The organism is Zobellia barbeyronii, from assembly GCF_018603515.1.
Classification (GTDB): Bacteria; Bacteroidota; Bacteroidia; order Flavobacteriales; family Flavobacteriaceae; genus Zobellia; species Zobellia barbeyronii.
Genome location: NZ_JACATN010000001.1, coordinates 1,038,085 through 1,095,755, shown reverse-complemented (window position 1 = coordinate 1,095,755; position 57,671 = coordinate 1,038,085). Strand labels below are relative to the sequence as shown.

Annotated in this window: 53 protein-coding genes (2 of these 53 only partly in view); 19 read left to right on the top strand and 34 right to left on the bottom strand. The window is 36.9% G+C overall.

All coding sequences use genetic code 11. The annotated features are described in order from the left end of the window. Positions 1-531, bottom strand: the 5' end (the start) of a protein-coding gene (locus tag HW347_RS04455) for a helix-turn-helix domain-containing protein (protein WP_214610707.1). It extends 1,287 nt beyond the left edge of the window; only the first 531 of its 1,818 coding nucleotides appear in the window; it begins with the start codon at positions 529-531; its stop codon lies beyond the left edge, outside the window. Positions 532-941: 410 nt separating this feature from the next. Between HW347_RS04455 and HW347_RS04450 the strand changes: the two genes are divergently transcribed. Continuing rightward, positions 942-2,249 carry a TolC family protein gene (locus tag HW347_RS04450; protein WP_214610706.1) on the top strand — a complete coding sequence of 436 codons (1,308 nt, stop codon included), beginning with the start codon at positions 942-944 and terminating at the stop codon, positions 2,247-2,249. Positions 2,250-2,259: 10 nt separating this feature from the next. Here HW347_RS04450 and HW347_RS04445 read toward each other — a convergent pair whose 3' ends face one another. Together HW347_RS04445 and HW347_RS04440 are read right to left on the bottom strand one after the other, a co-directional pair. After that, positions 2,260-3,015, bottom strand: coding sequence for a 3-keto-disaccharide hydrolase (locus tag HW347_RS04445; RefSeq protein WP_214610705.1), 756 nt, complete (start codon positions 3,013-3,015; stop codon positions 2,260-2,262). 90 nt (positions 3,016-3,105) lie between these two features. After that, on the bottom strand, positions 3,106-4,161 hold the full coding sequence (locus HW347_RS04440; RefSeq protein ID WP_214610704.1) for a sugar phosphate isomerase/epimerase family protein: 1,056 nt from the start codon (positions 4,159-4,161) through the stop codon (positions 3,106-3,108). Between the two features lie 158 nt (positions 4,162-4,319). On the opposite strand from HW347_RS04440, the gene HW347_RS04435 reads away from it, so the two are divergent. From HW347_RS04435 to HW347_RS04425, 3 genes are all read left to right on the top strand, one after another. After that, positions 4,320-6,023 (top strand): GMC oxidoreductase, encoded by a 1,704-nt coding sequence (locus HW347_RS04435; protein ID WP_214610703.1) that lies wholly within the window; start codon positions 4,320-4,322, stop codon positions 6,021-6,023. 127 nt (positions 6,024-6,150) lie between these two features. Further along, positions 6,151-6,615, top strand: coding sequence for an ASCH domain-containing protein (locus HW347_RS04430; protein ID WP_214610702.1), 465 nt, complete (start codon positions 6,151-6,153; stop codon positions 6,613-6,615). A gap of 176 nt (positions 6,616-6,791) precedes the next feature. Then, complete coding sequence (locus HW347_RS04425) at positions 6,792-10,004, top strand: glycoside hydrolase family 2 TIM barrel-domain containing protein (RefSeq protein ID WP_214610701.1); 3,213 nt, start codon at positions 6,792-6,794, stop codon at positions 10,002-10,004. Positions 10,005-10,097: 93 nt separating this feature from the next. Here the strand turns inward: HW347_RS04425 and HW347_RS04420 are convergent, their stop codons facing one another. The 6 genes from HW347_RS04420 to HW347_RS04395 all read right to left on the bottom strand — a co-directional run bounded on the left by HW347_RS04420 (position 10,098) and on the right by HW347_RS04395 (position 15,354). After that, positions 10,098-10,721, bottom strand: coding sequence for a hypothetical protein (locus HW347_RS04420; RefSeq protein ID WP_214610700.1), 624 nt, complete (start codon positions 10,719-10,721; stop codon positions 10,098-10,100). Between the two features lie 67 nt (positions 10,722-10,788). After that, entirely contained in the window at positions 10,789-11,262 is a 474-nt protein-coding gene (locus HW347_RS04415; protein WP_214610699.1) for a hypothetical protein, read from the bottom strand. A gap of 169 nt (positions 11,263-11,431) precedes the next feature. Next, a complete protein-coding gene (locus HW347_RS04410; protein ID WP_214610698.1) occupies positions 11,432-12,571 on the bottom strand; it encodes a Gfo/Idh/MocA family protein in 1,140 nt (379 codons plus the stop codon). Positions 12,572-12,656: 85 nt separating this feature from the next. Beyond that, entirely contained in the window at positions 12,657-13,883 is a 1,227-nt protein-coding gene (locus HW347_RS04405; protein ID WP_214610697.1) for an MFS transporter, read from the bottom strand. Between the two features lie 11 nt (positions 13,884-13,894). Next, entirely contained in the window at positions 13,895-14,338 is a 444-nt protein-coding gene (locus HW347_RS04400) for a damage-inducible protein DinB (RefSeq protein ID WP_214610696.1), read from the bottom strand. Between the two features lie 20 nt (positions 14,339-14,358). After that, on the bottom strand, positions 14,359-15,354 hold the full coding sequence (locus tag HW347_RS04395) for a sugar phosphate isomerase/epimerase family protein (RefSeq protein WP_214610695.1): 996 nt from the start codon (positions 15,352-15,354) through the stop codon (positions 14,359-14,361). Between the two features lie 140 nt (positions 15,355-15,494). Here HW347_RS04395 and HW347_RS04390 point away from each other — a divergent pair, with 140 nt between their 5' ends. The 3 genes from HW347_RS04390 to HW347_RS04380 all read left to right on the top strand — a co-directional run bounded on the left by HW347_RS04390 (position 15,495) and on the right by HW347_RS04380 (position 18,872). Beyond that, positions 15,495-17,207, top strand: coding sequence for a GMC oxidoreductase (locus HW347_RS04390; protein ID WP_214610694.1), 1,713 nt, complete (start codon positions 15,495-15,497; stop codon positions 17,205-17,207). Further along, the gene (locus HW347_RS04385) at positions 17,207-17,854 is read left to right on the top strand and encodes a gluconate 2-dehydrogenase subunit 3 family protein (protein ID WP_214610693.1); all 648 of its coding nucleotides are present in this window, start codon (positions 17,207-17,209) and stop codon (positions 17,852-17,854) included. Before HW347_RS04390 ends, HW347_RS04385 begins: the two co-directional genes overlap by 1 nt. Positions 17,855-17,954: 100 nt before the next feature. Continuing rightward, on the top strand, positions 17,955-18,872 hold the full coding sequence (locus HW347_RS04380; RefSeq protein ID WP_214610692.1) for a hydroxypyruvate isomerase family protein: 918 nt from the start codon (positions 17,955-17,957) through the stop codon (positions 18,870-18,872). Positions 18,873-19,717: 845 nt separating this feature from the next. On the opposite strand, the gene HW347_RS04375 is transcribed toward HW347_RS04380, so the two are convergent. The 11 genes from HW347_RS04375 to HW347_RS04325 all read right to left on the bottom strand — a co-directional run bounded on the left by HW347_RS04375 (position 19,718) and on the right by HW347_RS04325 (position 30,404). Next, positions 19,718-22,204 (bottom strand): ribonucleoside-diphosphate reductase subunit alpha, encoded by a 2,487-nt coding sequence (locus HW347_RS04375; RefSeq protein WP_214610691.1) that lies wholly within the window; start codon positions 22,202-22,204, stop codon positions 19,718-19,720. Between the two features lie 118 nt (positions 22,205-22,322). Beyond that, complete coding sequence (locus tag HW347_RS04370; RefSeq protein ID WP_155595158.1) at positions 22,323-23,309, bottom strand: ribonucleotide-diphosphate reductase subunit beta; 987 nt, start codon at positions 23,307-23,309, stop codon at positions 22,323-22,325. A 297-nt stretch (positions 23,310-23,606) separates the two neighbouring features. Next, positions 23,607-25,907 carry a hypothetical protein gene (locus tag HW347_RS04365; RefSeq protein WP_214610690.1) on the bottom strand — a complete coding sequence of 767 codons (2,301 nt, stop codon included), beginning with the start codon at positions 25,905-25,907 and terminating at the stop codon, positions 23,607-23,609. A gap of 4 nt (positions 25,908-25,911) precedes the next feature. Then, a complete protein-coding gene (locus HW347_RS04360; RefSeq protein ID WP_214610689.1) occupies positions 25,912-26,394 on the bottom strand; it encodes a T9SS type A sorting domain-containing protein in 483 nt (160 codons plus the stop codon). Between the two features lie 58 nt (positions 26,395-26,452). Next, positions 26,453-26,683, bottom strand: coding sequence for a hypothetical protein (locus HW347_RS04355; protein ID WP_214610688.1), 231 nt, complete (start codon positions 26,681-26,683; stop codon positions 26,453-26,455). Between the two features lie 282 nt (positions 26,684-26,965). Next, positions 26,966-27,463, bottom strand: a complete 498-nt coding sequence (locus HW347_RS04350) for a hypothetical protein (RefSeq protein WP_214610687.1) — start codon at positions 27,461-27,463, stop codon at positions 26,966-26,968. A gap of 117 nt (positions 27,464-27,580) precedes the next feature. Next, the gene (locus tag HW347_RS04345; protein WP_225901807.1) at positions 27,581-27,952 is read right to left on the bottom strand and encodes a DUF4870 domain-containing protein; all 372 of its coding nucleotides are present in this window, start codon (positions 27,950-27,952) and stop codon (positions 27,581-27,583) included. A gap of 33 nt (positions 27,953-27,985) precedes the next feature. Beyond that, a complete protein-coding gene (locus HW347_RS04340) occupies positions 27,986-28,606 on the bottom strand; it encodes a hypothetical protein (protein WP_214610686.1) in 621 nt (206 codons plus the stop codon). Between the two features lie 20 nt (positions 28,607-28,626). Continuing rightward, positions 28,627-28,974 carry a hypothetical protein gene (locus tag HW347_RS04335; RefSeq protein WP_155595163.1) on the bottom strand — a complete coding sequence of 116 codons (348 nt, stop codon included), beginning with the start codon at positions 28,972-28,974 and terminating at the stop codon, positions 28,627-28,629. Positions 28,975-29,655: 681 nt separating this feature from the next. Then, on the bottom strand, positions 29,656-30,243 hold the full coding sequence (locus tag HW347_RS04330; protein WP_214610685.1) for a hypothetical protein: 588 nt from the start codon (positions 30,241-30,243) through the stop codon (positions 29,656-29,658). Between the two features lie 5 nt (positions 30,244-30,248). Beyond that, entirely contained in the window at positions 30,249-30,404 is a 156-nt protein-coding gene (locus HW347_RS04325) for a hypothetical protein (protein ID WP_214610684.1), read from the bottom strand. Between the two features lie 364 nt (positions 30,405-30,768). On the opposite strand from HW347_RS04325, the gene HW347_RS04320 reads away from it, so the two are divergent. Further along, positions 30,769-31,503, top strand: a complete 735-nt coding sequence (locus HW347_RS04320; RefSeq protein WP_194533004.1) for a LytR/AlgR family response regulator transcription factor — start codon at positions 30,769-30,771, stop codon at positions 31,501-31,503. A gap of 8 nt (positions 31,504-31,511) precedes the next feature. Then, entirely contained in the window at positions 31,512-33,494 is a 1,983-nt protein-coding gene (locus HW347_RS04315; protein WP_214610683.1) for a tetratricopeptide repeat-containing sensor histidine kinase, read from the top strand. On the opposite strand, the gene HW347_RS04310 is transcribed toward HW347_RS04315, so the two are convergent. Continuing rightward, a complete protein-coding gene (locus HW347_RS04310; RefSeq protein ID WP_214610682.1) occupies positions 33,484-34,056 on the bottom strand; it encodes a DUF3109 family protein in 573 nt (190 codons plus the stop codon). The two genes, HW347_RS04315 and HW347_RS04310, sit on opposite strands and share 11 nt — an antisense overlap. Before the next feature lie 118 nt (positions 34,057-34,174). On the opposite strand from HW347_RS04310, the gene HW347_RS04305 reads away from it, so the two are divergent. After that, a complete protein-coding gene (locus HW347_RS04305) occupies positions 34,175-34,753 on the top strand; it encodes a MarC family protein (protein WP_225901806.1) in 579 nt (192 codons plus the stop codon). 53 nt (positions 34,754-34,806) lie between these two features. Then, positions 34,807-35,013 carry a hypothetical protein gene (locus tag HW347_RS04300; protein WP_214610681.1) on the top strand — a complete coding sequence of 69 codons (207 nt, stop codon included), beginning with the start codon at positions 34,807-34,809 and terminating at the stop codon, positions 35,011-35,013. Here the strand turns inward: HW347_RS04300 and HW347_RS04295 are convergent. The 4 genes from HW347_RS04295 to HW347_RS04280 all read right to left on the bottom strand — a co-directional run bounded on the left by HW347_RS04295 (position 35,010) and on the right by HW347_RS04280 (position 38,593). Next, complete coding sequence (locus HW347_RS04295) at positions 35,010-36,635, bottom strand: S41 family peptidase (RefSeq protein WP_214610680.1); 1,626 nt, start codon at positions 36,633-36,635, stop codon at positions 35,010-35,012. The two genes, HW347_RS04300 and HW347_RS04295, sit on opposite strands and share 4 nt — an antisense overlap. A gap of 2 nt (positions 36,636-36,637) precedes the next feature. Continuing rightward, positions 36,638-37,087 carry a deoxycytidylate deaminase gene (locus HW347_RS04290; RefSeq protein ID WP_214610679.1) on the bottom strand — a complete coding sequence of 150 codons (450 nt, stop codon included), beginning with the start codon at positions 37,085-37,087 and terminating at the stop codon, positions 36,638-36,640. 125 nt (positions 37,088-37,212) lie between these two features. Beyond that, on the bottom strand, positions 37,213-37,797 hold the full coding sequence (locus tag HW347_RS04285; protein WP_214610678.1) for a HupE/UreJ family protein: 585 nt from the start codon (positions 37,795-37,797) through the stop codon (positions 37,213-37,215). A 58-nt stretch (positions 37,798-37,855) separates the two neighbouring features. Continuing rightward, complete coding sequence (locus HW347_RS04280; RefSeq protein WP_155595174.1) at positions 37,856-38,593, bottom strand: TerB family tellurite resistance protein; 738 nt, start codon at positions 38,591-38,593, stop codon at positions 37,856-37,858. Between the two features lie 203 nt (positions 38,594-38,796). On the opposite strand from HW347_RS04280, the gene HW347_RS04275 reads away from it, so the two are divergent. From HW347_RS04275 to HW347_RS04260, 4 genes are all read left to right on the top strand, one after another. Then, on the top strand, positions 38,797-39,207 hold the full coding sequence (locus tag HW347_RS04275) for a BrxA/BrxB family bacilliredoxin (protein ID WP_038237079.1): 411 nt from the start codon (positions 38,797-38,799) through the stop codon (positions 39,205-39,207). Positions 39,208-39,293: 86 nt separating this feature from the next. Next, a complete protein-coding gene (locus tag HW347_RS04270; protein ID WP_214610677.1) occupies positions 39,294-40,037 on the top strand; it encodes a lysophospholipid acyltransferase family protein in 744 nt (247 codons plus the stop codon). Next, positions 40,037-40,720, top strand: a complete 684-nt coding sequence (locus HW347_RS04265; RefSeq protein ID WP_214610676.1) for an HD domain-containing protein — start codon at positions 40,037-40,039, stop codon at positions 40,718-40,720. Before HW347_RS04270 ends, HW347_RS04265 begins: the two co-directional genes overlap by 1 nt. Before the next feature lie 75 nt (positions 40,721-40,795). After that, the gene (locus HW347_RS04260; protein WP_214610675.1) at positions 40,796-42,220 is read left to right on the top strand and encodes a Gfo/Idh/MocA family protein; all 1,425 of its coding nucleotides are present in this window, start codon (positions 40,796-40,798) and stop codon (positions 42,218-42,220) included. 126 nt (positions 42,221-42,346) lie between these two features. Here HW347_RS04260 and HW347_RS04255 read toward each other — a convergent pair whose 3' ends face one another. The 7 genes from HW347_RS04255 to HW347_RS04225 all read right to left on the bottom strand — a co-directional run bounded on the left by HW347_RS04255 (position 42,347) and on the right by HW347_RS04225 (position 50,530). Continuing rightward, positions 42,347-43,756, bottom strand: coding sequence for a glycosyltransferase (locus tag HW347_RS04255; protein WP_214610674.1), 1,410 nt, complete (start codon positions 43,754-43,756; stop codon positions 42,347-42,349). Between the two features lie 372 nt (positions 43,757-44,128). Continuing rightward, on the bottom strand, positions 44,129-45,202 hold the full coding sequence (locus tag HW347_RS04250) for a PA0069 family radical SAM protein (RefSeq protein WP_214610673.1): 1,074 nt from the start codon (positions 45,200-45,202) through the stop codon (positions 44,129-44,131). Between the two features lie 57 nt (positions 45,203-45,259). Next, complete coding sequence (locus HW347_RS04245; RefSeq protein WP_214610672.1) at positions 45,260-46,810, bottom strand: hypothetical protein; 1,551 nt, start codon at positions 46,808-46,810, stop codon at positions 45,260-45,262. Between the two features lie 22 nt (positions 46,811-46,832). Next, the gene (locus tag HW347_RS04240) at positions 46,833-47,612 is read right to left on the bottom strand and encodes an enoyl-CoA hydratase/isomerase family protein (protein ID WP_214610671.1); all 780 of its coding nucleotides are present in this window, start codon (positions 47,610-47,612) and stop codon (positions 46,833-46,835) included. 47 nt (positions 47,613-47,659) lie between these two features. Continuing rightward, positions 47,660-49,069 (bottom strand): sensor histidine kinase, encoded by a 1,410-nt coding sequence (locus HW347_RS04235; RefSeq protein WP_214610742.1) that lies wholly within the window; start codon positions 49,067-49,069, stop codon positions 47,660-47,662. A gap of 158 nt (positions 49,070-49,227) precedes the next feature. Continuing rightward, on the bottom strand, positions 49,228-49,770 hold the full coding sequence (locus HW347_RS04230; RefSeq protein WP_214610670.1) for a CopD family protein: 543 nt from the start codon (positions 49,768-49,770) through the stop codon (positions 49,228-49,230). A gap of 76 nt (positions 49,771-49,846) precedes the next feature. Further along, the gene (locus HW347_RS04225; protein WP_214610669.1) at positions 49,847-50,530 is read right to left on the bottom strand and encodes a TlpA family protein disulfide reductase; all 684 of its coding nucleotides are present in this window, start codon (positions 50,528-50,530) and stop codon (positions 49,847-49,849) included. 148 nt (positions 50,531-50,678) lie between these two features. On the opposite strand from HW347_RS04225, the gene HW347_RS04220 reads away from it, so the two are divergent. After that, entirely contained in the window at positions 50,679-51,494 is an 816-nt protein-coding gene (locus HW347_RS04220; protein WP_225901805.1) for an EcsC family protein, read from the top strand. Positions 51,495-51,553: 59 nt separating this feature from the next. Beyond that, positions 51,554-52,882: an alpha/beta hydrolase family protein gene (locus HW347_RS04215; RefSeq protein ID WP_214610668.1), complete on the top strand. Its 1,329-nt coding sequence runs from the start codon at positions 51,554-51,556 to the stop codon at positions 52,880-52,882. A 36-nt stretch (positions 52,883-52,918) separates the two neighbouring features. On the opposite strand, the gene HW347_RS04210 is transcribed toward HW347_RS04215, so the two are convergent. Both HW347_RS04210 and hemH read right to left on the bottom strand, forming a co-directional pair. After that, the gene (locus tag HW347_RS04210) at positions 52,919-54,307 is read right to left on the bottom strand and encodes an MATE family efflux transporter (protein WP_214610667.1); all 1,389 of its coding nucleotides are present in this window, start codon (positions 54,305-54,307) and stop codon (positions 52,919-52,921) included. A 42-nt stretch (positions 54,308-54,349) separates the two neighbouring features. Then, positions 54,350-55,381, bottom strand: coding sequence for a ferrochelatase (gene hemH, locus HW347_RS04205; RefSeq protein WP_214610666.1), 1,032 nt, complete (start codon positions 55,379-55,381; stop codon positions 54,350-54,352). A gap of 262 nt (positions 55,382-55,643) precedes the next feature. Between hemH and HW347_RS04200 the strand changes: the two genes are divergently transcribed. Then, positions 55,644-56,720, top strand: coding sequence for a mechanosensitive ion channel family protein (locus HW347_RS04200; RefSeq protein WP_214610665.1), 1,077 nt, complete (start codon positions 55,644-55,646; stop codon positions 56,718-56,720). Positions 56,721-56,859: 139 nt separating this feature from the next. Beyond that, on the top strand, positions 56,860-57,671 hold the 5' end (the start) of the coding sequence (locus tag HW347_RS04195) for a TraB/GumN family protein (protein WP_214610664.1). 2,713 nt of this gene lie beyond the right edge of the window; only the first 812 of its 3,525 coding nucleotides appear in the window; the start codon lies at positions 56,860-56,862; its stop codon lies beyond the right edge, outside the window.

Here is a 57,671-nt window from a genome sequence, read left to right as displayed (position 1 = left end):
ACTATTAAGGTTTTTATAAATTGAAATTGCTTTATTGTAATTGTTAAAGTCTTTATGTAAAAGAGCAAAATCTATCTGCATTAAGTTATACATATAAAATAAGTCTGCTTTATCCATCTTTATAGACAAGTTATTATATATATCCAGAGCATTCTCAACTCGATTTTGTTCTACGTAAGCTTTAGCTAAATAATAATAAATATTGAGAGTATAGTTATCAAAGTGATTCTCTTCTGAAATTTTAAGGGCTCGTTCACAATTCACAATGGCTGCCTCTGTTTTATCGTTAGCTTTTTGCAAATCAATTACAACAAGATATATTGTAACTTGATCAAAAGGGTTAAAGTTATCCATCTTTTCTTGAAGTTTATATGACTCCAACAATGCCTGATTCAAATTAATATTTGAAAGCTCATATATAAAATCAATTCTTTTTTCTAGCTCTTGAGAAATTTTTTGCCCAAAAGAGAAATTCATCAAAAAACAAAAAACAAATGCAGTTATAACCCTTTTGAATGTGTATTCTCGCAAAATATAATTTTTAAAACTTGAAATTACCTTAACCCTTTGATTTAGGTTGTTCAAGATAGTTAAACATAACCTATTTTTATAAATAACTGTAATTCAAATTTTGAAATACTCAGTACTAGCTATACTTTCATCAAATCGAATAATTTAATAACCACATAATATCTCAAGCATTATGAAAACCAAAAAAAACACATTACGTACATCTAATTTGAAATTTTCTAAAAGTACTTTACTTGAACTGAACCAAGAATCTTTACAACAAATTAATGGAGGTATCGCTCTATGTAATGATAAGCCTCCTACAGATGTTCAAAGCTCTCTTGTATGTAAAATGACTAAATAATAAAATTAATAAAAAGCGAAGACCAATTGTTAGGTCTTCGCTTTTTACATTAAATCACCACGTTATAATGAGGTCAATTATAATTGTCTTTTTTTTTATATTTTTTATTAAATCAAATGCCCAAAAAAAATGGAGTTTAGAAGAGTGTATCTCTTACGCTCTTGAAAATAATATTTCCATTAATCAGTTGCGGGTAAATGCTGATATCCAAATACAATCTATTAAAGCAAACAAAGGTTCCTTAATGCCAACCTTATCTTCCGGTGCCAGCCAACAGAACAACTATTTTGGAAACGTTAGTACCAGAGGAGATAATTTCTCTACTACCTTGAGTTTCCTTGATGCAAATTGGACGGTTTTTAACGGGTTCAAAAACTTGAACAATTATAAAAAATCTCTTATAGATGGTGAAATTGCCTCTAAAAGCATTGAAATCCTGTCTAATGACGTCGCTCTTAATATTGCAAATACCTACTTACAGGTATTATTGAACAAGGAGTTACTCAATGTTGCAAAGAATCAATTAGAACTATCAAAAAGACAATTGGACATAAGCAAGCAGCAGTTAAAATCAGGTGTTACCTCAGAAGCTAACGTGTACGATGTAGAGGCTACAGTAGCTAGAGATGAACAAACCTTAGTGCAACAGGAAAACACACTCCTATCATCATTATTATTGTTAAGACAACAATTACAGCTACCTGTTGAAGAACCCTTTGACGTAGCAGAGGTTTTAGCAGATAAATTACTTAATAAACTAGAGGTAAGAACACCAGCTACTGTTTATCAAGAAGCTGAGAAAAGTAGACCTGAAATTGAAGCGGCTGAGCTAGGCATAGAAAGTATTTCCAAGAATTTAAAGATTGTTTTAGCTAACTACTTACCAAGTCTAACTTTAGGTTACGGTTATGGCGCTACGTATTCTTACATAAAAGGAGCGCAACATGACAACTTTAGCAAACAGTTAGATGATAACCTAGGCCATGCGATAACTGCGTCATTAAGTATTCCCATTTTCACCGGATTCAGTAATAAAACCAATGTAGAAATTGCAAAACTAAACATAGAAAATGCAGAGCTGGACTTAGCAAACGAAAAATTTAATCTTAGACAGAATATTGAAACGGCATATCTTGATGTCCTCAATGCTAGAAAAGCCTACGAAGCGTCTCTAAAAACACTAAAGTCTAGAGAAATTTCCCTAGACTTCACCGAAAAACGATTCAAAACGGGTACCGTCAACAATTTTGATTTTGAAACTTCTAAAAACAATTTTATCAGTTCTCAATCTAGCGTTGCACAATCAAAATACGATTACATCTTTAAAGTAAAAGTGCTTCAATTTTATGCAGGAAACGATTTTAGCTTAAACTAAACTCTACCCCCTAAAGCTCCTTAATCTTTATATCTCTAAAAGAAACCATATTACCATGGTCTTGCATGCCTATTTTTCCTGTAGTGAATTTTCCAAAATGGTCCCAATCTGCAAATTTTGATTTAGACACCATAACGTTCCACATTTCATTACCAACCGGGAAATCAACAACATCAGTTCCGTTTAAAGAGATACTTCCTTTTTGCTCTTTATGGTTTATGGTAATTACCATAGTATTCCATTCGCCTACAGGTTTGGTAACATCTTCTGAAGGTGCTATCATATCATACAATGAGCCTGCTTGATGAGTTGTTCCGTTTTTTGCATCTGGATGTTTCTCATTATCTAAAACCTGTACCTCAGGACCTGTTTGGTAGGCCTCAGATAGTTCAGGAGTTTCATTTACACCCCAAAACACACCACTATTTCCTCCTTCTGAAATTTTCCATTCCAAAGACAAAATAAAATCTGTGTACTCTTTTTCGGTTACTAGATTAAACGCCTCACCTTCTTCTCTTTCTGTTGGAGGATAAAAAACCATAGCACCGTCTTCTAATTTCCAATTATCAGAAACACCTTCTTTATTATATTCTTTCCAACCATCAAAAGAAGAACCATCAAAAAGAACTGTCCACTCTGCAGGTGGTTTTTCGGCCTCGGCTTCTGCTACACGTTCAGATTCCATTTCCTTTTGGTTTTTTTCCGCTTTGTCTTTACAACTAAAGGCAACCATTGCCATAAAAATGATAAGTACTAGATTCTTCATAGTTCTCTGGATTTAGATATTTCAAAAAAACGATTCTCTAGCCTGTACAACAAGAGAATCGTTCTGTATAATTTAAAGTATTATTAATCTTTAAGAAATGCCCAATATTTTTCTTAGCATTTCTTTATCGACTGCTGAACCAGCAAAATCATCAAAAGTTTTCTCCGTTGCTTCAATAATATGGTCCTGAATAAAAATCGCTCCTTCACGAGCACCTTGCTCAGGACTTTTAATACAGCATTCCCACTCCATAACCGCCCAAACGTCACAACCGTACTGTGTAAGTTTAGAAAATATGGTTTTAAAATCGATTTGACCATCACCCAAAGAGCGATATCTACCAGCTCTGTCTCCCCAATCATTATAACCACCAAAAGCACCTTTCTTACCTGTTGGGTTGAATTCTGAATCCTTTACATGAAAAGATTTTATGAACTCATGATAGTGATCTATGTACTCAATATAATCTAACTGTTGCAAGACAAAGTGACTTGGATCATAAAGGATATTTACACGCTTGTGATTTCCAGTAGCGGCAAGAAAACGCTCAAAGGTATCTCCATCGTGTAAATCTTCTCCTGGGTGAATTTCGTAACAAACGTCTACACCCTCCTCATCAAAATGATTCAAGATTGGCATCCACCTTTTTGCCAACTCCTCAAAACCCATCTCAACAAGACCCGCAGGTCTTTGTGGCCATGGGTGCCATGTATGCCAAAGCAATGCACCAGAGAAAGTAGCATGAGCGTTAAGTCCTAACCTTCTACTTGCAGTAGCAGCTTTTTTTACAGTTTCTACGGCCCACTCAGTACGTGCTTTTGGGTTGTTCTTTACTGCATCGGGAGCAAAACTGTCAAACATAAGGTCGTAAGCCGGGTTAACGGCAACCAGCTGTCCTTGAAGGTGCGTTGAAAGTTCGGTGATTTCAAGACCGTAGGAGTTTATTTTTCCCTTAAGTTCATCACAGTAATCTTGACTCTCGGCTGCTTTATCCAAATCTATTAGAAAACTTTCCCATGTAGGGATTTGAATACCTTTATACCCTAAATCTGCAGCCCATTTACACATGCCATCCAATGTATTGAACGGTGCTTTACCGTCTACAAATTGCGCTAAAAATACGCCGGGACCTTTAATTGTCTTCATACTTCCATTTTTTGTGTTTAGTAAAAGGGGAGATTCTTTTTGATAACCTTTTATAGAAAAACCCTATATTTATTTCTCTTAAGTGTTTTAGATACCCTTTTCTTTAGGGAAAATATAAATATAGGCATTACAACAGGTTTAAAACAAAAAATACTACCGTGAATAAAGAAGAAACATTCGACGCTATCGTTATCGGAACTGGAATTAGTGGTGGCTGGGCGGCTAAAGAATTATGTGAGAAGGGATTAAAAACGTTAGTACTGGAACGTGGTAGAATGATCAAGCATATTGAAGACTATTCTACCATGAACGATGACCCTTGGGACTATCCTTTAAAGGGTGAACTTTCCAAAGAGGATAAGAAAAAGCAACATGTGCAAAGCCGCGTGAATTGGGCTCCACAGGAAGATAACAAGCATTTTTTTGTAAACGATTTGGATCACCCGTATGTAGAGACAAAACGTTTTGATTGGATCCGTGGTTATCAAGTAGGTGGCCGTTCATTAACCTGGGGGCGTCAAAGTTACCGCTGGAGCGATGTTGATTTTGGAGCCAACAAGAAAGAAGGCATCAGCATAGATTGGCCTGTTCGCTATAAAGATATTTCACCTTGGTACGATAAAGTAGAAGAATACATTGGAGTTAGTGGTGAAAATCTTGGACTAGAGCATCTACCTGATGGTAAATTTCAACCTAAAATGGACCTTAACTGTGTTGAGGAAGACTTTAAGAAATCTGTTGCAGAAAAATTTAATGACGGCCGTTTGATTACCATTGGCCGCACCGCTCATATCACAGACCCAAATGCTACTTTTGAAGGTCGTGGCGTTTGTCAATACAGAAATAGATGCAGTAGAGGCTGCCCTTTTGGAGGTTATTTCAGTAGTAACTCGTCTACCTTACCAGCAGCAGAGCGCACCGGCAACATGACACTTCGTGCAAATTCTATCGTCTATGAAATAATGTATGATGACAAGACCAAGAAAGCTACTGGTGTTAAGGTAATTGATGCAGAAACGAATGAGAAAATAGAATTTAAAGCTAAGGTGATTTTTCTCTGTGCTTCGGCAATGGCATCTGTTGGTATATTATTGCAATCTAAGAGCGAACGTTTTCCAAACGGATTAGGCAATGATTCCGATGCATTGGGTAGAGGAATTATGGATCACCATTATAAATTGGGAGCTACAGCAAAAGTTGATGGCTACCTAGACAAGTATTTCAAAGGCCGTAGAGCTAATGGCTTTTACATACCTAGGTTTGTGAATCTTGATGAAAAAACCAAACGCACAGATTACTTAAGAGGTTTTGGCTTTCAAGGAACTGCTAGTCGCCAAGATTGGTCACAATCTGTAGCAGAAATGGGCTATGGCAAAGATTTGAAAGAAGAAATATTAAAACCCGGTAAATGGCAGATTGGCGTAACTGGTTTTGGCGAATTTCTTCCTTACGATGATAACCGTGTTACCTTAAGTCCTACTGAAAAAGATAAATGGGGATTACCTCAATTAGCTTTTGATGTAGAGTTTAAAGAAAACGAATATAATATGCGTGAGGACATTAAAAAAGAGATTGTATCCATGTTTGAAGCTGCAGGTTTTAAAGATGTTCAATCTTATGATGAAGAAACTGGTCCTGGCCTGGGTATTCATGAAATGGGTGGTGCGCGTATGGGTCATAACCCAAAGACTTCAATATTAAATAAAAACAACCAAGTACATACCGTACCTAATGTATATGTTACGGATGGTGCTTTTATGACCTCATCAAATTGCGTAAACCCCTCTTTAACATATATGGCATTTACAGCCAGAGCAGCAAACCATGCCGCAGAGCAATTTAAAGCCGGAAAATTTTCATAATGATGTATAACGACCGATAAATCAACCTGATATTCTAAAATATCACTAAAATTGCTCGGTCGTTTGTATCTTGTTGAACTATATTTCTCACGCTAGCCGTGAAAAATTCGCTAACCGCAATAACTATATGGAAAACGCTTCAGCTCGAAATTTATGGGGAGACTATCTAGATAAGCACTTAGAACATGCTTTCGTAGATACACCCAAAGTAGTTCATTTTTGTAATAATGAATTGGATGCCAACGAATGTGCGGCATTAGTCAAAAAAGGTATCAAACGAGCAACATCTCCTAGTTTGTTAGGCCTACAGTACCTTAAACAACCATTACCTAAAATTGGCGACTTCATGATTGTAACCAATTGGGAAGGTGAAGCACAGTGCATTGTTAGAACCACGGCTGTAAAACTTAAGCCTTATTTCAGCATTGATGCAGCTTATGCCCAATTAGAAGGTGAAGGCGATAAAAGCTTAGCCTATTGGAAAAAGGTACATTGGGAGTACTACACAAAAGAATTGGCCGCTTTTAACCGTAAGCCTAACGAAAGTATGATTATTGTTTGTCAAGAATTTGAAAAAGTTTTTGACCGGTAATCTATTCTAAAAACAATCCAATCTGGTATCACAACGGCTAGATTACATCTGTAACCTGCCTAATTCTTCATTGAGAATTTTTCACAAATAGCACTTATGCTATATTGTGATACTAAGAGCTGCTTTATTATAAAGTTTTTTTACCTTGTACATCATCAATGTAAATAAACTCAACTATGCGCATCTCAACGTCTACTAAGCCAATATTTGGCTTAATCTTTTCTTTGTTCGGTTTCTTTTTAGTCTTGTCCGCTCAAGGTCAAGCTCCAAAATGGGAAAATCCTGAATGGGAGAATCCTGAAATATTTCAAATTAATCGTGAAGCACCTACAGCTTCTTTTTATCGATATGAAACTACCCAAAATGCATTAGAGAATGACAGTTGGGAAAATTCTCCCTTTTATCAATCATTAAACGGAGATTGGCTTTTTAATTATGCCGACAATGTAATGGCACGCCCAGTAAATTTTCAGAATACTAGTTTTGACACATCTTCCTGGAATACAATTCCAGTACCTTCTAATTGGGAACTTGAAGGACACGGTACTCCTATCTACACCAACATTGTATATCCCTTTCCAAAAAACCCTCCTTTTATTCCTCATGACAAAAACTCCGTTGGAAGTTATAAGCGTGATTTTGAAATTTCCGATGATTGGGATGGCAATACTATCTATTTACATTTTGGCGGTGTTAGCGGAGCAATGTACGTTTATGTAAACGGTCAAAAAGTAGGCTATAGCGAAGGCAGTAAAACACCCGCTGAATTTGATATTACCAAATATATTCAAGTTGGAAAAAATTCACTTGCCGTACAGGTTTTACGTTGGTCCGATGCCAGTTATATGGAAGATCAAGATTTCTGGCGCCTAAGTGGTATTGACCGTGATGTCTACCTATATGCAACAAAGGCTACGACCATTAAAGACTACCGAGCTATTGCCGACCTGGAAAACAATTATACTGATGGTCTTTTGAACGTTAGCCTAGAACTAGAAAATACAGCCAAAAAAGCAAAAGGATATAAAGTAACCGTGCAACTCTTAGACGATGACAAAGAACTCTATTCCGAAGAGAAAGAAGTCATTTTTAATGGAGATTCAGCTATAGTAACTTTTGAAAATTCACTGAAAAGCATTAAAACTTGGAATGCCGAAAAACCGAACCTTTACACTTTACTTTTTGTGCTTAAAAATAAAAAGGGAGAAGTGACCGAGGCAGTAAGTTCTAAAATAGGTTTTAGAAAAATTGAAATCAAAAACAACCAGTTCTTGGTCAATGGTCAACCTGTTCTTATTAAAGGTGCCAACCTTCATGACCATGATGAAAATACAGGCCATGTTATCAGCAAAGAGGTAACCCTTAAAGATATGGAGGTAATGAAGCGCAACAATTTAAATGCTATACGCTGCAGTCACTACCCTAAAAATGAGTTTTTCTATCGTATGGCAGATAAATATGGTTTCTATATAGTTGATGAAGTCAATATTGAAATCCATGGGATGGGGACTACTAACCAAGGTCTTGATAATGATGAGGAAGCCAAGAAAATACACCCAGCCTACAGACCAGAATGGAAAGCCATGCATTTAGACCGTACCATGCGCATGTTTGAACGCGATAAAAACTACACTTCTATTGTTACTTGGTCTTTGGGTAACGAAGCAGGTAATGGAGAAAATTTCTTTGCTACTTACGAATGGCTCAAAAAACAGGATGATACTCGCCCTGTGCAATATGAAGGGGCTACGCAATATGCCAACACGGACATTCAGGCACCAATGTATGCAACTATAGAGCAGACTATTAAATATGCCGAAAACGACCCTAAAAGACCTCTTATTCAGTGTGAGTACGCTCATGCCATGGGTAATAGCGTTGGCAACCTTCAGGATTACTGGGATGTTATTGAAAAATACGACGTGTTGCAAGGTGGCTTTATTTGGGATTGGGTAGATCAAGGCCTAAAGACCAAAAATGAAGACGGGGTTGAATTTTATGCCTTTGGAGGTGACTTTGGAGCTTCAGACCTTCAAAACGACAATAATTTTTGCCTAAACGGATTGGTTGACCCTGACCGTTCCGCACATCCTGCTTTGTACGAGGTAAAAAAGGTATATCAATATGTAAAGTTTAAATCGAACGACCCTAAATCAGGTAAAATTACGATTACCAACAAATATGATTTCACCAATCTTTCAGAATATAATTTCAATTGGAAATTGTTCAAAGACGGCATTGAGGTAAAGATTGGAACTATTGCCGATGTAGCAATAGCTCCTTATGAGTCTAAAGAATTTCAGATTTCCCTACCGGAATTGACCGATGAAAAAGCTGAATATTTCTTGAATGTTTATGCAACCACTAAAAACACTGAGGCACTAATACCCCAAGATTACTTGTTAGCCTATGAGCAATTTCAACTGACCGATTACATCCCTAGCGTTTTTGAAATGGAAACCAGTGGACTTTCGGTTACTAATGTAGATGGCACCGTAAAAATTAAAGGAGAAGGATTTGAAATCGGTTTTAATAGCTCCGATGGTAGCTTGACAAAATTAGACTATGGCCAAGGCAACCTAATTAAAAAAGGACCGAGCGTAAACTTTTGGCGCGCACCAACTGATAATGATTATGGGTATAACATGCCTAAACTATTGCAGGTATGGAAAGAGGCTACAGTGACACAAAATCTAACCAGCTTTCAACTGAACTCCAATGACGGCAAGAAAGTTATTGACGCTGTGAAACTTAGTAAGAATCCGTTTAAAATTAAAAACGATTTACAGCTTACCGCTACTTATAGTTTGCCTTCTGTACAAGGAGAAGCAACAGTAACCTATGCCGTTAATAACAAAGGTGAAATCTTCGTCAGCACAGACCTTTCTAACATTAAGGACAACTTACCTATTTTACCTCGTTTTGGTAATAACTTTATTATAGATTCAGCCTATGATAACGTGAGTTGGTACGGTAGAGGTCCGCATGAGAATTACCAAGACCGAAAAACTTCGGCATTGGTGGGTACCTATAATGCAAAAGTAAAGGACCTATATTTTGAGTACATACGTCCACAAGAGAATGGGAACAGGACTGATATTCGTACGTTATCATTTTTAAATACAAATGGTAAAGGAATTCAAATTTCTTCATCAAAACTGTTTGGTTTTAGCGCCCATAACCAATACAATTCAGATTTTGATGAGGGCATGCAAAAACAACAGCGCCATACCTATGATATTCCAAAAAGAGACCTCATCAACATCAATATTGATTACAGTCAAATGGGTGTAGGTGGTGATAACAGCTGGGGGCTTCTACCCCACGACGAATATCAAATTAAACCAGATAATTTATCTTTTAGTTTTATGATACAACCGGTGAAATAAGGGTTTACATCAGTTAAATCGATTAAAAACAAAAATCCCCAAAAGCATTAAGCCTTCGGGGATTCTTGTTTGATTGTAATGTTGTTCTAGACACTAACTAATTTCTAGCATTTTTGAAACCACAATTACCCATTGTCCCTTGATTTTTTTCAAAATCACGATAGAAGCATAGCCATTCAATCTGCCTCTACTCTCTCCGTAAACTAATGCTGCACTTGTCTTATTTTTATTAAATGCGATATTGGAAATCGATAAATACATGTCAATACTCCTATAATCCACTCTTCCATCTAAATCAGTAGAAACCGAACGAATTTCAACACCCCGTGGCTCCAAAATATCACCTATGTTGATACTTTGAGTCTGCAACAACATATTTAAGTTTTCTATCAATTCGTCGTATTGCTCCAAAGAAACATTCACTCTTGAAGATAATGGTTCAAGCAAAGTGTCTACTACCACTATTAACTTCTGATTTTTCCACTTATCCATATCAATTGAATTCATAATAGAATCTGACTTTACTTGAAATAATGAATCAGACAAGCCTGGGGGCGGAGGTGGCGGTGGAGAAGGGAAAGCTTTTTTATCTATGAGCAATGATACTATTTTTGATACATCTTTATTTTGATTCAGATTACCTTGACATCCTGAAACTCCCATCAAAACATATCCAATCAGAAAGCTGCATAGTATTAATTTACAAAATGATTTCATTTTAATATTTCAGATGATTTTAACCATATACAGCTACCTAACAAACGCTCAAGTAGATTTTGCTCTATTAATAAATAGAACTTGCAAATCTTACGATACCAGAACCAAAGTGCAACATTATTTGATAACTGCCTTTATCCCATAGAACATGATTGACATGTTCATCTGAGATACTTCCCTTTTTTAATGATGTAATACGCTCTTTTATTCTTGACGTAAAATTGTTTTCATTTATTTTATCTAAAGATTCTTCTTGTAACAATTTATCCACTACCATAACATTACTGGTGTAGCCATAATTATCACTAATCGTTTTGTAAAATGATTTATCTATTGTTTCTATAATGAAAATCGTTAAACCAGTTATAGTCTTATCCTCAGAAGTTTCAATATCAATTTGACCAATAACCTTCTTAAAAAAGAATAGTTTTGGATTTAAGATTGTATAGATATTATTCATCACCTCACTTTGCATTACACCCATAAATAGCGCTTCTCTAATATCTTTACCTAATAAAGTTTCAAAGCCTAGATTTGCCATAATAAATTTGATAAACTAAAATTGAACTCAGTTATACTTACATAAAAGTAGGAATTTTAACATTAATCAGTCTTTCGGGTAATTTTAATTAATATCACTAAAAACAAAAATCCCCAAAAGCATTAAGCCTTCGGGGAATTTTTATTTGTTATAGGTTTTTCAGAAAAATTTAATCTTCCAATTCTACCCAAGTATTTCCGTTTTTATTAGATTCTACTGTGGCTTCAATGAAGTTCATACCACGAACACCATCGGTCATTGTTGGATACTCACCACTATCATATTGCTCTCCTCTAATAGCTTTCGCTACGCCAAGGTAGATATTAGCCATAGAATCAAAAATACCTTCAGGATGCCCTGGAGGAAGTTTTGTTCCACCTAAAGAAAGCTCACTATTATATGCATGACCTGGCTTGTAAATCTGAGTTGGTTTTGTATCACTCATTACATACAGATAATTAGGATTCTCCTGCTCCCATTTGAAAGCCCCTTTTTCGCCATAAATAGCAATTCCAAGACCATTTTCTTCGCCTGTCGCTACTTGACTACTTCTAATAATACCTTTAACATGATCACTCATTCTAATAAGAACAGTTCCATCAACATCCATCTGGTTGTCTTCATACAAATAATTGAAATCGCTCAAAATAGACTTAATCTTAAGTCCGGTTGTGTATTCTACCATATTAAAGGCATGTACCCCAATATCTCCAATACAAGAACTGATTCCTGCCTTTTTAGGGTCTAAACGCCAAACAGATGAACGTTTTTCTTGATCATGAATAATTTCATTAATCCAACCTTGGTAATACACAGCATCTACTTTGTGAATTCTCCCTAGCTCTCCGTTCTTAATCATTTGGCGCATTTGGCGCACCATTGGATAACCGGTATATGTGTGAGTTAAAGCAAAAACAGTACCTGCCTTTTCATGTGCGGCTTGTAGTTTTTTAGCTTCTTCCAACGTAGTAGTCATTGGTTTTTCGCAAATAACATTAAAACCGTTTTCCAACAATTTTAAAGCCATTGGAAAGTGAAGAAAGTTAGGGGTAAGAATAGAACATACCTGAATACGCTCATCCTCCGGCAACTTCATTTCTTCTTCAATCAACGTATCAAAATCTTTATAGATACGATCTGTTGGCACATCTATCTCTTTGGCAAAAGCCATATTCTGCTCAAAATCCGGGTTAAAAACAGCCCCAACAATTTGATAGTTATCATTTATATGCGATGCTACACGATGTAGTACACCTATTAGAGAGTCTCCTCCACCTCCTAAAATTCCGAGTCTGATTTTTTTTGGCATTTTGTAATCCTTTTGATTAGTAAAAGACCTGAAAAGGGTCCTTTTATGTTCCTTATTTTTTAAGAGTTTGAATTTAATAAAATAACTATGATTTATAGTCTATTTTTTCATTTTTGAACAAAATGATGAACAGTAGTAGCACTAAAAACGCAAAAGCGGAAGGATACAACCAAATTGTACTCCAATCGTGTTGCCCGCCTTCAATTAAATAAGCATCGGTAATAGCGCCCGCTACCCAAAAACCTATGAGCATACCTACCCCATATGTAGCCAAAGTAATAAGGCCCTGGGCTGCACTTTTATATTTTGCACCTGCTTTGCTATCTGTGTAAATTTGACCAGAAACAAAGAAAAAATCATAACACACACCATGCAAGGCTATTCCCGTTAGTAACATGAATACAAGCTCACCTGTATCTCCGTATGCAAACATCAGATACCTAAGTCCCCAAGCCAACATAGCCGCTACAATAGTCATTTTAAAACCGAATCGCTTAAAAAAGAACGGCAAGAGTAAAAGAAAGAGAATTTCCGAAATCTGACCAATAGTCATCTTACCTGCCGGGTTTTCAACTCCAATTTCCCCTAAAAACTGACCAGCATGTTGGTAATAGAAAGCCAAGGGAATACAAATAAGAACCGAAGCCAAAAAGAAAATAAAGAAATTACGGTCTTTTAAAAGTGCCAATGCATCTAGTCCTAGAATATCCGCCAACTTTATTTTCTGCGACCTGTCTGCTGTAGGTGGGGTTTTAGGTAAGGTGAAACTAAACACACCCAATATAGCGGATGATATTGAGGCCATTAAAAAGGTGTTTCGTAAAAAACCTTCCGTAATACCGTCTTGAGAATCCCAATTAAAATAGCTAATAAGCAATCCTGCGGTTATCCATCCGATAGTACCAAAAACACGCACAAGAGAGAATTCTTTGGCCGGGTCTTTCATTTGATTGAAAGAAACCGAATTTACCAAAGCCAAAGTAGACATATACATAATCATATAAGCCAGCAAAAATGGGAAAAATCCTGAAAAATCTGTCGCTTGGTACATGGCATACATTAGCGCAGCACCTATTAAGTGCAGCACACCTAAAATACGTTCTGCGTTAAAATATCTATCGGCAATAAGGCCAATAATAAAGGGCGCCAAAATAGCGCCCCATGATTGTGTTGAATACGCTAAAGCGATTTCACTTCCCGTAGAACCTAGGGTATTTGGGAGATATATACCCAAGGTAACGAACCAACCGCCCCAAATAAAGAATTCCAAAAACATCATTATTGAAAGCTGTGCCTTAATCTTTATGGTCATTGATAAGCGTGCTAATGTTTGTACGTAATGTAATTTGTTCGAAGTGATTCCAATCCATTTGCTACAAAATCGACATCAATTAAAGCTCTATAATGAGTAGACTCGTTTATAATATGAAAAAGCATATCCTGCATCGTATGAATGAGCAGTCTGTCTTCACTGTTTTCATAATCTACTCTTTTATCAAAATCTTCAGCTTCAGAAGTAATATCAAATGAGTTACGCTGATTCTCGTAGTGAATATCACCCCAAGTACTTACCTCATGCAATTGGCCTAATTTATATTTAGGTTTTCGCTTAGCAATATGCTCATTATAAATATGATGAATATTCAAGATTTCAGAAAATAGCGCAACACTTTTCTCCGGAATAACATCGAGTGCAGCGCTAGCTTCAATGATTTTTTTGTTGCAATAGAAATTATAGTCGAACATCTGATTGAAAAATACTTTCACGGCAACAGGTATTATAGGGTTTAGCTAATTTCTTTGGATGCTTTTAGCAACAATTCTCTGGTGGCAATAATTCCTTCTTCTTCACCAATTTTATTGCCTTCATATTCCACTCCAACAAAACCAGTATATCCATGGTCTTTTACCATTTGAAGCATTTTTACATAATCAATTTCAGTTTCGTTACCATCGGCATCAAAGTCGTGCGTTTTAGCACTTACTGCTTTAGCATAAGGCATCAATTCTTTTACACCTTTGTATTTATCGTACATAACCTCGCACTCACGACTATCCTTTTTACGGGTAATACAGAAATTTCCAAAATCAGGAAGTGTTCCACAATTGTCTAGAGACACTGCTTTCATAACTTCGGCATGAAGAGCTCCGTTAGAAGATAGTCCACCGTGGTTTTCTACAAGAATATTAATATTTTTTCCTTTTGCATAGGCACACAGCTTTGTAAGACCATCTATAGAATTCTTTTTCCATTCTTCTGGCTCATCAGTACCCTGAAGATTAACACGTATAGAATGACATCCCATAGCTGCAGCAGCGTCTACCCATTTTTTATGCTTTTCTACAGTTTCATTTCTTTCTTTCTCATCACTCGCGGCAAGACTCCCCTGCCCATCTATCATGATCAAAACATTTTCCATACCATGCTTTTTAGCCTCCGCATTAGATTTCTCTACAAAAGCGGCCATTGCTTCTTCCGAATATCCAGCATCTTCCAATTCAGGATTGTATAATTGACTTACATATTCTAAACCTGAAAAACCCCAATTCTTTGCTTTCTCTGCAAATGTGTAAGGGTCTACACCATCTTCTCTAATCATTCTATGAATAGACCATTGGGCTAAAGACAATTTAAAGAAAGGTTCTATTACAGCTTCTGCTCCTTCTGAAGTAGCATCCGTTATTTTTTCACCTTTTTTTGTCTCCTTACACGCAGCGAATCCTAAGATTGAAAGTGCTAAACCGGCCTGAGAACTATTTCTTATAAAGTTTCTTCTTTTCATTATTCGTGATTAGTTTATTGAAATTTAAGGATTTGGAGGTAGATTACTCTTAAATATGCCACCTTAACAAGATGTATAGCGAATAAATGTAGAAAATTAATTTAATATTTAATAAATTTAGGGACTAAACAATTTTGTACATGAGCAAATTTTATTACAACGAAGAGCAAGAGTCTTACGATGCGATTGTGGTAGGTACAGGTATAAGTGGAGGTTGGGCAGCAAAAGAGCTGTGTGAAGCCGGACTAAAAACCTTGGTACTAGAACGCGGACGTATGGTGACGCACATCGAAGACTATGAAACTGCGAACATGGACCCTTGGGACTTCCCTAATGCAGGAAAGCCAACAAAAGAGGACATCGCAAAACAGGAAAAACAAAACCGAACGGGTTATACGACCAATGCTGCTAGTAAGATGTGGTTCGTAAACGACCTTAAGCATCCATATAATGAAATCCAACGTTTCGACTGGATGCGAGGCTACCATGTAGGTGGGCGTTCATTACAGTGGGGGCGTCAGAGCTACCGCTGGAGCGACATTGATTTTGGAGCAAATAAAAAAGACGGTATCGCTGTAGATTGGCCGGTACGTTATAAAGATATTGAGCCTTGGTATGCAAAAGTTGAGGACTATATTGGTGTTAGTGGTGAGGCATTAGACCTTCCACAATTACCGGATAGTAACTTTTTACCACAGATGGATTTAAACTGTGTAGAAGAACACTTTAAAACAAAAGTAGGTGAAGAGTTTGATGGCCGTGCTGTAACCGTTGGTAGAGTTGCTCATATTACCGGTACTAAAAACTTTGACGGTCGTACAAAATGTCAATACAGAAACAGATGTATAAGAGGGTGTCCTTTTGGAGGGTATTTCAGTAGCCTTTCTTCTACATTGCCTGCAGCAGAAGCTACAGGAAATATGACTTTGCGTCCAGACTCTATTGTTCATGAGGTTATTTATGACCCAGAAACAAAACTAGCTACAGGTGTTAAAGTTATAGATAGAGTTACTAAAGAAGCTCATGAGTTTAAAGCGAAGGTTATTTTCCTTTGTGCTTCATCTATAGCTTCTACTTCTATTTTAATGCAATCAAAATCCGAAAAATTCCCTAATGGTATGGGTAATGAATCCGATCAATTGGGCCGTAACATCATGGATCACCATTTAGGTGTAGGTGCATCTGGTAAATTTGACGGTTTTGATGATAAATACTATAAAGGTAGAAGACCTAATGGTGTTTACATCCCAAGATTTAGAAATATTGGCGGTGATACCGAAAGAAAAGACTACAAACGTGGCTTTGGTTACCAAGGTGGTGCAAGTAGAGGCGATTGGGAAGATTTAGTTGCCGAGCTATCTTACGGAAAAGAACTAAAAGATGCCGTGTTGAAACCAGGTGGATGGACTATTGGTATTGGTGGATTTGGTGAGGTACTTCCTTACGAAGAAAACCGTATGACCCTTGACTATGAAAAATTAGATGATTGGGGATTGCCAACGGTTACATTTGATGCCGGATTCAAAGAGAACGAATTAAACATGCGTAAAGACATGATGCAATCTGCCATAGACATGCTTGAAAAAGCAGGTGTGAAAGATGTTAAAGGTCATGATCGCGAAACAGGCTTAGGTCTGGGTATACATGAAATGGGTACTGCTCGTATGGGTAGAGATAGAAAAACATCTGTACTAAATGGCAACAACCAAGTACATGATGTTCCTAACGTTTACGTAACAGATGGTTCATTTATGACTTCTGCAAGTTGTGTAAACCCATCATTAACTTATATGGCATTTACAGCAAGGGCTGCAGACCACGCTGTAAAACAACTTAAAAAAGGAAACATATAATGGATAGAAGAAAAGCACTCAAGAATATGGGTATGGCATTGGGTTACACCATTGCCACCCCAACTTTGCTAGGTATTGTTCAAAGTTGTAAAAATGAGACTGTACTAGAATGGACCCCTGAGTTTTTTACAAAAGACCAAGGAGCGGTGTTGACCAAATTGGTAGATATTATTCTTCCAAAAACCGATACCCCTTCTGCTTCAGAAACTCAAGTAAACATTTTCATTGATCGTTTTGCTGATCAGGTAATGGAAAAGGAACAACAAGATTTCCTTAAAATGTCTATGGACAGGTTTATTGAGAAAGCGTTGAAAGATGCTGGCAAAGAGAAAGCAGGAGATTTGTCTCCTGAAGAATTGGAACCTGTTCTTGCCGCTGCCTTAAAGGTGACGAAAGAAGACGAGGTGACAAATAATTTAGCTGTTAAACAATACAATGAGGCGATAGCCAAAGGTAAAGAAGCCCTACTAGATGATGGTATAGCTCGCTTTGCTTTTGCAAACAACCTTAGAGGAATGACAATCTGGGGTTACAAAACCTCTGAATATGTTGGTGAAAAGGTTTTAGCTTATTTACCTATTCCTGGTGAATATATTGCTTGTGCAGATACTGAAGAATTGACTGGCGGAAAAGCTTGGTCGCTCTAATATAACCATAAGAGCATATAGAATAAGAGCCGTTGGTAAATTACTATTTACTTGCGGCTCTTTTTTGTTTTACAATTATATACCAAACCCTATACTAAAAATGAAAAGAAGAAATTTTATTCAAAAAACGGCATTAACAGGCGGGGCTATTTCTTTGGGAAGCAATTTTGCCTATTCCAATTTAAGCGCCAACGCTTTAAAAGCACATAAATTCAATCTTAACTATGCTCCACATTTGGGCATGTTCAAAGAACTGGCCGGTGATGACCCCATAGACCAGATTAACTTTATGGCAGACCAAGGTTTTACTGCTTTTGAAGATAATGGCATGATGAAACGCGATGTTGCCCTGCAGACCAAAATGGGAGAAACCCTTGCCAAAAGAGGTATGACCATGGGTGTTTTTGTTGTAGATAAAGGTGGTAACATGAAAAATACGCTAGCCGCTGGAAAACAAGAATACATTGATATTTTTTTAGATGGATGCAAGAGAGCTGTGGAAACTGCAAAACGCGTGAATGCTAAATGGATGACTGTTGTACCTGGTGGCTTTGAAAGAAAACTACCTATAGGAGTACAAGATGGTAATGTTATTGAAGCCTTAAAAAGAGGTACCGAAATATTGGAACCACATGGCTTAACTATGGTCTTAGAACCCCTTTCTGATTCACCAGACCTTTATCTACAGAATTCGGATCAGACCTATATGATTTGTAAAGGCGTTGATAGCCCATCATGCAAGATACTGTTTGACATCTACCATATGCAAAAAACAGAAGGACATTTAATTCATAACATGGACCTTACTTGGGATGAAATAGCCTATATCCAAATTGGAGATAATCCTGGAAGAAAAGAGCCTACTACTGGAGAAATCAATTATAAGAATGTATTTAAATGGATACATGAAAAAGGTTTTAACGGCGTACTTGGTATGGAACACGGTAACTCTAAAGATGGAAAAGCTGGTGAACAAGCTGTAATAGATGCTTACATCCAAGAAGATTCATTTCTATAATATTTAACTTAATGCTTAATAGCCTCTATTTTCCATGGGAAGTAGAGGCTTATTTTTTACGGTTAGATTCGCGTTTCAAGGATAAAGTGATGCGTTTCATCGAAGTCGTGATGCGAATAATGCATTATAACGAGTTTTTTGACCTTTTTCGACGTTCTACATACTACAGAAATAAGATTGCATCTAACAGAGCCGTTGTTATTATATGAACTCATATATATACCTACTTATCAGTTACACGGCATTAATGTTAATCTCAAAACTAGCATTTAACTATTTCAAGCGAAAAGGTTTAAAAAGCCAATTAGAATAGTTCACATTAGCCATAACCACATATAAAAAACAACACATTGCATGTATTTGCAATGCGAAAACTATTGCAGTTTCGTCAAAAAAGGTATAAAAGCCTTTAATAGGGAACATTTTTCTTAAAGTTCTCTCAAAATTCATCCTTTTTTACGTTTTCACGTAATCTAATCAGCCCTTTTACTACGTATATTATATACAATCATTTATTGGGGCACAATGGATAAGTACATCATCATATTAATCGTTTATATTGCTGCGTATATTTTTTCAGCAGTAGCAAGACCGTATCTAGAGAAATAAGATTTTTCTTTAGAATATAGTATTATCCTCTTGGGTAATTTTTAGTTATACCACATTGCTTCAAAGCCTTTCGCTTTGGCCCACTCCTTCTATATCAAGTGCATTCAAATAATTATAGCTAGCTGCGCTTCCCTCAGAAAATTATTGCTGCATCCAATTTAAATCCATCGAACTGAAAACATAAAAAAACCCTGACTTTTCAGTCAGGGTTTTTACATTGTATAAAACCTTTCTAATTAAGAACCACACATCAAGCAATCATCATCTGCTTGACCCTCTTTGGCTCTAGCAATCATTTCTTTCATCTCTTGAGGCGACATTGGCTGAATATCAACTTCTGCTTGTGGAGCAGTAGAAGTAGTCGTTACTTCCATTGCTATGGCTGCTTCTACAGGTGGTGTGGTTGCTGCTGCTTCAGCTTCTGCAGCAACACTAATTGGCGCTGTATTCTTTTTACTGTTATCCAAAGTAAATTTAATAGCATCTACCGCTGCCTTAGTACGTAGGTAGTACATACCCGTTTTTAAACCGCTTTTCCATGCGTAAAAATGCATTGAAGTCAGTTTAGAATAATTTGCATTTTCCATGAACAAGTTTAAAGACTGACTCTGATCAATAAAATAGCCTCTTTGACGGCTCATGTCTATAATATCTTTCATACTGAGCTCCCAAACCGTCTTGTATAAGTCACGAATGTCTTGCGGAATAGTCTCTATATGTTGTATAGAACCATTGGCTCTCATGAGATCTTGTTTCATATTCTCATTCCAAAGACCTAAATCTACTAAGTCTTCCAAAAGATGTTTGTTTACGACAATGAACTCACCAGAAAGAACTCTTCTGGTATATATGTTAGAAGTATATGGCTCAAAACACTCATTGTTACCCAAAATTTGAGAGGTAGAAGCAGTTGGCATTGGCGCAACTAAAAGCGAGTTTCGAACTCCGTTTTTCACTACTTCTTTACGAAGTTTAGCCCAATCCCATCTTCCAGATAATTCCTCATCCTTTATACCCCAAAGGTTAAACTGAAAATCTCCTTCAGATATTGGTGACCCTTCAAAAGTAGAATACGGACCTTCTTCTTTAGCCATTTCCATAGAAGCGGTTACAGCAGCATAATAAAGGGTCTCAAAAATCTCTTGGTTTAACTTTTTAGCTCCTTCGCTCGTAAATGGCAATCTCAATAAGATAAAAACGTCTGCAAGCCCTTGTACCCCAAGACCAATTGGTCTATGGCGCATGTTAGAATTTTTAGCCTCTATAACAGGATAGTAGTTTCTATCTATTACGCGGTTTAAATTTCTAGTCACCCTTTTTGTTACTTTAAACAATTCTTTGTGATCAAAGCTTTTGTTCTTAATGAACATGGGTAACGCAATAGATGCTAAGTTACATACCGCCACCTCATCAGGAGAGGTGTATTCCATAATCTCGGTACACAGGTTAGATGAACGAATGGTACCTAAATTTTTCTGGTTACTCTTACGGTTAGCTGCATCTTTATACAACATGTAAGGCGTACCGGTCTCTATTTGAGATTCCAATATTTTTTCCCAAAGGTCGCGGGCCTTTACGGTTTTTCTTCCTTTTCCTTCAGTTTCGTATTTGATGTAAAGCTCTTCAAATTCTTCACTATGGCGAGTAAACAGTCCTGGGCATTCGTTAGGGCACATCAATGTCCATTCTTCATTAGCCTCTACTCTTCTCATAAACAAATCGGAAATCCACATGGCATAGAAAAGATCACGTGCGCGCATTTCTTCTTTTCCATGGTTCTTTTTCAAATCTAAGAACGCATAGATATCTGCATGCCATGGTTCCATATAAATAGCAAAGCTACCTTTACGTTTCCCGCCACCTTGATCAACGTAGCGCGCAGTATCATTAAACACCTGAAGCATTGGCACAATACCATTAGATGTCCCGTTTGTACCAGCTATATAAGACCCTGTAGCTCGTATGTTATGAATAGACAAACCAATACCACCGGCAGATTGCGAAATCTTTGCCGTTTGCTTTAACGTGTCATAAATACCGTCTATACTATCATCTTTCATTGCTAATAAGAAGCAAGAAGACATTTGCGGTTTTGGTGTACCAGAGTTAAAAAGTGTTGGTGTAGCGTGTGTAAAATATTTTTTGGACATCAACTCATATGTCTCAATAGCCGAGTCTAAATCATTTAAGTGAATCCCTACAGAAACACGCATAAGCATATGCTGTGGACGCTCAGCAATCTTACCGTTTAGTTTTAGTAAATAGGAACGTTCTAAAGTTTTAAAGCCAAAATAGTCATATCCAAAATCTCTATTATAGATAATAGTTGAATCTAGTCTTTCCGCATTTTCAGAAATCACCTTAAAAACCTCATCAGATAATAAAGGAGCCTTTTTATTGGTACGTGGGTTTACGTACAAATAAAGGTCGGTCATAGTCTCAGAAAACGACTTCTTAGTATTCTTATGTAGGTTTGAAACCGAGATACGGGCAGCTAACTTAGCATAATCTGGATGTGTTGTAGTCATTGTGGCCGCAATTTCTGCCGCCAAATTATCTAGTTCAGATGTTGTTACCCCATCATAGAGTCCCTCTATAACACGCATTGCAACCTTTAACGGATCTACTAAGCCGTTAAGACCATAACACAATTTTCTTACTCGGGCTGTGATCTTATCGAACATGACCACTTCTTTTCTGCCGTCTCTTTTAACTACAAACATGTGAATACTTTTTTAGTGGGGTTAAACGTTTGGTTTGCTTAGGGTGAATTGTTAAAATTTTAACAATTCTAAAATAGGGGACAAGAATCCTTTCAAGAAAAAATTCTCTATAGTATACTTAAAAATCTGCGTCGAAGCTTATTTTCTGCGCGTTTTCGTCATTATCCTTATTCAGAATTCCAGCTTTTTGGTATTCAGAAACGCGTTTTTCAAAGAAATTGGTCTTTCCTTGAAGGGAAATCATATCCATAAAATCAAACGGATTAGTAGCGTTGTATACTCTATCGCACTCAAGTTCCACAAGAAGCCTGTCCGTTACAAATTCTAGATACTGTGTCATTAATTTAGCATTCATCCCAATAAGACTAGCGGGAAGAGACTCAGTAATAAATTCTCTTTCTATATTTAAAGCATCCACCAAAATTGCTGTAATACGCTCTTTGGGAACTTTATTTATTAAATGTTTATTATGCAAGTGTACTGCATAATCACAGTGCATACCTTCATCTCTTGAGATTAGCTCATTAGAAAAAGTCAACCCAGGCAAAAGCCCTCTTTTCTTTAACCAGAAAATAGAACAGAATGCACCAGAAAAGAAAATACCCTCAACCGCGGCAAATGCAATTAATCTCTCTGCAAAACTTGGGGAATCAATCCAATTTAAGGCCCAATCCGCTTTTTTCTTAATAGCAGGAAAATTTTCAATGGCTTTAAAAAGTGTATTCTTCTCTTTCTCATCTTTCACATAAGTGTCGATTAAAAGGGAATATGTTTCAGAGTGAATGTTTTCCATCATAATCTGAAACCCGTAGAAAAACTTAGCCTCGGCATACTGTACCTCGCTAACAAAATTCTCGGCTAAATTCTCGTTTACGATACCATCGGAAGCTGCAAAAAAGGCTAATATGTGTTTAACAAAGTAACGCTCGTCATCACTTAATTTATTATTCCAATCATTTAAATCCTCACTAAGATCTATTTCCTCGGCAGTCCAAAAACACGCTTCGCATTTCTTGTACCACTCCCATAAATCATCATGTTTAATAGGAAAGATTACAAAGCGATCGTTATTTTCTTCTAAAATAGGCTCTAAGGCTACGGACATATTAAAGGGTTTGAGTGTTCAGAAGAAAATTCTTCCTTTGCGACGGAAACAAAGGTCGCAAAAAACCACTTGAATTTCATGTTGTTCAATCATTTCCGGCACAAAGTTTTTAACACAAATTGTTGAAATGTGGGCTGACATTGAATATACATGACCCTAACAGGGTTAGACACTTTACCCAAACTTTATATGAATGTTGAACATAAAAAATTAAACCAAAAAGTATGTTTTAAATATACTTTTTGGTTTAAATCAGAATTTTGGGATAAATAGAGTTTTTATCTAATCTATGTTCAATTATGGCTTGTAAACCAAAAAGTTAAAAGCAATATCCATAGATGTTTCATCCGTTGCATAAGTAGCAACAACAAGGTCCCCTCCAACGGAGCTTGCCTTGATAAAACCTAGAGTAGAGCTGTTAATGGTTAATTGTGTTGTATACCTTGTCCACAAATAATTTTCACCAATTATTTTGATACGATAATCGCCAAGTCCATTTTTTTCAACTGTAAAATTACCGCTACCAGTTGAAATATCACCATCTAACATGATAGTCCCATAGGCAATAGGAATTAAATTGGCATCACCTGTGCGGTTACTGTGAACTTCGCCCGCAGTTTTTATATTACCTGCAACATCTAATTTTTCTGATGGGTTTTCATTGCCAATACCCACATTCTCGTTTGAGGCTAATGTAAATTTTGGTTCCCCACCAATTGTTAAATGTAAATTCCCAGTAGTATTACCTCCTGCTGTTCCCATTTCAATATCCTTCTCGCCATTTGCCCCATACATTCCAATATAACCTATTCTACCACTCGATTTATTAAACCTTATCCAACCATTTCCGTCGCCTCTAGTAGATTCAATTAGAATTGGACTATCACTATTAGATACTATTTCTAATGGGGAACTTGGGGTTTCAGTACCGATGCCAACATTTCCACCATTAAAATGAATATTACTGCCATTTTCTGCCCAAAGAGAACTACTGCTACCAGAAGTGCCTCCAATCATCAAATTTCCATCAGCATCGGCCACGACATTACGCTCGCCTAGACCGGCCAACTCAGATGAGCGAATATCACCATCAACATGGAACTTTGCTGAAGGAGTAACTGTCCCAATACCAACATTTCCATCATTTGTAATAATCAATCGGCCAGTTCCATTTGTACCCAATCGAAGTGGCCCATTTTCTTGATTCGTAATTGTTGCCGTAAACCCTAAGCCTAGGTCATTTACCAAGCCAACATACATACCGTCATTTGCGCCATCTCCAGAATCTACTGTTGTATAAATAGAATTACTCTGATAACTATTGGTATGAATTTGATGTATTGCATTAGGATCCGTCAGACCAATACCGACATTTCCGCTATCAAAATAAATATCACCTCCATTTGCGTTCCAAAGAGAGCTTCCTCCACTTCCAACTTCATCGGTACCGGCAACCCATTTATTTGTTGTTCCGTCCCATTTGGCTACTTGACCATCTGCCGCACCCTCGAGTCCGCTTATATTCGTGCCATCACCTAAAAGTAATCCGCTTTCACCTGTAACATCAACATAATCATTTAAATCTACCGAGCCTGTGCCATCTTCAATACTCAATACATCACCAGTCATAATCAGACCTTGATTATCCGTATCCACCAATCCGCCTGAGGCCAATTCTTCAATTGCTGCCTGAGTATCAGCTGCGGCAAGACCTGTACCTGTATTGTCAAAAGGAACCTCTGAGGCATTCTGATCATCCGTACCTCCTGGCGGAATAATTGCGGATAGATCTATTGTAGATCCATCTGTAATACTCAGATCTGTTCCCAAAAGACTTATATCTTGTAATTCATTCGTTGGGTCGGCGTCCGCATCACTTCCACCACCACTTTTACTAACAAACTCATCCAAAGCATCTTGAACATTATCGGCTGTAAGCCCGGAATCTGTATTGTCATAAGGTACTTCAGATGCTATTTGAGCATCTCCGCCACCACTAAACAAACGATTGTCCACATACGTTTTAACGGCTCTTTGCGTAGGTAAAATACCGTTACTGTTCTCTACCAACGCACCATCATCAGATATTTCATTAACTTGATTACCAGAGTTAAGATTGAACCCACCTAAAATTCTCAAATCGCTTTTTATTTTTACTTCCCCAACATTTTTATTCTCGATGTCATTACCATTTGCCTTCCAAACATTATCACCTGATGCTATTGCAAAAGGTACGGCCATAAGTTCTGTAGTGCCTACCTCTGTGCCATTGAATGAAACTGCAACAAAGGCAGCCTCTCCCCACGGCAGATTACCGTAACTGCCTCCATTACTAACTCCACTTCCTATCTGTAAGTTAAAAACGCCATTGGCATCAGTAGTTACCAAATGACTTTCCTTGTATTGATCAGCTGCATCTACACTACCAAATTTTAGTGCTATACCAATATTCAGGGTTTCTTGTTCCAATAATTCATTTTCAGAATTACGAGCAACACCTTGGTAATTGATGAAATTTTTCTGTTGCGCCTGAACCATAAATGTTCCTAAAAACATAATGGTTAGGACTATAATTATTGAAACGTAGTTTTTTTTCATGGTTCTATTCTTTAATCAGTTTATACACATTGGTTTCGGAATTGCCTTCCAAAAAGAGCTTTAATACATATACACCTTTGGCCATATAGGCCATATCTATTTTGTATTCCAGTTTATTCTCTTCTATTTTCTGACTGAACACCCGTTGGCCATTTACAGCAAATAGCTCTATTCCCACCACCTTATTTTCACCTGTAAAAACGGTAACTTCTTCCACAACCGGGTTTGGGTAAACTAAAATATCCATAGGTTCTTCACCAAGACTTAGCGGAATTACCAAAATTCCTTTACCCGCCCAAAAACCTTGGTCTACAGAATTATCATCCGCTATCAGACCCACTACAGGTTCTCCAATAGTAAAACTCACGGATATATCTGTATTGCTCATTACACCACCCACATTGCTAATAACACTGCGCTCTATTGACTGAGCGAAAGAAAATGTGGTGTTTAGGATTAGAAAAAAGAGAAGTAGTTTTTTTTTCATTTTCGTTGGTTTTACTATTAATGCTCTTTTAAGGTTTCAGGTTAACGTCATGACCAACTTACTTCCTCTTCTTTTTAGAAATGAACACCTCTAATATTCCAAAATCCATTTGAATCGTTTTTGAGAAGTCTCTCATGATTTTATGAAAGACGAATATTATCAACAATATAACCTCCATACCTAGAAGGACTAAAGGGTGGATATATTTTGATAAAGAAAAAAGAGAATCAGAAAAAATCAACGCAGCGTTGACCAATAAGGCAGCGATTAGAACAATTGTAGTTTTCATATGCACAGGTTTAAAGTGATGCCATAATTTTAATCGGTTTCATTTTTCACGCTGCATACTTCAATGATAAAACCATCTAAAGTGGAAAGGGAAAACTGTTAGAGTAAGATTGAAGAAGAAAAAACTGAGTTTAATGACCAGATTGATAGCCTTCGACCAAAACCAAAGTCAAGGTACTAGCAACTGGTATTTTGAAGAACTAAAATTGTACAACTAGACCATACTACTGTATAAATTGTTAAAAAGAGAACATATATAGAGCGAATGATTAGCATTGAGTATTTAAGACCCCGTCGCTTGCAAAGGTATTTTAATGCTCTTAATTGTGAATTCCCAATTATCCGAAGTTTTATAACCCTTTTTTAAATTAGGGGGTTTGATGCCTCCATAGATACCGCCTGCAAAAACCGCCACTCCAACCAAAACATATGATAGATTCATTGCGAATCCTGACAACAGAGCAGATAGCACAAGAGTAACGGCGCCCGTATGGAAAAAAAATGCCTTAAGAAAAATAGTAAGTCCTAATGGATTTTTTCTTATTGTACTTATCTCGTTTAAGACAAGAATAACGCCATTTACCGCTATGGTATTTTGATCTAAAATGCTGAATTTACCTTCAAATTTTTCACCGATTTTAGTAATTACCTTTATTCTTTGGTGTTCTTTTAAAAACACTTCTTCACTGGTAATTTGATTTACAATACAAAATACTTTTTCTTGACAAAAGCTATTTTGGTAGATTGAAAGAAAGAATAGTATTAGAACAAATGTTTTCATTTGGTTTGTTTTTGGTGATTTGTAAAACGGGTATCTGTAATCTGCAGCTAAAATTCAGTTCTGGAGATACATGGCTGCCACTCTGCCCTAAAACAGAAAGTCCAAAACAACCTTTTTTTATTGTTGAATTCCAGCAAACCAGACCTCGTATTTTTTGCCCAAAATAGGCGCTGGACTTTCTTTTCCGTTTAGAGCGTTCATAAGTGCCATAACCCACATGTATAGCAATACAAAAATGCCGAATATGTTTATAATCCACCCTAGAATTGGTACCAGACCAATAATTCCCAATGACACCCCTGTAAGACAAAGCCCTACTGACTGCCGAATATGGTAACTCGCAAATTCTTGCTTTTTATCATTGTTCATTACAAAAGCGACCACCAAACCAATAATGGTTATATAAGATAGTATTGCCATTGTCTTGTCATTTTCACTTGTTGCAGCAGTGGTTTGAGCTGCATCTAATTTTGTATCTGTATTTTCCATTATTTCATCTTTTTAAACTATAAAAATTCAATTTTACTCAGCCATATCGGTCAGTTCCTCAAGTTTAAGCTTGCGCACCATGTCCCAAGTTTCTTCAGGAAGCATATCACTCGCATTTACGGTAACTAAAAACCTTTCTTTATAAGCAAACATCAATTGGGTGTGGTTAGACTTTTTCTTATAGGTCTGTTGCGCTTTTACACCATCTACCTCAACTGTTTGCTGATGCTTATATTCATCTTCGGTCTCCATTTCAAAATTACCCAGCAGTCCATAGCTTGTAGACATCATACTGCCCGTTGGGCCAGCACCGTCAATTACCATTACGCTGAACTTTCTTTTCTCCTCAGGTATTTTATATGTTCCCTCCACAGAGTTTACTTGGTACATGCCCGTTTGCCCAACTTTGAACCCGGTTCTTTCTAAGTCCCCCAAATTAGTAGGCAACCATCCTTTTAGTTGTTCATTGGTTAGCGGAATAGCATCTTTTAGTTTTTCTATTCTGCTCTCTACTTTTCTAGCTTCCTTTACAAAAGTGGTCGCGTTTGACACACCTTCCTTAGCTTTTGACAATTTATCTTTTACCTCACCTACACAAGAACCAAACATTATTAATAGCAGTATAAGTCCAATATTTTTGCATGAATTTTTCATGGTTGCTTATTTTATTGTCCTTATTGAGTGTCACAACTTTCTTTATCAATATCTGCCTTGGCTTCCTTAATCTCTTGATCAATTTCTGCCCTGCTTGTAGTTGGTATACAATCATAAATATCATCTAAGGCATCTAGATAAGCTTTGGCTGCACTTTTATAATCGGCGCAATTTTCTGCTGTGGGATTCTCACTATATTCCTGTGCAGCAGTAGACCAAGATTGCAATTCATCTGCATACCCTGCCGCCCAATTTCCTCCAAAGCAGTTTCCTGCGGGATTTAAAGGATTGTCTTTACTACAACCATAGGTTAACATAATGGCTACGCCGCAAACGGCTAAAAGAATTTGTCTCTTAAAATTTTTCATGATTCTTAATTTTATTTGTTAATCAATTGCATTTTGTAGTGTTTTCAAGTGGAAAATTCTTTGCACACAACGTTCTACACCAATTAATGTCTGAAACCAAAAAAGGTTAACATGCTGGTTGATTTTTTTCTGAAAAATAAAATTTTGGAGTAGTGAACTATCGAAACCATAGCGCATAAAAAAGCCAGAAAAATAATTTTCTGGCTTAGACAAACTTTAATACTGTATGATACCACCAAACCGTACGGTCCTTCTAATGTATCAAAATCGATTGGTACCAGAAAGGGTGCTGATTCAGGTAGTTCCCCCGAAACCTATAATCGGCAATCATTTCATCAACAAGTTGACTAAATGACCCAGAATGGTTGCATTAGGCGGACTAAACACGTTCTATTTCATAACATGTTGCCTAGAACCGTACCTTTTTGGGTTGGCAGTTTCATAAAATTGTAAGAGAGTTCCCCATATGTAGTTTTGTATAATTGTTGGTTTGGTATTTTTGTATATCTAATCTTGTACTATATTCAATATCGGTGATTACCAATTTGGGGGGTTGTAAAAATAAGCATTTTCTTAACACGGACTACCAAAGACCTCTATAATTATTGAATCTAACATCATCATCCGTAGATTGTTACAAACAACACACGCCCACCTTTAAATAACGATTAAACAACACCTCTATTGTAGGGTTATACTTTCTTTTCTTTGAGCTTCAAATTTTCTACTAACGTATACCATTCTGCCTTCTGTATTTTTAAAAGACAAATTCATACTTCCACTTATTAACTGTTGATTGAATTCTGTAATATTTAAAAAGCCCCTATATGTAAAATAGGGTTTCTCATCTAAATCGTTAATATTAATAAAACCAAATACGCCATTAAACCCGCTCAAAAGACTATTTGCACTTTTTACAACCTCATGCCTACCTATTACAGTATTTATATCCTTTGTAGGTTTGGAAATTACCATCTCAAAAAGTTGCTTGTTCTCCGCATAGTCAAAATCTGGTTTTAGTGCAATACTCGTAAATGAGACACCGCTCTTAGATACCACCGTATTAGATTCAAAAATTAAAGAACGTTCTAAAATACTAGCTATACTATCTGCTATTCCCACATTGTTTGACACATATGTATCCTCCAAAAAAGAGGAAGGTGACAACTTATGGTCTACTCCAGAATTCGAAAAAAAGAAAACCGAGAGTATTAGCCAAAACCCAACTTTGGTTGTATTGCTGAAAAACTGAAATAGTAAACCATACATAGCTACTAGTTTTTAGGTTTCTGTATTGACACTTGTTGGCCTACGAACTGCTCTGCGACTACTAAATCGTTGTTCAATTCTTTAATCTCTTTTGTGTTGGTCAAAGCCGCCGCTACTATGGTAACAATCAGTAAAGCGAACATGAATAGACATTTTTTCATTGCTAATGTTATTTAGTTTTACCTTTTTGGAATCTGTTATAAAAACCCTGGGGAAACATTAATAACCGTCATACATTCATGAGGCTAAAGTAATGTTGAACATCCCGCAATTATCGTTGTATTGTATAAATGGTCTACTTTCCTGTATAAATGGCAAATACCTTATTTCACAAGGCCTCATACGAGTTTAAAATGCTTATTTCATTACAAATAAACCTAGAGACGTTTCTCCCGAAAGCCTTCATAACCGTTTTTACCACTTTTTATACCAAACACACTATAATTATATCCATCGGTACATGTTTATAATCATAAAACATGCCATACCGTTAAATTTGTTTAATTTACCTTAAAGTATTGTTCTATGATAGAAGCCGTAATCGTTGATGATGAAATCAAAGCCTTGCAAAGCCTTTCTTGGGAATTGACCAATTTTAGCGATGAAATAAAGGTGGAGGCTTCTTTTACAGACCCCTTTGAGGCATTAACTTATTTGGAGAAAAATACACCAGATTGTCTTTTCCTGGATATTGAAATGCCAACGATGGATGGTTTTCAGTTTATTCAAAAATTGACCAACAAAAATTTTCCTGTTGTAATCACGACCGCATATAACCAATATGCCATAAAAGCCTTGAAGAATGAGGCTATAGATTATCTTCTTAAACCTATTGATACGGATGACCTTAGAGAAACCATCGTAAAAATCAGGAAACACAATGCTAAAAACTTTACAGCAGAACGATTAGAAAGATTATTGTTGAATTTCAACTCCAACGCAAAACATAAAAAAATAACCTTCAATACTGACGGTAAATTAGTGTTCCTAGATAGCGATGAGATTTTATATGCTGAGTCCGATGGAAACTATAGCACTATTTTTTTAGCCGATGGACACAAGATTGTACTTACAAAAAAACTAAAAGAGGTAAACGAGTTATTACCAGCCGATTCTTTTTTTAGAATTCACAATTCATATATTATCAACCTAACCAAAATAAAAGAGTTTTTGAAAACCGATGGCTATGTTATTTTGGAATCTAACCATAAGATTCCTGTTTCCAGACAAAAGAAATCAGATTTTTTAGATATGCTCTAAACTAATTAATGAGTCCTAAACTCAAAAATAAAAAGTCCTACATTTTAAAATACCCAATTGCTTTGGGCAAATTGTGTATACTTCTATTTAGCTTTTTATATCTAGCTACGGTTAATGCCCAAACCATACCCACATCTTTTAAAAAAACGGTGGACAGCCTTATAACTGTAGCTCCGACCAACTATTTAGATATTCACCCAGTGATGCGAAAATATAAGACGGATACCCTTCTTATGCGTTATTTCTCTACGGCTTCACTAAACAAAGAATACACTTCAGGTCAAATTTATTCTTATAACGAACTAGGCAGGGCTTACCGAAATAAATCTCAGTACGTACATGCGGTTGAATTGCATAAAAAAGCGTTGCAAATTGCCAACAAAACGAACCATATTGAGTTTAAAGTGGCTAGCTTAAATGATCTAGGTGTTGTTTACCGTAGAATATCTTCCATACGAAAGGCAATGGATTATAACCAACAGGCGATAGAGCTTGCTGAGACCGTTAAAAAGGAGGACCGGTCCAAGAATCTACAAAAAAGTATTAACGTATCTCTAAATTCCATTGGTAACCTATATAGTAGGCTTAATCAATATAATCAGGCTATAGATTATTTTAAACGGTCCTTGGTTTTGGAAACCGAACTAGGCAATACCTTGGGCATGGCAATTAATTATGGAAATATAGGAAAATGCCAGGAATCCTTAGGTGAATTAGACCAGGCATTAGAGAATTACCGCACGTCGTTAGCCTATAATGAGCAAATTAATAACGATACAGGCCGGGTTATTTGCAAAACAAACATAGCAAGCGTATACCTAAAGAAAGGCCGTATAAACGAGGCCGAGAAACTTTTGTTACCAACACTGCCTACTGCTAAAAGAATAGGTGACGGCTTTCTTGTATCTCCTATATATATTAATCTCGGCTGGGGAAAGATGGTAAACGGAGACTATGCAGATGCCAAAAAGAATATTTTAGAAGGACTACGTGTGGCTGAAAAATTTAATATTAGAAACGAGTCCGCTCGGGCAAGTAACTTATTAACAGACCTATACCAGAAAACTGGTGATTACAAAAAAGCACTTGAATACAATATAAAAGCAACAGAACTTGAAAAAGAAATCGTAAGTGAAAATACCGTTCGCTACGTAAACGATATCACCTATAGATATGATTCTGAGAAGAAAAATAGCGAAATTCAAATATTGGCCAAAGAGAAGGAAGCGGTCCAAACAAAACTCCGTAATAGTTACACAACCCTTCTTATTGGCAGTATTGCTCTAGCATTGTTAGCGGGTATTTTTTATATCCTCTACAGACAATATCAACTTAAGAATGAAAAAAAGGTATTGACTTTGGAACAGAGTATGTTGCGTAGCCAAATGAATCCTCATTTTTTATTCAACTCTCTCAATTCCATTAAATTATACATCATAAATAACGAACAAAAGAATGCTGTTCACTATCTAAATAAATTCTCAAAACTGGTACGGAAGATTCTAGAATCCTCATCCATGCGAGAAATTCCCTTGGCCGAAGAATTAGAAACTGTAGACCTCTATATGAATATAGAAAACATCCGTTTTTCGAACGAGATAGATTTTAAAATTCGTGTTGATGAAAATATAGATACTCACACCGTAAAAATTCCATCATTAATTTTACAACCATTCCTTGAAAATGCCATATGGCATGGACTCTCTCCTAAAAAAGGTGAGAAAATTATTGACCTACACATTACAAAAGACAAACAAGATTTTATTCATATCGCCATATCGGATAATGGCGTAGGAAGGGTGATGGCCGATAAAATAAAAAGAAATAAAGTCTTAAAACGAAAGTCCGTTGGTATTGAAATTACCAAAGAGCGACTTGCCAATTTCTCAAAAGATCTTCAAAACTCATTTGAAGTAGAAATTGTGGACCTATACGATGAAAACCAAAAACCTTTGGGAACCAAAGTAATACTACACATCCCTACTGTTTAGTATGCTCTATAGCTACTTGTTCTAATTCTTTATACCAAGCTTCACCAAACTTTCTTATCAGCGCTTCCTTTACAAACTTATATATTGGCACTTTAAGTTCATCTCCCAAAGCACAGGCAGGATCACAGATGCTCCACTTATGGTAATTAACAGCGGTAAGTTCTGTGTACTCCCGTATACGAACAGGATACAGGTGGCATGAAACGGGTTTCTTCCACTTTACGGCACCTTGGTTATAGGCCTCTTCAATACCGCATTTAGCAGTTCCATTATCAGAAAAGATAACATAAGCACACTCACTATTGTTCACCAAGGGGGTTTCCCATTCACCGTCATCTCCCTTAACGAAAGCTCCTTGCTCCTCAATAGCATCAATTCCTTCTTTTCTTAAAAATGGTTTTACTTTACTATAGATATCTACAATAATTTCAGTTTCCTTTTCTTCCAATGGTGCTCCAGCATTCCCATCTATACAGCATTGGCCTTTGCAAGCCGAAATGTTACAGAGAAAATCCTTTTCTATAATTTCTTCTGATACTATGGTATTACCTAATTGAAACATACTGCGGGTTTAGAACCGCAAAGATACTTTTTAAAGCGCATTTTTACGTGCAAATTAATTACATATCTATGCTTCCTATCGGTTTAATTAAATGTAATTTTGCGAAAAATTTTGAGGTATGGACATACAATTCGATTTACGGGAAATTGCGACCGCTACTATGGTACTCTTTGCGGTTATTGATATTTTAGGAAGTATTCCAATAATTATAGGGTTACGGAAAAAAGTAGGGCATATAGAATCTGAAAAGGCTTCTTTTGTTTCATTGGTTATAATGATTGCCTTTCTTTTTGTTGGTCAAAAAATACTGAAACTAATTGGTATAGATGTGTATTCCTTTGCTGTAGCAGGGTCGTTCATTCTCTTCTTTCTTGCTTTGGAAATGATATTAGGCATCACCCTCTACAAAGAAGATGAGCCAGAAAGTGCCTCTATAGTTCCTATTGCCTTTCCATTAATTGCGGGTGCAGGTACACTAACGGCGTTGCTTTCTTTAAGAGCTGAATTTCGAGTAGAAAATATTATTGTTGCCATCACCTTAAACACTATTTTTGTATATCTAGTTCTAAAATCCTCAAGAAGGATAGAAAAAGTACTAGGTAAAAACGGACTTAACGTTATAAGAAAGGTTTTTGGGGTTATTCTATTGGCCATTGCAGTAAAACTATTCGCAGCGAACGTTAACGAGTTATTCTAGTATAATCAACAGGCTATACACTCCAATTTTATAAACCTGTAAAAAATATAAAAATGAATAAGACACTAACTATTATCATAGTCATAGCAGCCATTGCACTTATCGCTTATAATGTAACGATGATTGATTTTGAGAATCCTTTTAATGGAGATAGCACTATTGCCTTAATTGGTATTGTGGCTTCACTTTGTGCTATAATGCTCATTTTGATTTTTAGAACAAGTAAAAAAATACAAAAAAAAGTAGAACAACGTAATTAGTTATTGCTCTCTATAACTTCGGCTTCTTTTTGCTCCAAAACAGGGTTATCCAACTTTAGCACCTCCTGTAACATTTTATCTTCGGCGCTTTTAATTTGGGCGTGTACATTAGCTCCAAACAACTGTTCTGACAGTGCGGCTTTTAGGTAAAGCTTAATACTATCCTCATATTCATAGAAATTCATTCTTAAATTTCTTTGAACTGAATAATCTACAAATTTTTCAAAAAGAATATCGTCTACTTTAAAATCTGTAACGAACTCTTTCTTGGTGTATGAATTGTATCGTTTTCTATCGTCATCCAAATGCTCAAAAATAAAGTAAGAAAGCCATCCAAAACTATCCATACTTTCTACAGCTTCTTCCTCATTAGAACCTATTGGAACAAACACATCCGGGATTATTCCGCCCCCACCGTAAACTACCTTGCCTTTAGGTGTTGTGAACTTCAAGGAATCGGCCACTTTTATGCTATCTACAGTAACTAATTCACCACTATGGTATCTATCTGTGAATGTCTTGTAGTAATCTTCATTTCCGTTTTCATATGACTTCTGAATACTTCTACCTGTAGGGGTATAATATCTAGAAACCGTAAGACGTATTGCAGAGCCATCTCCTAACTCCATCTCTCGCTGCACTAAACCTTTACCAAATGAACGACGACCAACTATAGTACCAATATCATTGTCTTGTAAAGCCCCTGCTATTATTTCACTTGCAGATGCAGACCTTTCATTGATTAATACATAAATAGGTTTATCCTCAAACTTCCCTTTTGAGGTAGCATATATCTTATTGATGTTTCCTTTTTTATTCTTCGTAAACAGAATAAGTTTTCCATCTTTTAGAAACTCGTCTGCCATTTGCTCCGCAACACCCAAGTAACCTCCAGGGTTATCTCTTAAGTCTAAGGTTAACTTAGTAGCTCCTTGTTTAATTAATTCTGATAGTGCGGATTTAAACTCCCTATACGTAGACTCTGCAAACCGATTCACCTTAATATAGGCCATATCATCCGTTAGCATATAGTATGCCTCTACGCTTTTTATAGGCACAATATCTCTTTTTACGCTGACCGTGAATGTTTTATTTTCTGATTTCCTAAAGACTTTCAACTTTACAGAACTGCCTTTTTCTCCTTTCAACTTACCTACAATGTCTTCGCTGGCCAAGTCTTTACCATATAGTGTGTCATTATTGGCCATTAAAATGCGATCTCCCGCTTTTATTCCTTTTAAATAGCTAGGACCTTTAGGTACCGTTCTAATTACTGAAATTGTGTCTTTATACGGGTAAAAGTTAATGCCGATACCTACAAAATCGCCTTTCATATTCTCAGAAACCCGGTCCATTTCGTTTTTAGGAATATAAACGGAATGTGGGTCTAATTTCTCAAGAATCTGATTAACGGTTACGTCTACAATACTATCCGTATCAATATCATCTACATACTCATAATCTATATAATCTATGAGTCTATTGAGTTTGTCTTTTTTAGAATTGGTAGTAAAGAGTTTTTCCGGGGAATCTGCAAAATGCAATTTCCCTCCAACAAAAATACCTAGCGCAAGTGCTGCAGCTATTACGGTAGGCCATATGTAGTTTTGTTGTTTCTTCATAATTATTTTGACTCGTCTACCGCAGATTCAATTTCCGGTAAATGCACTAATTCTATATCGGCACGTTCTAAAAACTGTAATCCAGAATCGTCCTTGTAAGCTCTTTTATATACTACTCGTTTTATACCTGACTGGTGTATTAATTTACTACATTCTCTACATGGAGAAAGTGTAATATAAAGCGTTGCTCCCTCACATGACTGGGTTGAAGAGGCTACTTTACTTATTGCATTTGCTTCCGCATGCAAAACATACCATTTGGTATATCCCTCATCGTCTTCACAAATGTTTTCAAAACCTGTTGGTGTACCATTGTACCCATCAGATATAATCATCCTATCTTTTACGATTATTGCGCCAACCTGTTTACGTTGGCAATACGATAGTTTACCCCACTCCTGGGCCATGCGTAAATATGCCTTATCGTATTTTTCTTGTTTTGACTTTTTCATGTAATGCGAAGATACAACAATAGACATATGTGCTAATTATCTTACCTGCAATACAACTAAGATACCTGCTTTCAAAAAGCCCAACAATATTTAGGGGTTAATTTTAAGTGAAAATAAATTAGTTACTAAAGCGGAAACGTATGAACGAGCATTGGTATTGTTAGAAGTATAATTAAAATTGAGGTAATTACGACGAACAGCACTTTCTTTACTTTCGTAGCAGCAATTACAGCCCAACTCACCGATAAAACGGACAAAACTATGGTAACTTGTGAAATTTCAATACCTGTAGCAAAGCCCAGAAGAGGTGTTAATTTATTATCCTCTTCTGCCATTAGCATTCTAAAGTAATTACTAAAACCAAACCCGTGAATGAGACCAAAAACCAACGTAGCCAGCACATGACCCTGCATATTTTGAGTAGTTGCCGTTTTACGCATGTATAAGAGATTAAAGCTAGCCGTCATCATTATAGTCACGGGAATCAAAAATTCAATAAGGCTAACATCTACCGTTACTGCACCATAGGCACTCAAGGCGAGTGATAAGCAGTGGGCAATAGTAAATACCGTTGCCAACACAACTACTTTTTTCCAAGTCTTAAAAGAAAAGGGAATGGCCAATGCCGTTAAAAATAGAATATGGTCATATGCACTGAAATCTAGCACATGCTCCAAACCCATCTGTATATAGAAAAAGAATTCTTGCATTTTGAATAGCTTTTTAAAGCGATGAAAGAACTAAAAATACCCTTGTCCGCATGTTTAACTACAGGCCTCTTTCGGACTGAATTTCTTCATAGGCTTTTTGTACTTCCTTAAATTTTTCTTCGGCACCTTTCTTAATAGCTTCGTTTTCAGTATTCACGCGGTCTGGATGGTATTTCTTGGCCATCGTACGATACGCCTTCTTCACTTCGTCATTACTTGCCGACTTTTCAATATCTAGAATTTTATATGCATTGTTGACCGATTTGATGAACATGGCCTTAATACTCTCAAAATCTCTAAGGTTAACTCGTAAATAACCTGCAATTTCACGAATCTTATTAATTTCCGGATTACTTACAGAACCATCTGCTTGTGCAATACCGAATAAAAAGTGAAGCAACTGCAAACGAACTTCATACCTAGTACGCTGATTCAGAAACGTACAGATACGCTGGGCAGAAATCTCATGCTTCTTATTGATTTCATTAAAAGTTCTGAAAATGGCATTAGCCTTGTCCTTACCATAAGTGCTAACAAAATATTGCCGCACATAGTCCATTTCACGCTGGCTTACCGTGCCATCTGCCTTAATTACTATAGAGCATAAAGACAGTAAATTCAGCTCAAAATCTGCCGGCGTTACTTTCTGACGCGTCATATCACCAAAAACAGACTGCGCTCCTCCACCACCACTAATCTTAAGACCATCAATAAAGCTACCTATCAAGTATCCCAAAATTGCTCCTGGAAACCTAAAAAAATAATACCCTGCGATGGCCGCGAACCATTTAATCATGCCTTTTCTAAATTTGGGCAAAGATATTAAAAGCGCTTAGAACTAAGCTTCTAAAAAAACAGAGAGGCGATTAAAGAATGATCGTTGCCAAATACCGCCATCAACAGCACCTATTTTAGACCTTTTCGCTAACGAAAAGTTAAGTATATCAACTAAACGAGACAAATTAAGTATCTTTGTTAACTATCATAAAATATAAAAATATGTATCCCGCAGAATTGGTAAAACCTATGAGACAAGACTTGGCATCAGCTGGGTTTGAAGAATTACATACATCAGAAGCAGTCGAAAATGCAATCAAAAAAGAAGGTACTACTTTAGTTGTAGTAAATTCTGTTTGTGGTTGTGCAGCGGCAAACGCTAGACCTGCGGCAAAATTAAGTTTACACAACGCAAAGAAACCTGACCATATCGTTACGGTTTTTGCAGGTGTTGATATTGAAGCCGTAAATACAGCTAGAAACCTTATGATTCCTTTTCCTCCATCATCGCCAAGTATGGCTCTTTTTAAAGATGGCGAATTGGTTCATATGATTGAGCGTCACCACATTGAAGGTAGACCAGCAGAATTGATTGCTGAGAACCTTGTTGGTGCCTACGAGGAGTTCTGCTAGAACTGTTTAAACACTTCTCTTAATAAGAGAGTATAAAAGAATACAAAAAACCGCTTCCCTGTGAAGCGGTTTTTTATTTTTGTACTATGCAAAAGCTATTGGCATACCCACTTACTTTCATTTACATAATTTTCTTTGGATTATGTCTTTTGGTATTTCACCCTATTCAATGGGTCTGTTTTAATATTTTTGGGTATAATGCCCATAGGATGAGCGTAGCCTTCCTTAATCTATCTCTTATGCGGTGTACGCATATATTGGGTACCACTTATGACTTTAATAACCCATATGATATTCCAACAGATAGGCCTTTAATCATTGTTCCAAATCACCAGAGTATGCATGACATACCGCCTATTGTATGGTTCATGAGAAAACATCACCCAAAATTTGTCAGCAAAAAGGAACTTGGCAAAGGCATACCTAGTGTTTCGTATAATCTACGTCACGGAGGTTCTGTTCTTATTGATAGGAATGATAGTAGACAAGCTCTCTCCGAAATTGCAAAACTGGGCCGTTATATAGAAGAGCATAAAAGAAGTGCCGTCATATTTCCTGAAGGAACAAGGAGTCGCACTGGTCATCCTAAACCTTTTAAGGCAACTGGGCTTAAACTACTTATGAAAAATTCACCTTCTGCTTTAGTAGTTCCTATAAGTATTAATAATTCATGGAAAATGCTCAAATACGGGAAGTTTCCAAATGGCATTGGCAACCACATTACCTTTCAAGTACACGAGCCCATTGAAGTCAATTCCAATTTTGATGCTGTTTTAGCTGAAACCGAACAAAAAGTTATCTCAGGTATCACCTCTTTCAAATCAAAATAATGACAGACACCGAAATAGTAGAGCAGACCATTGCTTTTGTAAAAGAAACTTTAAAAGGAGCCGAAGGAGGGCACGATTGGTTGCATATAGAACGAGTTTTTAAAAATACGCTCTTAATAGCAAAAGAAGAGAAAGTAGACAAATTGGTCGTTAGCCTTGGCGCCCTATTACATGATATAGCAGATGCAAAATTCAATAATGGTGATGAGACTGTAGGGCCAAAACTCGCACAACAATTTTTGGGCGATTTAAAGGTGAACGAAGAGACTATTAACCACGTCATTAAGATTATTGAAAATATCTCTTTTAAAAATTCACTTGAAAAAACTGAGGAAGAGAAATTTTCATCTTTAGAACTAGAGGTTGTTCAAGATGCAGACCGGCTAGATGCTTTAGGTGCTATTGGCATTGCTAGAGCTTTTAACTACGGTGGATTCAAAAATAGAGAGCTTTATAACCCTGAAATTGCTCCCAATTTAAAAATGAGCAAAGAGGAGTATAAAAAATCCAGCGCTCCTACGCTTAATCACTTTTATGAAAAGCTGCTTCTACTTAAGAATAAAATGAATACCAAAACTGGCACAAAGTTGGCCGAAGAACGTCACCAATATATGGTAGATTTCCTTAAACAATTTTACAAAGAATGGGACCCACTAGTGTCAAACACAGGGTTCACACTTTAACCTGCTAAAAATCACATCTGCGACCTCACTTTTTTTTGTACCTTCAAGTTCAGAACCTTAATCCAATTTTTGAAGATGCAAAGAAGAAAATTTATCAAGAATGCCGCAGCGGCCTCTGCCGTATTTTCCATCGTACCAAGTTTTGTTATGGGCAAGAACCATGTTGCACCTAGTGACACCCTTTATGTGGGCGCTTTTGGTGTTGGTGGTCGTGGATCGGGAGTTATGCAAGGGCTAGACGGAACCGGTAAAGTAAAATTTGTGACACTCTGTGATGTTGACGACAGAAGAGCGGCTGACACTTATAAAAAATATCCGAAGGCAAAAAGATACAAGGATTATAGAAAGGTCTATGATAAGCACCTCAGCGAAATAGATGCGATTATGGTGGCAACACCAGATCATATGCACGCTTCTATTGCACTGCCTTTTATGCGTGAAAAGAAACATGCCTATGTTGAAAAGCCGTTGACGCATAATATCAACGAAGCACGAATGATGACCCAAGTTGCCAAAGAACATGGCATTGTAACTCAAATGGGGAACCAAGGAGCTTCTAGTGACGGTAGCCGTGAAGCAAAAGAATGGATAGATTCTGGAATTATCGGAAAAGTATATAAAGTAGATTGCTGGACCAACCGTCCAGTATGGCCACAAGGTGTTCCTGCACCTACGGAGAAACAACCTATTCCCAAAGGTCTTGATTGGGACCTATGGTTAGGAGTTGCTGCACAACGTGATTACAATGAAGCCTATCTTCCTTTTAAATGGAGAGGTTTCTGGGATTTTGGAACTGGAGCCCTTGGCGACATGGGATGCCACATTATGGAAACCCCTTTTAGCGTACTTAACTTAGGATATCCCACCGAAGCTGAAGCTAGCTGTACTACCAATTGGGTTGGCGATTTTGTGGAAGCTGATTATAGTGAATCATGTCCTGCATCTTCAATCGTAAGGTTAAAATTCAACACGGAACAACATGGTGATATTGCACTAAACTGGTATGATGGCGGACTTATGCCTGATTTACCGGATGAATTGGCAGATGGCGAAACTATTGGTGATGGTGGTGGTGGTTCTGTCTTTTACGGAACCAAAGGTATTTTAGTTACGGACACCTACTCACGAAACGCAAGATTACTACCAAGCCAAAACATGGATATGTTTAAAGCGCCTACGCCTTATTTAGGTAGAATTGATGGTGATGTAGATGGTCACCAGAGAAACTTTGTAGAAGGTTGCTTAAATGGCACTGAGACCTCATCAGACTTCAAAAGATCAGGACCTTTAACGGAAGCTGTATTAATGGGCAACTTGGCCATTAAAGCATTTCAGTACAAAAAACTGAAAGCTGGCAAAAAAATAGGGGACTGGGATCCTTTTGAATACCCTGGAAGAAGAAAAATTCTTTGGGATGGCGCCAATATGAATGTTACCAACTGGGACCTTGCCAACGACTGGGTTAAAGGCAAGTATCGTAAAGGTTGGGAATTGAAATAAAGTAAGCTATTTATTGAAATTGTTTCTTTTAAGTTGAAACAAAAAAAGTCCCGTATTGCTACGGGACTTTTTACTTAGAACGGATTATCAAAACCATTCTCGGTATATATTATTACTAAATATCAATTACTTTTTTGCTGGTAACTCACGAGTTAACCAACCTCTTTTGTTTGCTGTTGCAATAGCATATGGAGTAATCCAGAACAACCCAAAAGTGAATAGGATACTATATGAATATGCCCAAAAAGATTCTTTAAAATTATATCGTTTTGCATAAAACAATACTGGGAATGTTGACAATATCAATATGCTAAAAAGCGTAGAGCTTAAGAACAAAAGTGGGTGGGTCAAAATAAAGAAAAACATAAAGAACAAGAATGGGTAGCTCATTAATATTTTAATGGATTGGCTTATGAACAACAACCTTGGTCCAAATTTTGATCCTTTTCTAAAGTTTGTAAATACATACTTAGACATTTCAATGTTTTCACGAACATTACTTCTACCCCATCTAATGAACATTTTGTAAAGACCAGTATACTGCTCAGGAACATTAGTATAAGCATATGCGTTTCTTTGAAACAAAACATGATATCCTTGTTTCAAAATCATGTTTGTCATAGCGCGATCCTCTCCAATATCTGAAGGCTGCCCCATAAAAGTTTGATTTATCCACTGGTCTAAACAGTTAAAAACAGCAGTTCTACGGTAAGCTGCTAAAGCTCCCGGAGTACATAATACTGAGTTTAAAGAACTTTCAGCAGATCTTACGAATTCAAAACTCATAACAAAACTCACATCCAACATTTTTGGAAGTAATGCCTTTTCGTTATTAAGAACACGAATGTTTCCAGCAACCGCTCCACAGTTTTCGTTTACCACAAATGGGCTAACCAAATTACGTAGCGTATCCTTGTCTACTATAGAATCGCTATCTACAGTTACAAAAATTTCACCTTTACCTTCATTAAATCCTCTATATAGACCATGGCGTTTCCCCATGTTTTTTGGTTGTTGAAAAATCGTTACACGATCACCCAAAACCTTTTTTGCTTCTTTCATCCAATGCCAAGTGTCATCCTTACTACCATCGTCAATAGATAATAACTCTAACTTTTCATGTGGAAAATCACTCTCAGCCAAACTAATTAAAGTATCATATACTTGTTTGCCTTCGTTGTAAGCTGGTACAATAACTGTAACCGTTGGTAATTCTTCATTTGAAACAGACTTGATTGCCTTATATCTGAAATATCTATAAATGATAAAAAGAAAAAATACTGCTTTAAAAACAAAAAGACTGATGGCCAAATACATAAATGCCTGACCGAAGTAAGAAGTAGAACGCTCTAAGTTAAACTCAGTTAAATCACTTCTTAAAATATAAGACATATAAGCTGCACCTATCATTAGGACAAAAGTGCTTCCCATAACAAAAATGCCCCAGGCATTGGCAGTCTCTATAAAAACTTTGAATTTGTGAACTAAGCCTCTTTTAGGAGAAGCTGGTATGTTTAATGTGGTATTTTGTTTCATATAATGGTATTTGATATTGATGTTCTGAACCTGTTATACGTCATCTAATCCCTTTCGGATGTTTACTTGATATTAATTTAACATGCTCAAAAAACCCTAAGATTATGAGGATACCAGCCATTACACCTCCCTGGGCAGTTATTAATAATATCAGTATCTAAAATTTACGGATCTCAGAATTTTTAGAAGGCATTGATGAGATTACACTAAAAATAGATTAACCTCATTTATGTGACAATAATCTATAAAAAGCCCATTATGTGAAAGTTACCTACTGATGGCTTGCCAACTAATGAGGAAAGACAAATACCGTGAAGATTTAGAATTAAAGCAGGAAATGGGTGCAATAAAGAACCTATTAAAGGATAGCTATCAAAAAAATCGTAGTTGCCCATCTTTAAATTGCTCATGCAATTCATGGTTGAGCGGAGGAAAAGACTTGTTCTTAAAATAAGTGTGCCGCGCCAGACGCACCAAATCATGAATTTGTGTAGCAATCTTACCTTCACCTTTACTGCGAACACCAAACCGACTATCGTTTAAAGAGCCTCCATGGCATTCTTCAATTTGATGTAACACTTTGTCCGCTTTGTCCGGTAAGGCTTTATGAATCCAATCAGTAAAAACTTGACCAATTGCGCCATTGAGACGGACAACAGTAAAAGCGAATGATTTTGCACCATTATCAGAAACGGCTTTTGCCAAATTCATAATCTCATGGCTATTGATTCCTGGTATTATGGGAGCCAACATAGCATTTACGGGAATATTATTTTCAGATAATATGCGAATAGTTTCCAATCGCTTTTTAATGGTAGTAGTTCTGGGTTCAAGAATTCGTCTGGTTTCTTCGGATAAGGAGGTTACCGAAACATTAACCCCAATCAATCGGTCTTTGGCTAGTTCCTTTAAGATATCCAAATCGCGGAGTACCAGAGCATTTTTTGTTATGATGCCAACGGGATGTTTGTACTTCAGAAAAATCTTGAGACAATCACGGGTAATTTCAAACTTTTTCTCTGCTGGTTGATAACAGTCCGTATTGCCTGAAAGCACAATGGTTCTCGCTTCCCAGCGTTTACTCTTCAATTTAGTCTCTAGTAATTTGGCAGAATCCTTCTTAATTAAAATCTTTCGCTCAAAATCCAATCCGGCACTATAGCCCCAAAATTCATGGGTATTACGAGCGTAGCAATAAATACAACCATGTTCACAACCTTGATAAGGATTCATGGAATACTGCATACCAACATCTGGGCTGGTCACTTTATTGACTATTGTCTTTGGAAAAATAGGAATGTACTGCGTTTTGTTCCTATCTGCCTTCTCTCCTTCTATGCGGCAAAATTCAAGAAAATCGTCTCGGGTTTCATAGACGTTTTGAAGAAATTTATTGTGAATGTTTTGTTGCGCACCACAGCCCTTTATATATGATTCAGATTTCAATTGAATGGATTTATTCCAAATTTATGGAAATAATCCAATATTGAATAGAGACTATTGCTATTTAACAGTCACTTCTACCAATTGCTTTTTTGTTCCACGTTTGGCATAAAACAAAAGGTGGTCAGAAGCATCATCTATGAAAGGTCTAGATACCATGATAGGTAATCTCACATCTTTATCGTCAATCAATTTCTTGTAAGAAAGGTCGCCGGAGCCATCCACTTTAATAACGAACATGTTAGGGTTCCTGCTAAACCCTTGTTTGAACAAGATTCGCTCCTTGCTCATTTTCTGCGGATTTTCACCAGAATTAATGAAGAAGTACATGTCTTCACCCTCGCCATAAGCTGTATAGGAAGCGTAAGAAGCATCACCTTGGGTTACCTCTGCCTTATTGATGTTACGAGCCCATTCCATTGCTCCCGAAGCATTCAGCTTTGCTAACACAATATCATTGTAATGAAAACGATCTACTTTTTTGGTAGCTCCTGATCCAATGTCTTGTCCGGCTGTTACAAAATACTCTTCGGCACTGAAGAGAATATCATTGTTAGGCGTAATATGAACGCTCTTAAAAATAAGGTTCTTGATTTCAGCATCTACCTCACGACCAAATTTATCCAACATAAACTGATCTGAAAATGGATTGTATTTTTTCGCTTTAATAGCCAATGAATTAGCATCCAAATTAAAATAAACTAAACCATTGTATCTGTTATCTTTTCTATCTGCATAGAAACCTACCACTTTCATATCGTTACCCGACAATACTGGTTTTAAGGATTCTGAAAACCGTCCGGCATCTGCAAATTCTTGGGTTTTATAACCGTCTTGGGTAATACGAACCAATTCATATTGAAATCTTCTCTCCTTTACGTCAAACCTTCTTTTCTTAAAAAAGGCTTTCCCCATTAAGTACAATTCCTTTAAATCTTTTGAAACTTCAATATTTTCAAAAGCATAGTTCTTTTCCTCAATATTGGCGCTAAAATCATAGTCCAACTGAAGTTTTAAATCTGTTCCATAAAGATAGATATGATATTTCTCTTCTTTCCCTTCCCTGTGGTGAACCGTTACTGCAAAAGCAGACCTGTCATCATTAAAATGAGTTGCTGTTGAAAATCCGTTGCCAAATTTTTGATTGTATTTACTAACTGCAAGCGGATTTATGACTTCTTTGGAAGGAATAGAAAGCAACTTTCTTTCGGTAAAATTAAACTCGTCCAAAGGACTCTGGTGCACTACATAGTTATAGGCCTCGTCTTTGTGATCATAAACCAACTCTAACAAATAAAGCTGACCATTTTTCACAAAACCGTCTACCATATGTTTACCGGCATATTTATAATTATAGTCGGCTACCAAATTAAGTTCGGTATCATAAACTTCAATAAAATGGCCTTTTGCCCTTAGCGGCATACCACCATAATACGTTCGTACCAGTACGGTCTGTTCTTTAGCGGAACGGTCTATTGCCAATACGGTAGAATATTTATACCTATCGGAATAATTCTCTCCAAGCTTATAGTCTACAGGAATATCCTGTGCATTTGAAAAAGTTAGGGTAGCCAAAAACAGCAGTGCTATTAGGCTTCTTCGGGTTCGCATAAGTAGGTTTTAAGCGGACATGTTACTCGCCAGGAAAATTGGCCTTCCGCTTTTCTAAAAAGGCGGAGGTACCTTCCTTAAAGTCCTCGGTACCAAAACAAGCACCAAAAGCCTTTATTTCTTCATCATATCCATTACTGTTCTTAAAACCCGCATTTACCGCTTTTATTGCATAACTGAGCGCAACAGGGGAGTTATTCGATATCTTACTTGCCAACTTCTGACAAAACCCAATTAGCTCTTCTTGGGACACGACATGATTTATTAAACCATAATCCAATGCACGCTCTACATCGATCATTCCTGCTGTCATTATAAGTTCAAAAGCTCTGCCTTTACCAATTAGCTGTGGTAAACGCTGTGTACCTCCGTAACCAGGAATAACACCAAGAGACACTTCAGGAAGACCCATTCTAGCTGTATGACTCGCCACTCTAAAATGACATGCCATAGCTAGTTCCAATCCTCCACCCAAAGCAAAACCATTAACTGCAGCGATAACAGGCTTAGAAAGATTTTCTACGAAATCAAAAAGAACTTTGTGCCCTTTCGCAGATAATTTACCGCCTTCTTTTACTGAAAAGTCAGAGAATTCAGAAATATCCGCGCCGGCTACAAAAGCCTTCTCGCCGCTACCAGTTAAGATAATGACCTTAATAGATTTATCAGCCTCTAGAGCTTTAAACGCATCGTGGAGTTCAAGAATAGTCTCACGGTTTAAAGCATTCAGTTTTGTGGGACGGTTAATGGTTACGATGGCAGTAGATTGCTTATCATCTACCAAAACATTATTGAATTTCATATAGCGATTTTTGAGTAGTATATATTGTTCCTTATTTCTGTCTAAACCTATTTCACAATTGGAAACTTAACGGAAAACACCGTTCCTTTTCCTGGTTGCGATGTAAAAGTGATATGCCCTTTGTAAGTCTCTACAATATTTTTAACCATACCTAGACCTAAGCCCATTCCACTTGACTTTGTGGTGAATTTTGGTTCAAATATTTTTTCTTTAAACCCTTCCTCAATACCAATACCGTTATCTGCCACACAAAGTTTAGCAAAATCCCCGTCGGACGAAACTGACACTACAATTTGGGGCTTATCAACTTCCGGAACCGCCTGTATGGCATTCTTAACCAAGTTAGTAACTACCCGTATTAATTGGGTACGGTCTAATTTCGTAATAATTTCTTTTTCCTCCGAAATAAAATGAATGTAATCTTCATTAAAAATGTCCAATGCCAAACGTACAATTTCAACTATGTTTACCGTTTCATTCTGTTGAGCTGGCATTTCCGCAAAGTTAGAAAAGGCAGAGGCAATACTACTCATAGTATCTATTTGCTGAATGAGTGTTTTTGAGAACTCGGCAATTTTAGTGTCGATATTTGGGTCTTGTGGGTCAAATTTTCGTTCAAAACTCTGAACTGTAAGTCGCATAGGAGTTAGCGGGTTTTTAATCTCGTGAGCTACCTGTTTCGCCATCTCTCGCCAAGCTTGTTCCCTTTCACTACGGGCCAACTTTACGGCACTATGCTCCAATTCATCGATCATAGCATTATATGAAGTCACCAATTTCTCAATTTCCTCACTAGGATTATCAATCAATATTTTATGATTGCTTTTTCCTAGATTAGTCCTATCCAGCATATCCGATATAGTCTGAAGTGAACGAGTTATATATGTAGATATAAAATAAGCTAAACCAATGGCTATTAGCAACATAAAAAAATAAACCCCGCCCAATCGCAATAGAAACTCTCTAAGTTCCATGTTGTTAAACGAGTCATCTTCGTAATATGGTAAATTTAAAATACCAATTGGTTTAAATCGTTTATCAGTGATATAAGTATAGGAAGCTTTATAATTATCCCCGGCCAATGCTTTCTGATCTACAAACCTTTTATTTGAGCTAGACTGTAGTTTGAATAATATATATGGACTCAAACAATTTGAAATAGAATCAACTTCAAATTTCGCTCTAGAGGTTTTAATTAGTTGTCCTTCTAGATCATAGATATTCAATCGCTGATTTTGCACATTGGCAATCTCATAAATCTCTTCATTAAAAATTAACCCTAGATTCTCGGTAGTTACAGGATATGTAGTTTTCTTTAGAACGTACTCCAAACTCTGCCTTACCTGTTCTTCTTTACGCTCTAAACGGTTTGAATGGTAATCTTCTGACTGTTCCTTATACTGATAAACAGTAACGCCAGCAATCAAAATAGAAGCCACGACCACAAGAAGGATCATAGATAGGAAGATGCGCGACCTTAGCGAAAATTTTGTAAGCAAAAGACTGGAGTTTACATCAAAGGTAGCAAATATCACGCCATTCTATGCACGCTTATTAGCTCGTTAAAATGGTTCAACTTAATGTGTCAAAAATAATTTGAAAGACGAATAATTATTTATGCGTCAGGGTTCTTAGACCTAATTCTCTTGTACAATTTAATACCTAGCATCAGAAGAATGCCTAGAACAATAATACCGATGACTCCAAAAATCCAATTAAAGGCACTTTTTAGAATCACCAAAAACACTACGGCAAACAAAATAATAGTAGCTCCCTCGTTGTAGATACGCATGAACTTAGAGCTGTATTTAACCTCATCGCGCTGCAATTGTTTAAAAATTTGATGCGATTTTAAATGATAAATAATCAATAACACTACAAATGCGAGTTTTACATGCATCCATGGTTGTTGTAGCCAAACCGGTGTTAGAATTAATAACCAAATACCAAAACCAGTTGCGAGTACAGCAGATGGCCATGTTATAATAAACCAAAGTCTTTTGGTCATTAGCTTCAGCTGTTTGGTAAGAATTTCTTTTTCAGGAGAAGGTTTAGCAGCAGCTTCAATATGATAAATGAATAATCTAGGAATATAGAACAACCCGGCGAACCACGTAATAACAAAAATAAGATGTAATGCTTTTATGTATTGATACACGAATTCTAACTTTAGGTATTATGACCTCAAAGTTAGGGAAAACAAGAAATATCCTCCCTAAAAGATGGTAAGGTTTCTATCTAAGAATATCATATATCTTCAAGTGGACCGGATCTAAAGGCTGTATAACATCCTCCTTTTGTGGAAATTCTTGAAAAATATACTTCAGGTTACCAGTTTCATCCAAGACAAGAAATTTTGGCGATTCAGGGATTGAAATATTATCAATATACCATGAGATACATTCGTTCAGAACAGGGAAATCTGCTCTCTTAGCTATGCCAGCCATATTTCCGTTTTTCGCGATGAGTGCTACAGCATTGTATTCGCCCGTATTCACCAAAGCGTTCAAAGATTTTATATGTGCTTTTCTTACTTGTGCCGCATCTTTATAGAGCCCTACTACAGTGTATTTTCCTGAAAATTTCTGTTTTGAAATAGAACTTCCGGTTACGTCACTAAACTCAAAATCCGGTAAAGGCTTTCCTAAAAAATCAAATACCCTATAAACTTCTTCTTCCTCATCCTCTTGTAGAACAACTATAGAAATATTCTCTATAATACTATCTTTTGAGGTTACACGCTCAAAAGTTTTATACGTAACGATTTGCGGATCGTATTCTTCTGCAATAAGTGCTAAGCCTTCTTTAAATGTAGCTTCGTCTACTACATCATTTGCTATTTTAAAAAATTTTTGGGCTTCAAGTTGTTGGGAGAGTAATAGTATGCTAAATACTAAGAAATAATGGAGGTTTTTCATGTTTGGCTTATGGTCAGAACAGTTCTGTTTTGCTGTTCGTCTTCTCTAAATATAGGGAAAATGAAGTTATTATAAAAGTTAGTCCATTTAACCCAATAAATTGCAGGAATGCTTATTTTAGAGCAGCCCATATATTAAAACACTCGCTTTGAAAATCACAAATAATAAACTGACGCCAGAAGATTTGCTAACGCTCCGTTCTGCCAAGCAAAAAATGGAACAAATAGGTTGGGCAATGCAAGGTCTGAACAAGATGGGCAATGTTATAGAAAGTCGCATTCAACTGTTACCACAAAAGCAACGTAATTGGTTACAGCAGATTACTTATAAAGTACTCCATACGGTAGTGAAGACCAATTTGCTTTCAATGAATAAAAAAGCAAAAACTACACCTATTAATAATTTTTATAAAGCGCTCGTAACATCATCTGGTGCTATTGGAGGAGCTTTAGGTGCAAGTGCTTTTGCTGTAGACCTTACACTAGCTACCAAACTCATGATGCGCTCCATTATGGATATTGCGCGTAGTGAAGGAGAAGACTTAAATTCACTAGACTCACAGTTGGCCTGTCTACAAGTTTTTGCCCTAGGCGGAAAAAGTAAACATGATGATAATTTAGATACGGGTTATTATGCAACAAAAATAGCTATTGGCTCTGCAGTAAAAGGGGCTAGTGGAATTGCCGGCAAAACGGTAACTACCTTATTGAATACTACGGGCAACCCTTTATTGCAATTAATAGCCCAAGTGGCTTCTAGATTCAGCGTACAAGTGTCGGAGAAATTCGTAGCCCAAGCCATACCCATAATAGGCGCAGCGGGTGGTGCTACAATTAATCTTGCCTTCATTGATCACTTTCAAAATATGGCTCACGCACATTTCAGTATTAGACGTTTGGAACGCAAATACAGCGAAGAACAAATTAGATTGGAATACGAAGAAATGTCTATTGCAAAAATCTAATGCCTCATAAATTTCTTATGTAATTTCATTACATTTAGACTCAACTCAATTTCAACACTATGAAAATTAAAGTCCCCTTTGCCCGAAAGGCAAACGTAAAAATTACTGCGACATTACTGTTTTTATGCGCAACATTCACAACTCAAGCCCAAGATTTTTTATATGGCGATGCACTCCCAGATGCTCCTAAACTAGCAGAACGAGGAGACCACACCGTTGGAGTACGCACACTTAACCTAGTCCATAAAGACCAAGTAGATATTTTAAACTCAAAGGAAGGTAAAGACCCCATGTATGACCGAGCACTTACCATAGAAGTTTGGTATCCTTCTGAAGCTCCGGCAAATAAAACAGCTACAGTTTCCTATGAAGAGGTAATGGGTACCAGAGGTGATTCATTACGCCCATTGGTTCCTTTTTCTTTTAAAGGTAGGGCTTATCGCGATGCAGCACCAAAAGCTAACAAGGTTGGATATCCATTAATAATAGTATCACACGGATACGTAGGTTCTAGGTATCTTATGACCTACTTAACCGAAAATTTAGCCTCAAAAGGTTATGTGGTGGTTTCTATAGACCATACGGATTCAACCTTTAAAGATGCCAACGCTTTTCAAAGTACATTACTTAACCGTGCAAAAGACATCAAATTTGTAATTAATACTATTGCCGAAAAAGGGGGTTCTTCATCAAAAGACCAGCTTTCAGGAATGGTAGATTCCGAAAATATAGGTATCGTTGGCTATTCTATGGGAGGTTATGGTGTACTTAATGTTGGCGGCGCAGGCTACAGTGACGGTATGACGGCTTTCTTTGGACAAATGACTGGTGGTAGCACAGCAATTTCTGCCTTAGCTGCCAGTAACGCAGAATACCAAAAACAAATAGACCCTAGAATTAAAGCAGTTGTTGCTTTTGCTCCTTGGGGAATGGAACGTGGTGTTTGGGACGCTACGGGATTAGCTGGTTTAAAAAAGCCAACTTTATTTGTGGCTGGTGACCAAGATGATATATCTGGTTATGAAAAAGGTATCAAAGCAATTTATGAAGGCGCTGTTAATGCAGATCGATACTTACTAACTTATAAGAATGCGAGACATAATGTAGCTCCTAACCCTCCGCCAGCAGAGGCTCTTCAACCAGGATTACACATTGATGAATATTACAGATATGCCGAACCTTCTTGGGATCAGCGAAAAATCAATAACATCAACCAACACTTTCTTACTGCATTTTTGGGAACCCACTTAAAAGGTGCCGACTATGCCCAGTATCTAGACGTTCCTGTAGAATCTAATGAGAAAGATTGGAACGGCTTCAAGCCTAGGTCATCAACAGGTATGGAACTTAGACATGCTAAAGCTGCAGGAGTGAATATGAAACAATAATAAGATTGAAAATTATAAGTCGAGAAGAGGCAGAATCTATGTCTCTTCTTCGACTAAAGTATTCTTTATTTCCTTTCTAAGATAGAAACCGGTTACAATGGTAGCCAAAACATCTGCTATCGGAAAAGAAAGCCAAACTCCCAATTCTCCCAGGTAATTGGGCAAAATTAATATAAGCGGAATAAAAAAGAAACCTTGCCTAGATAAGGTAAGTAACAATGCTGGTATTGCCTTTCCAATCGCTTGAAAATAGGCTGCACCAATCAACTGCAAAGCAATGATAGGAGTTGCTGCAAACACCAAGCGCATAGCTAAAGGTATGTGCTCTAAAACGTAAGCATTAGCTGCTAAATCAATTGCCGATTGCCCTGCTCTATCACTTAAAAACAACGATGCAATTTCTTGAGGAAAAATCATAAGCCCAACAAACACAATGGCTGCCAAGAGCGAAGCATATTTAATTGCCGTATTAATAGATTTTCGTACCCTTTGGTATTTTTTTGCCCCATAATTAAATCCAGCAATAGGTAAAAACCCTTGGGTAACACCAAATACCGGAAACAAAGCAAACATAAGCATACGACCTATAATTGCGTAAACAGCAACCATAGCTTCACCTCCAAGATCAAAAAGGATGTTATTCATTAAAAGATAAACTACACTGGTAGTTGCTTGCCGTGATAATGTAACAAATCCTAAGGAGCCAATTTCTTTTATAATGGGCAACTCCAGTTTAAAACAAGCAGGTTTTAGTTTCAGTTCCGATTTATCCGATAGAAAAAAGTAAAGTACATAGGCCGCACATAGAACATACCCAACGGTCGTAGCCCAGGCGGCACCTTCCATTCCCCAATCAAATATATAGATGAACACGTAGTCCATTACAAGGTTACCAATAGATGGGATAATCATGGCAATCATAGCAAATTTGGGTTTTCCCTCTGCACGGATTACCGTATTCCCCATCATACAAAGTGCCAAGAAAGGCACTCCATAAAGTACAATGGTATAATATATTTTTGCAGGCTCAAAGATGGTTCCTTTCCCTCCAAAAGCAGGTATGAGCTCATCAACATAATAAAGCCCCAGCACTACCATTACAGTAGTAATCAATAAAGTTAAAGTGATTTGATTACCAAAAGTCTTTACGGCTTTGGCGTGGTCATCGGCCCCAAGTGCTCTAGAAATAATACTAGACCCACCAATACCAATAGACATCCCCAATGCTGCAATAAAAAAGGAAACTGGCAACACTACGTTTATAGCTGCAATGGCAATAGAGCCAATCCAGTTGCCAACAAAAATGGAGTCGACCAAAATATTGAGCGACATCACCAAAATACCAATAGAAGCTGGTAAGGCCTGTTTCACCAAAAGCTTCCCTATTGGTTCCGACCCTAATTGTTCTGCGGATACTTTAGCCATATTTAATCAATTATTGACGTTGTACAGGCGGTTACTACTCTGTTACGCGGGCAAAGCACCCGTTTTTTGCCAGTCTTTAATCCAATTGGCCATAACCTTTACCCATGCATCACTTTCGTTCAAACATGGTATATGTTTGTATTCTTTACCACCCGCTTCCTGAAATTGATGTTGTCCTTCCATGGCAATTTCTTCTAGCGTCTCTAAACAATCGGCAACAAATGCCGGTGTAATGACTGCAAGGTTCTTTATACCCTCTTTTGGAAAACGTTCAAATTCAAAATCTGTGTATGGCTTTAACCACGGATCATTAGGAAGACGCGATTGAAAAGAGTTACTCACTTTATCCGCAGGAAGGTTCAAATATGCCTTTACAGATTCGGTCGTATCAAAACACTGGTGACGATAACACGTATTATGTGCTACAGAGTTCGTCTGGCAACATTTACCATCTATTTTACAATGAAAGTGCGTTGGGTCTGACTTGCGAATATGTCTTTCTGGAATACCGTGATATGAAAACAGAATATGGTCATAATCAAAACCCTCAAGGCTTTCGGCAATCCGTTCTGAAAGAACACGTATATACTCTGGATTTTTATAAAAAGCAGGTAGCGTAGTCAATTTCATGTTCGGGAAAAGCTTTTCTTGCTCTTCCATAACTTTTACTACTACCGTTTCATAAGATGACATGGCATAATGCGGATACAAAGGAACTAGTAAAACCTCATCTACACCTTTATCGTTTAATTCTTTCAAAGCACCTTTTATAGGCATGCTACCGTAGCGCATTCCTAAAGCTACTGGTATATCTGATTGTTCTTTTACCTTATTGGTAAACCGCTCTGAAAGGACTATTAATGGAGAACCTTCTTCCCACCAAATTTTGGCGTAAGCTTCAGCAGATTTTTTTGGACGGGTTTGTAGAATAATTCCACGAACCAAAATATTACGTAACCAATTAGGCACATCGATCACGCGTTCATCCATTAAAAACTCATCTAAATAAGGCTTAACATCCTTTGCTGTAGGGCTGTCTGGAGAACCCAAATTAACCAATAAAACTCCTTTCATAGTGTAGCAATACTTTTTTTGGTTTGTAAGACAAGCTATTTCACAGAACAGAACTTTCGGCTTTACGTGAATATGGCTATCTTCAAATGCCCATTTACTTGGGCAAATGTATTATTTTAACAAAAATAAGCCTTGAAACTTATCTAAAGTGCATGTTATCAAAATACTTTTTGATGCTGTTATAGATAACATCAATTATATAAGCGATTTAGAACTTTTGAATTTAAAAAACAGACTAATATTACCCCTTGAACCATTTGTTATGTTGAACGATTTTTTTAATGAAAACTATAAATCCCTTCTTTTACTTTTAGGGTCATTGGCCGTTTTATTGGTCGCCTATTTTGTATTACTCAAAATACTTAGAAGGTTTGGAAAAAACCCAAAATATTTAATCCCACCTTCTTCAGTAAAAAAAGTCAGTACACCTATTGTTCTTATCCTATTTTCCATATTACTGAGAATGGGTTCTTTAAGGCAACTTCTGGGTCTTAATCATTTTGAATACTACTTTAGAAAAGCCAGTACCCTGCTTTTTATTTTTGCTCTTACTTGGCTTATCATACAAGTGATTAAAATGGTAAAAGAGCATGTCATGCATACTTATGACATGAATACCGCAAACAATTTGCGCGCCCGAAAAGTAGCTACACAGTTTAATATATTGGAACGGATTGTCATTTTCATTATCATTATCCTTGCCTGCGGTATTGCGCTTATGAGCTTTGATAGCATTCGAGAAATTGGCGTAAGCATATTTGCATCGGCGGGGGTTGCCGGTATTATCATTGGTTTTTCGGCTCAAAAAATGCTTGCTACAATCTTAGCCGGAATTCAAATTGCCATTGCTCAACCCATTAAATTAGATGACGTAGTAGTGGTTGAAGGTGAGTGGGGCCGAATTGAAGAAATTACACTTACCTACGTTGTAGTAAAAATTTGGGATAAGAGACGTTTGATACTGCCTACTACCTATTTTATTGAAAAACCGTTTCAAAACTGGACAAAATCTTCAGCTGATATTTTAGGCACGGTCTATTTGTACACTGACTATTCTGTTCCACTTGATACCCTACGAGAAGAACTTACTAAGGTTCTAAAAAACACCCCTCTCTGGGATGGCGAAGTAAATAATATTCAGGTAACAGATTCCAAGGCGAGCCATATTGAAATTAGAGCACTAATGAGTGCCAAAGATTCCTCTACCGCTTGGGACCTTAGAGTTCATGTTCGTGAAAAATTGATAAGCTTCTTACAACAGAATTATCCAGAAAGTCTACCCCGTACAAGACTACGTTTAGAAAATATGGAAGCTCCAGAAAATACTACCCTAAAATAGCCGTTATACCTTAAAACCAATATTTATTTTAACGGTTTATAGGGATATATTGCACAAGGCACTTTTCTACTTTTGTACAAAGCGCCTATTTTCAGGTACATAACTGAAGTATTGAGCATTCCCTCACCAAAAAACATTTATGCGACTCGTATCGATTTTTCTTTTGCTTATTTCTTTCTCGGTCCATGCCCAAGAAAAAAATAGCCTTCTATGGGAAATTTCAGGAAACGGTTTACAAGAGTCATCCTACTTGTACGGAACCATGCACGTTAGTAAAAAAATTGCTTTTAGGTTAGATGATGTCTTTTTTGATGCTTTGGATAAAAGTGACATGGTTGCCCTAGAATCCGACCCAGGTCTTTGGCTGGAAAAAGATAACCTAACAGGCTCTAGCCCATACGGTTCTGAGGCTGGTTTTGTTACCAAAGGTTTTTACGCCCGCTCTTTTAAAGTAGAAAATCCTAGAAAAGAAATATTGGGTGCATATTTGGCTTACGAAGACCGCATCGTGAACAATATTCTATACCGTACCAATGAGTTTTCTCAGAATTTTGAAGAAGAAACTTATCTTGATATGTTCATTTATCAGGCCGGTAGAAAGTTCAACAAACCTATTATTGCTTTAGAAGATATGGAAGAGTCTGCCGCTCTCGTAGGCAGGGCCAGTCTAAATGCAGTCAAACAAAAGCCTGATGAATGGCTTCAAAAGAAAATGCAGCAATCAGACCCTATGTTCTTACTTCAAGATGCATATAGGGAACGGAATATAGCTCTGTTAGATTCTATTGACCGAGCCATGTACACACCACATTACATGAAGAACATGTTGTTCATACGGAACGCCAACATGGCCGAACGCATGGATTCTGTTATGCGAAAAGGGAAAGTCTTTACAGGTATAGGGGCCGCACATTTACCGGGAGACCAAGGTGTTATTTCGCTCTTGCGAAA

Coding starts and splice junctions, on each gene's coding strand:
- HW347_RS04450 (WP_214610706.1), top strand. CDS start 942: ATGAGGTCAATTATAATTGTCTTTTTTTTTATATTTTTTATTAAATCA.
- HW347_RS04445 (WP_214610705.1), bottom strand. CDS start 3,015: ATGAAGAATCTAGTACTTATCATTTTTATGGCAATGGTTGCCTTTAGT.
- HW347_RS04440 (WP_214610704.1), bottom strand. CDS start 4,161: ATGAAGACAATTAAAGGTCCCGGCGTATTTTTAGCGCAATTTGTAGAC.
- HW347_RS04430 (WP_214610702.1), top strand. CDS start 6,151: ATGGAAAACGCTTCAGCTCGAAATTTATGGGGAGACTATCTAGATAAG.
- HW347_RS04425 (WP_214610701.1), top strand. CDS start 6,792: ATGCGCATCTCAACGTCTACTAAGCCAATATTTGGCTTAATCTTTTCT.
- HW347_RS04420 (WP_214610700.1), bottom strand. CDS start 10,721: ATGAAATCATTTTGTAAATTAATACTATGCAGCTTTCTGATTGGATAT.
- HW347_RS04415 (WP_214610699.1), bottom strand. CDS start 11,262: ATGGCAAATCTAGGCTTTGAAACTTTATTAGGTAAAGATATTAGAGAA.
- HW347_RS04410 (WP_214610698.1), bottom strand. CDS start 12,571: ATGCCAAAAAAAATCAGACTCGGAATTTTAGGAGGTGGAGGAGACTCT.
- HW347_RS04405 (WP_214610697.1), bottom strand. CDS start 13,883: ATGACCATAAAGATTAAGGCACAGCTTTCAATAATGATGTTTTTGGAA.
- HW347_RS04395 (WP_214610695.1), bottom strand. CDS start 15,354: ATGAAAAGAAGAAACTTTATAAGAAATAGTTCTCAGGCCGGTTTAGCA.
- HW347_RS04390 (WP_214610694.1), top strand. CDS start 15,495: ATGAGCAAATTTTATTACAACGAAGAGCAAGAGTCTTACGATGCGATT.
- HW347_RS04385 (WP_214610693.1), top strand. CDS start 17,207: ATGGATAGAAGAAAAGCACTCAAGAATATGGGTATGGCATTGGGTTAC.
- HW347_RS04380 (WP_214610692.1), top strand. CDS start 17,955: ATGAAAAGAAGAAATTTTATTCAAAAAACGGCATTAACAGGCGGGGCT.
- HW347_RS04375 (WP_214610691.1), bottom strand. CDS start 22,204: ATGTTTGTAGTTAAAAGAGACGGCAGAAAAGAAGTGGTCATGTTCGAT.
- HW347_RS04370 (WP_155595158.1), bottom strand. CDS start 23,309: ATGTCCGTAGCCTTAGAGCCTATTTTAGAAGAAAATAACGATCGCTTT.
- HW347_RS04365 (WP_214610690.1), bottom strand. CDS start 25,907: ATGAAAAAAAACTACGTTTCAATAATTATAGTCCTAACCATTATGTTT.
- HW347_RS04360 (WP_214610689.1), bottom strand. CDS start 26,394: ATGAAAAAAAAACTACTTCTCTTTTTTCTAATCCTAAACACCACATTT.
- HW347_RS04355 (WP_214610688.1), bottom strand. CDS start 26,683: ATGAAAACTACAATTGTTCTAATCGCTGCCTTATTGGTCAACGCTGCG.
- HW347_RS04350 (WP_214610687.1), bottom strand. CDS start 27,463: ATGAAAACATTTGTTCTAATACTATTCTTTCTTTCAATCTACCAAAAT.
- HW347_RS04345 (WP_225901807.1), bottom strand. CDS start 27,952: ATGGAAAATACAGATACAAAATTAGATGCAGCTCAAACCACTGCTGCA.
- HW347_RS04340 (WP_214610686.1), bottom strand. CDS start 28,606: ATGAAAAATTCATGCAAAAATATTGGACTTATACTGCTATTAATAATG.
- HW347_RS04335 (WP_155595163.1), bottom strand. CDS start 28,974: ATGAAAAATTTTAAGAGACAAATTCTTTTAGCCGTTTGCGGCGTAGCC.
- HW347_RS04330 (WP_214610685.1), bottom strand. CDS start 30,243: ATGTATGGTTTACTATTTCAGTTTTTCAGCAATACAACCAAAGTTGGG.
- HW347_RS04325 (WP_214610684.1), bottom strand. CDS start 30,404: ATGAAAAAATGTCTATTCATGTTCGCTTTACTGATTGTTACCATAGTA.
- HW347_RS04320 (WP_194533004.1), top strand. CDS start 30,769: ATGATAGAAGCCGTAATCGTTGATGATGAAATCAAAGCCTTGCAAAGC.
- HW347_RS04315 (WP_214610683.1), top strand. CDS start 31,512: ATGAGTCCTAAACTCAAAAATAAAAAGTCCTACATTTTAAAATACCCA.
- HW347_RS04310 (WP_214610682.1), bottom strand. CDS start 34,056: ATGTTTCAATTAGGTAATACCATAGTATCAGAAGAAATTATAGAAAAG.
- HW347_RS04305 (WP_225901806.1), top strand. CDS start 34,175: ATGGACATACAATTCGATTTACGGGAAATTGCGACCGCTACTATGGTA.
- HW347_RS04300 (WP_214610681.1), top strand. CDS start 34,807: ATGAATAAGACACTAACTATTATCATAGTCATAGCAGCCATTGCACTT.
- HW347_RS04295 (WP_214610680.1), bottom strand. CDS start 36,635: ATGAAGAAACAACAAAACTACATATGGCCTACCGTAATAGCTGCAGCA.
- HW347_RS04290 (WP_214610679.1), bottom strand. CDS start 37,087: ATGAAAAAGTCAAAACAAGAAAAATACGATAAGGCATATTTACGCATG.
- HW347_RS04285 (WP_214610678.1), bottom strand. CDS start 37,797: ATGCAAGAATTCTTTTTCTATATACAGATGGGTTTGGAGCATGTGCTA.
- HW347_RS04280 (WP_155595174.1), bottom strand. CDS start 38,593: ATGATTAAATGGTTCGCGGCCATCGCAGGGTATTATTTTTTTAGGTTT.
- HW347_RS04275 (WP_038237079.1), top strand. CDS start 38,797: ATGTATCCCGCAGAATTGGTAAAACCTATGAGACAAGACTTGGCATCA.
- HW347_RS04270 (WP_214610677.1), top strand. CDS start 39,294: ATGCAAAAGCTATTGGCATACCCACTTACTTTCATTTACATAATTTTC.
- HW347_RS04265 (WP_214610676.1), top strand. CDS start 40,037: ATGACAGACACCGAAATAGTAGAGCAGACCATTGCTTTTGTAAAAGAA.
- HW347_RS04260 (WP_214610675.1), top strand. CDS start 40,796: ATGCAAAGAAGAAAATTTATCAAGAATGCCGCAGCGGCCTCTGCCGTA.
- HW347_RS04255 (WP_214610674.1), bottom strand. CDS start 43,756: ATGAAACAAAATACCACATTAAACATACCAGCTTCTCCTAAAAGAGGC.
- HW347_RS04245 (WP_214610672.1), bottom strand. CDS start 46,810: ATGCGAACCCGAAGAAGCCTAATAGCACTGCTGTTTTTGGCTACCCTA.
- HW347_RS04240 (WP_214610671.1), bottom strand. CDS start 47,612: ATGAAATTCAATAATGTTTTGGTAGATGATAAGCAATCTACTGCCATC.
- HW347_RS04235 (WP_214610742.1), bottom strand. CDS start 49,069: ATGATCCTTCTTGTGGTCGTGGCTTCTATTTTGATTGCTGGCGTTACT.
- HW347_RS04225 (WP_214610669.1), bottom strand. CDS start 50,530: ATGAAAAACCTCCATTATTTCTTAGTATTTAGCATACTATTACTCTCC.
- HW347_RS04215 (WP_214610668.1), top strand. CDS start 51,554: ATGAAAATTAAAGTCCCCTTTGCCCGAAAGGCAAACGTAAAAATTACT.
- HW347_RS04210 (WP_214610667.1), bottom strand. CDS start 54,307: ATGGCTAAAGTATCCGCAGAACAATTAGGGTCGGAACCAATAGGGAAG.
- hemH (WP_214610666.1), bottom strand. CDS start 55,381: ATGAAAGGAGTTTTATTGGTTAATTTGGGTTCTCCAGACAGCCCTACA.
- HW347_RS04200 (WP_214610665.1), top strand. CDS start 55,644: ATGTTGAACGATTTTTTTAATGAAAACTATAAATCCCTTCTTTTACTT.